The sequence below is a fragment of the Nocardia asteroides genome (assembly GCF_900637185.1).
GTDB classification, from domain to species: Bacteria; Actinomycetota; Actinomycetes; order Mycobacteriales; family Mycobacteriaceae; genus Nocardia; species Nocardia asteroides.
The window spans coordinates 4214983-4272274 of sequence record NZ_LR134352.1 but is presented as its reverse complement, the minus strand read 5'-3'; the positions used below and the strand labels follow the sequence as shown (position 1 = coordinate 4272274).

The following is a 57292-nucleotide window of genomic DNA, read 5'->3' as shown; positions in this document are numbered from 1 at the left end:
CCACCGCTGGTTTCGGGCCTACTTCACATTGACCACGTGCTCGGGCGGGGTCGCCGCGTACAGCTGGTCGATGTCGGCGGCGTACTTGGTCGCGATGGGGGTGCGCTTGAGCGACATCTTCGGGGTCAGCTCGTCACCGCCCGGCTCCCACAGCGTCTCCACGATCACGAAGCGCTTGATCTGCTCCACCCGCGAGAGCTTGCGGTTGCCCGCGGTGACCGCGGCCTTGACCTCCTCGACGATCTCCGCGCGCCGGGCGAGCTCGGCGTGGGTGGCGTCGGTGGCGCCGAACTCCTTGGCGCGCAGGGCGGCCACGTCGGGGTCGAGCATGATCAGCGCGGTGATGTAGGGGCGGGCGTCACCGATGGCGACGGCCTGCCCGATCATCGACGACGCGGCCTTCATGGCGTTCTCGATGTTGGAGGGGGCGATGTTCTTGCCCGCCTCGCTGATGATCAGTTCCTTCTTGCGGTCGACGATGCGCAGGTAGCCGTCGGCGTCGAGGGTGCCGATGTCGCCGGTGTGCAGCCAGCCCGCGTCGTCGATGGCCTCGGCGGTCTTGTCGGGCATGTTGCGGTAGCCGGGGGTGACGATCGGGCCGCGGATGAGGACCTCGCCGTCGGCGTCCAGACGCAGTTCCACGCCGTCCATGACCCGACCCACCGAACCCGGGCGCGGCTTGTCCAGATCGGTGAACGTGCCGACACCGGTGGTCTCGGACATGCCCCACACCTCGCTGACCGCGAAGCCCAGCCCGAGGAAGTACTCGAGGGTCTCGGCGGGCACCGGCGCCGCGCCGGAGGCGGCGACCTTCAGCTCACCGAAACCGAGGGCCTCGCGCAGCTTCGACAGCACCAGCGCGTCGGCGGCCTTGTGCTGCACGCCCAGCAGCAGCGAGGACCCCTCGCCGGACAGCTTGGCCTTGGCCTGGGCCACACCGACGCCGATCGCCCAGTTGGCCAGCGCCTTCTTGACCGGGCTCGGCTCCACCGCGAGCTTGTTCTCGATGCCCGCCTTGATCTTCTGCCACACCCGCGGCACGCCGAAGAACACGGTCGGGCGGGCGTCGGGCAGCGCGGCGGCGATCTCGCGCGGGTCGGGCACGGTGGTGATCTGGATGCCGGTGAGCAGGCTCATCGCGTGCGCGGAGATGCGGTCGGCGACGTGCGCGGCCGGCAGGTAGGACACCGCGCGGTCGTCGAAACCGACCGGCAGCGGACCCGAGACCAGGCCGACGACCTGCGCGATCACATTGCCCTGGGTGAGCTCGACGCCCTTGGAGGGGCCGGTGGTGCCGGAGGTGTAGATCAGGGTGGCCAGATCGCCCGGCTGCACGGCCTGCCACGCGGCGTCGAAGTCGAAATCGGGCTCCGGATCGGACTCCAGCTCGGCCAGGCCGATGGTGCCCTCGGCGCTGCCGTCGACCAGCACGGTGTGCTCGACCTCGGCGCCGGAGGCGCGGATGGCGTCGAGGAACGCCTGTTCGGTGACCACGACCTTGTTGCCCGCGTTGGCGAACACGTGCGCGATCTGCTCGGACGAACTGGTGTTGTACACCGAGAAGGGGGTGGCGCCCAGGTGCAGTGCGGCGGTGTCGATCAGGTTGAACTCGGGGCGGTTGGTGAGCATGATGCCGACCGCGTCGCCGTGGCGCACACCGAGTTTCGCCAGGCCGGCCGCCAGCGCCCGCACCCGCGTCGCGTACTCCGCCCAGGTGATCTGCTGGGTGCCGCCGACGGTGCGCAACGCGACCTGGTCGGGCCGCAACGCGGCGGTCTGCTGGAAGGCGGCGGGCACGGTGTGCACCGTGACGCCCGAGGCGTGCGCGAAACCGATGTCTGTCATATCCCTGTTCCCGAATAGGCCGTTCCGGATGCCGAGCCAATGCGAGTGAATCTGTCTCATCGTCTCGAGCTGAGGGCGTCGAGAGTGGCGCGGCTCACTTATCGTAACCGGACATACGGGATTGAGACATGGGTTACGGCCGACGACGTGGCCGCCACCAGGACGCGGGCGGGGTGGCCGGCACCGCCTCGACGGCCGGGTCGGCCGGGATCGTGTGCCGGCGATGCCGCCGCTTGGCCTGCAGATATCGGCGTCCCCGCGCGCTGTGCAGGGTGATGGTGAGCGCCACCGGGTCGACATCGATGCCCGCGTCGGTCAGCGCTCGGCACTTGTCGGGATTGTTGGTGAGCAGCCGCACCCGGGACAGGCCCAGGGCGCGCACCGCGCTCGCGGCGGCGTCGTAGCGGCGGGCATCGGCGTCGAGACCGAGGCGCTCGTAGCTGTCGAAGGTGTCCGCCCCGGACAGTTCGCTCTCCCGGTATCCCCGGGCCTTCCAGATCAGGCCCGCGCCCCGACCCTCCTGATCGAGGTAGGCCAGTACCCCGGCGCCCTCGGCCTGGATGCGGTCCATCGACTCGGTGAGCTCGGCGCCGCAGTCGCAGTCGTCGGAGCCCAGACCCTCGCCGTAGAGGCAGCGTGAGTGCACCCGGACCAGGCAGCCGTCGCGCGGTTCGCCGAAGATCAGCAGGTGACCGCCATCGGTGGGGTCGGCGATCTCGACGACCCGCAACGGCAGATCGCTGCCCCGGCGTCCCAGCCGGTGCGCGGTGTCGGCACCGGCGCGGGTGGATCTGGCACTGCCGAACGACAGTAGGGTCAACGATCCTCCGGGTGGGGACAGGGCGGCGCGACCGCCGTTGTCGGACAGGGCGTGCGAGCGGAACGCCGCGACTTTACCCCCGGCCCACCACGGGCGGCGCGTACAGCCGCACGATGCGGTCGATCTCGTCGACCGAGGGCATCGAGGCCGCCACCGCGCCCAGCTTCTGCGTCGGGATCATGGCCGCGGTGGCCCACACGTAATCGGCTGCGCCGAGCGGGGATCGGGCGGTGACGATCCGGTAGGCGAGGGCGCCGGTGAAGGCGGCCGCGGCGCCGACGGAGGCCTTGAGCACCTGCGGGAAATGATCGACCACGGTGTCGACCGTGTCGGCGGCGACGGTGCACCGGAAGTTCTCGACCGTGCACACTGTGCCGACGCCGAGGCCGCGCAGCAGCCGGGCGATGTCGGCGGCGGATTCGGCGGGCACGTCGGGCAGCAGCGCCGCCAGTTCGGCGGCGGTGCCCACGAGATAGTCGACGGCGCCCAGATGCTGGTAGAGGCTCTGCGGGACCGCCATCGACGGGGTGGGGCAGACGATGACCGGCGGCTTGGGGTGCATCCGCGAGACCACCGCCAGCACCTGCTCGATGATGGCGGGCGGCTGCTCGAAGCTCAGGATCACCACATCGGAGGCGGCCAGCGCGTTCTGCAGTTCGGCGCGGTGCACGTCCTCGTCCTGCAGTTGCACGCGGCTGTCGCGGCAGCCGATCATGCGCGATTCCCCGCTCGGGGTCAGCACGACGGCGGTGACCAGCGACGGCGCGAACGGCACGACCTTGATCAGGTCCAGATGCACCCGCTCGGACTCGATGAACTCCAGGATGCGGCGGCCGTATTCGTCGCCACCGACCGCCGAGACCAGGTGCACGTCGATGCCGAGGCGGGCCGCGGCGACGGCACGGTTGAGTCCCTTGCCGCCGGGATGGCCGATGAAGCTGCCGTTGGCGGCGCTGTCGGCGGCGGGGAACGCGTCGACCCGGTACAGGTGGTCGATGACGGCGTCACCCACCACGGTGACGACCCCGCGTGGTGCGGGCGCGGTCTCGGCGGGATGCCCCGTCGCCGGTCCCGCCATCGGATAGCCCGAGTCGGTGGCGAGCAGTCCGGCCAGCGCGGTGAACGCCCCGTGCTCGGCGACGGTGCGCAGGCGTTTGACCGTGGGCGCCTCGGGCACCGGATCCACATCGAGCAGGGTGTGCAGCGCCACCCACTGCTCGGTCAAGGCCTCTCGACGTTCCCCGAGGTTGTCCGCATACAGGCGTTCGACATCGATACCGACGCCGGGCCGGTCGCGGAACAGGCCGAGCGAGAGCGCCGCGTCGACGATGAGCCGATCGGTCGGCGGCAGCCACTGGGCGACCTCGCGGACCACCGGCAGGATCGAGGCCTCCGCGCTCACCCCGGCGCGCCGGGCGTGACGGCGCACCGGCAGCAGCTCGAGCAGGGGTGCGGCGTCGATCTCGGTGTGCCGCAGGCGTTCTGCGCTCAGACCCGAGTACTTGCCCAGCCGGGTCAGGATGCTGCGGATGGCGGCAACGCGAGCATCCTGGGGGACCATCGACATCCTGCCTCCCGTGGCCTGACGGCGCGTCGCGCGCCGGAACGAGGCTGCGCACGCCGCACTGCGATCGCCACAATGCCGGGTTTGCCATGCCCGGTTTGCGGCAATTACCTCTCTACAATGGCAATTGACCCGGACAAATGGCAAATGCCACACTGGGTTACGGGGGAGCACACGCCCCGCCGGAGACTCGGAGGGCGCGGCGCCCGGCCGGGGAAGGCAGGTCCGCGATGACCATCCACAGCACCGACGACATGCTGCGCAGCGACCGCACGCCGGAATTCGCGCAACGAATCGGGCCCGATACCTGGCGGTTGAGCTGGCTGCCGGAGTTCACCGTGACCAGGGCTCAGGCCCTGGCCGGGATGGAACTCGACGAACTCGTCAGCGACCCGGCCGCCGCGCACGACCGGCTGGCCCACGCCGAGATCAGCGCCCGCGCCGACGTGCTGGGCATCATCTGGCAGCAGGCGCTGATCAAGCTGGCCAAACGGGTCGACGAGCGCGGCCGCGACACCGGTGGCTCGGTGCACGACCCACCGACCGCGCTCGCCCCGCTGCGACGACAGCCGCTGTCCGGGCACGGCGACCGGGCGTACTACGGCTAGGACCTACGCCGACGGCGCGCGATGCTCGGCGCCGACCGCGTCGGCCAGGCTGCGGAACCCGCCGGCGCGCAGGTTGGCGGCGATCCCGCGATGGATGCGGGTGGTCCAGAACAGGCCGCCGTAGATGAAGCCGGTGTAGCCCTGCAGCAGGGTGGCGCCGGCGAGGATGCGCTGCCAGGCCTGCTCCGGAGTCTCGATGCCGCCCACCGAGATCAGCACCACCTGATCACCCACCCGGGCGTAGAGGCGGCGCAGCACCTCCAGGGAACGCTCGGCGACCGGCGCGCCGGACAGCCCGCCCGCGCCCATCGCCTCGACCTCGGCACTCGGGGTGCGCAGGCCGTCGCGGCGGATGGTGGTGTTGGTGGCCACGATGCCGGCCAGCCCCAGGTCGACGGCCAGGTCGGCCACGGCGTCGACGTCCTCGTCGGACAGATCCGGCGCGATCTTCACCAGCACCGGCACGCGGACGCTGTCCAGGACGGCCTGCAGGATCGGGCGCAGCGACTCGACCGCCTGCAGGTCACGCAGGCCGGGAGTGTTGGGGGAGGACACGTTGACCACGACGAAATCGGCCAGCGGGCCCAGCAGCCGGGCGCTGGTCGCGTAATCGTCGGCGGCGTCGGCGGGCTCGGTGACCTTGGTCTTGCCGATGTTCGCGCCGATCGGCACGGTGGGGTGCGCGCCGTGCAGGCGGGCGGCGGCCGCGGCGGCGCCCTCGTTGTTGAAGCCCATGCGGTTGATCAGGCCGTGGTCGGCGGGCAGCCGGAACAGGCGCGGAGCCGGGTTGCCGGGCTGGGCGTGCGCGGTGACGGTGCCGATCTCGGCGAAGCCGAAGCCGAGCGAACCCCAGGTGTCGGCGCCGTCGGCGTTCTTGTCGAAACCGGCGGCCAGGCCGAGCGGGGCGGCGAAGTCGACGCCGAAGGCGGTGGTGGCCAGGATCGGGTCGTCGACGACGGTGAGCCGGCGCACCAGGAAGCGGGTCGGCGGGAACCAGGTGGCGAACCGCAGGGCGCCGAACACCAGGTGGTGCACGCGCTCGGGCGGGAGCAGGAACATCAGGCGTAGTAGCAGGGCGTACATGGGTCGGCTCACATTCCGGGCTCGGGCACAGGCAGGACGGCATTCTTACGGCGGCGCAGCAACACCCGGCGGCTGCCGTCGGTGTAGGCGCGTACCCGCGACAACTCCCAGCCGCCGAACTCGGCCTGGATGGCCAGTCGCGTCGAGGCGGTGACCCGGGTGACGTCGGGTGGCAGCCGCAGGGGCACGTATTCGTAGTCATCGTTGCTGGTTTCCCAGCTCGGCGGGATCGCCGAGCGTGAACCGCGAGACTTGGCGGCCATCACTGCCCTCTCTTCCGCTCGTCCGCGCCGATCCGCTGCAGACCTTCGCCCGCGGCCGAGGCCACGAACAGGTCGCCGGTGCGGGCGTCGACGGCCACCGCGTCGGGCTGGCGCAGGGTCGGGAACCGCCCCACCTCGACGCCGATGCCGGTCGACAGGTCGTAGCCGACGACCTCGTTGCTCTGCGTGCGGGTCACCCACACCGTGTTCGACCGCGGATCGTAGGCGAGCGCGTAAGGCGACGATGCTACCGGGAATCGCTGCCGCAGCACGAGCGGACCGGCCGAGTAGACCAGCAGTTCACCACCGGCGGTGTCGGTGACGATGATGCGTCCCTCGGGATCGGCGATGGCGTTGGCCGCGCCGTCGCCCGCGCGCAGCATCAGGCCGAGCGCGTCGTCGCGGACACCGACGACGGCGGTCTGCCTGCGGTCGAGAACGGTGATGTCGTCGCCGGTCAGGGCGATCGCGTCGGCCGAGACGAGCCCGGTGACGGTCCGCACCACGCTGCCGTCGGGACGCAGTTCCACGACACTGCCCGCGCCGGTTCCGGCGACGAGGTTGCCGTCGGTGCGCCGTTGCACGCTGTGCACGTCACCGTCGACCGGCACCTCGGTCACCGCGCCCGTGGCCACGTCGACCCGCAGGACCCGGCCCGGCGCCGCGATCAGCACCTCACCCGGTCCGCCCTGGGCCAGCGCGGCCCCGGCCGCGGGCAGGGTGACCGTGCGGGCAGCGGCCGGATCGGCGGGGTCGATCAGCGACAGCCCGGTGCCCGCGGTGTCCAGTGCGACGAGGCGGCCGGTCTCCCGTTCCGACAGCAGCGCCTTGGTCGCGGGAGCGGGGGAGACCCGGCCCGCGGGCGTGCTCGTGGTAGCGGGGGAAACCGCGGCGGTGGCGGGTTCGCGGGTCGGTACGTCGGGGCCCGAGTCCTCACCGGAGCATCCGGTCAGCACCACCAGTGCCGCCGCGCCGACCAGCGCTGTGACGACCGAGCCACGTGGGCGCATGCACCGAACTCCTAATCTCACGAGGTGACCGCTGATCACCATCTGACCATGATGACTCACCGGTAGCTCCGACCGGGTGGCGCGCGTCGGGACTGTCGGTGACGCGGGTTACTGTTGACGTGTCGACAAAACTGATTGCGAGGACAGGGCAGGAGACCAGCGCGATGACCGACCGGACGACAGCGGGTTTCGGCATCGACGACATCTCCGTCGGTCCCTTCGCCCACGGATTCGGCACCACCGACGACGGCAGCCCCTTCACCTTCCGCACCCACCGCGCCACCCTGACCGTGCAGATCTACCGCGCCGACCTGGGCGATACCGTCCCCGGACCCGATGATGTGGTGGCCGTCGCGCGCGGTCAGGTCACCGATATCGACCTCGGCGACGAACGCAGCGTGAGCGCGTTCGTGCGCGATCTGCTCCACGACGCGGTCCCGGTCCCGGGCGCCGCGCCCAAGGACACCACGACGGTGCGCAGCATCCTGGGCCGGATCAGTGCCGTCATTGATGGTATGTAGATGGTGATGTCTTCCACACTTGTCGCCAGGGCCGCCACGGCCACCGCCTGCCTCACGGCTCTGATCGCGCTCACCGCCTGCGGTGGTGGGACCGACGAGGCCTCGGTCGATGCCGCGCGGTCCGCGGCCAACGCCTCGCTGTCCGCGTCGGCCGCGGTGTCGTCGAGCAAGGCCAATGTGCCGCTGCCGACCGCGGTCGAACTCGACGCGCAGATCAAACGCGCGCTCGACCCGAACCTGCCCGATGTCGAACGCACCGACCTGATCGAGGACGGCGCCGCGTTCAAGGACGCCATCCCCGACATGTACAAGGCGCTGCGCGACAACCCGCACGCCGTGTACGGCGTGGTCGATCCGGTCTTCGACAACCGCGACGGCACCCTCACCGCCACGATGCGCCTGGACAAGGACGGGTCGGGCACCAATATCCGCACCACCATCGTGCATTTCGTGCTGCTCGACGGTAAGTGGAAGATCTCGCGCACCGACCTGTGCGGCATCCTGCGCTCGGCCGACTACCGCACCGCCGCCTGCGGCTGACCATGCGGGAATCTCGTTCGATGCGGTGGGGCCGGTTCGTCCACCGCCACCGGTACCTCGTGCTCGGCGGGTTCGTGCTGGCCGTGCTGATCTCGGGCTGGTTCGGGCGGGACCTGGCCGGTCGCTACACCCAGGAGGGCTGGTTCGACGAATCCAGCCAGTCGGTGGCCGCCTCGAAGCTGGCCGACGACATCTTCGGCCGCGACACCGACGGCGACCTGATCGTCATCTACACCGCCCCCGAGGGTGCCACGGTCGACGATCCCGCCGTCCGCGGCCCGGTGACGGCGGCGCTGGCCGATCTGCGCGCCCGGTACGGCGAGCACATCCACAAGATCGACAGCTACTGGGACAGTCCGTTCTCGGCCAACGCCTCCGACCCCACCAAGAAACACGCCTTCGCCAGCATCGGCCTGGCCGGCGGTGGCGGCACGGCGACCGTCAACAACTACCTGGCCCTGAAACCGCACTTGAACGCCGAGATCCCCGGCGGCGGACCGGGCGGGACCACGGTGCAGCTGGCGGGATTGCAGCCGGTGGTCGAGGGGATCAACATCGGGATGCAGCACGACATCCGGCGCGCGGAGCTCATCGCGCTGCCGATCGTGGCGATCCTGCTGTATTTCGTGTTCGGCGGCGTCATCGGCGCGTTGCTGCCGGTGATGATCGGCGGGCTCACCGTCCTTGGCACCTCCGGCATCCTGCGCGTCCTCACCGCCCACATCGAGGTCAACGTGTTCGCCAGTGCGGTGATGACGCTGGTCAGCCTGGGGTTGGCGATCGACTACGGCTTGTTCACGGTGACCCGGTTCCGGGAGGAACTCGCGGCCGGGCACAGCGTCGAGGACGCCACCGCCCGGACGGTGGCCACCGCGGGCCGGACCGTGCTGTTCTCGGCGGCCATCATCGCGATCAGCCTGGGCGCGCTGTTCATCTTCCCCAACGGCGTGCTGCGCTCGGTGCCCTACGGCGGCATCTCGGCGGTGATGCTGGCCGCGCTGCTGTCGGTGACCGCACTGCCCGCGGCGTTGAGCATCGCGGGCCGGCGCATCGATTTCCTGGGCTGGAAGCGGTTCTCGCGCAGCAAGACCGAGGCCGAGATCGACGCCGGGTTCTTCTCCCGGCTGGCGCAGTGGGCGATGCGGCGGCCGTGGGCGGTGGTGATCCCGATCGTGCTGGGGTTGCTGGCGTTGAGCATTCCGCTGCGCCACATCGAGTTCGGTGGCATCAGCGAGAAGTACCTGGCCGCCGACAATCCGGCCCGGGTGGCGCAGGAGGATTTCGACCGGCTCTTCCCCGGCTTCCGCACCGAGCCGCTGAAGCTGGTCGTGGTCGGCGCCTCGCCGCAGCAGCTCAGCGACATCCGCTACGAGGCCAACCAGGTGCCCGGGCTGACCGGGCGATTCGAACCGGCGGCGCCGACCAAGGACGACGTCAACGTGCTCTCGGCCGGCTTGGAGGACAAACGCCGGGCCGACGCGGTGATCGACGCGTTGCGCGCCCTGCGCGAACCCGACGGCGTGCAGATCATGGTGGCCGGTATCCCGGCGCTGGAACGCGACAGCATCAACGGGCTGATCGACGGCCTGCCGCTGTTGCTGGCCATCCTGATGGCGGCGGCGCTGGCGATGATGGTGATCGCATTCCGGTCGGTGATCCTGGCGCTCAAGGCGGTCGCCATGAGTGCGCTCAGTCTCGTCTCCACCCTCGGCGTGCTCACCTGGATCTTCGTCGAGGGCCACGGCGCGGGGGTGTTCGCGTTCACGCCGGGGCCGCTGATGTTCGCGGTGGTGGCGTTGATCGTCACCGTGATCTTCGGGCTCTCCACCGACTACGAGGTGTTCCTGCTCTCCCGCATCGCCGAGAAACGCGCCTCGGGCGCCGACGCCACCGAATCCATCCGCTACGGCGTCGCCCACACCGGCGGCGTGATCACCTCGGCGGCCGCCATCCTCATCGTCGTCACCGGCGCGTTCGGCTTCTCCGACCTGGTCCTGATGAAATACATCGCCTACGGCATGATCGTCGCCCTGATCATCGACGCCACCATCATCCGCATGGTCCTCACCCCAGCCCTCCTCAAGATCATCTGGCGCTAGCGGCAGACCGGTCCCGCCCGGCCGACGGGCCGGACGGGACCATGGCGCGTGGTCAGGTTGTCTTGATGATGCCGCCGTCGATGACCAGGTCGGCGCCGACGATGTTGCCTGCCAGGCCGGAGGCGATGAAGGTGATCAGGGCGGCGACTTCGTCGGGTTCGGTGATGCGGCGGGAGGCGATGTCGAAGCTGGTGGGGAGGGCGTCGAGGAATTGGTCCTGGGTGATGCCCTGGGCGGCGGCCAGTTTGGCGCCGATGCGGTGTTCGTCGCGCCAGATCCTGGTGGCGACCGGGCCGGGGGAGACGGTGTTGACGCGCACACCCTGCGGACCGAACTCTTCACTGAGTCGTTTGCCGAAGGCGGCCAGGGCGGCCTTGGCCTCGCTGTAGCCGACCGGGCCTGAGCCGGGGACGTGGGCGTTGATCGAGGACACGTTGATGATGCTGCCGCGCCGCTCGAGGAGGCTGGGCAGGGCGGCGCGGGTGGCCCAGATCGCGCTGAACAGGTTCACGTCGAGGTAGTGGCGCCACTGCTCGTCGGTGCCGGCGAGGAAGCCGTCGAGGTCGAGCCACTCCGGGTCGCCACCGCCGACATTGTTGACCAGGATGTCGATCCCGCCCACTTCCGCGAGGGCGGTCTCGATGACCCGGACGGTCCCTTCGCGGGTGCTGAGATCGGCGGAAACCGTAGCAGCCGAGACTTTTTCGAGTTCGGGAGTGATGGTGCGGGCGGCGCCGACGACGCGGACGCCCGCCGCGGCGAGGCTTTCGGCGACGGCGAGGCCGATGCCGCGGGAGGCGCCGGTGACGACGGCGGTCTTGCCGGTGAGTGCGAGATCCATGAACATGCCTTTCTTGAACTACAGGTCAAAAATATGGGCAGTCGAAAACCGCCCGGTCGACGGGCGGAAATCAGAGGACGGTCAAAGTGAGGTCGACGAGGCGGTACAGCGCGGGGGCGTCGTTGGTCTTGGCCATCATCCGCAGCCCGATGCTGGTGGTGAACAACAGTGTGGCGACCGCGGACGCATCGACGTCGGCGTCGATGTCGCCGTCGCGGCGGCCCTGCTCGATGCGGGCCGCCAGCACGGCTACGATCCGCTGTTCGATGTCGCGGATCGCCGCGGTGATCGCGGGATCCTGGCCACCGAACTCGGCCGCGGTGTTCACGGCCAGGCAGCCGCGCCGGATCGGGGTCGCGAAGTCGAGATCGACCGCGGCGCGGAGGTAGGCGCGCAGGCAGTCGCGGGTGCTGCCGGGGCGCGACATGTAGTCCTCGGCCAGGGCGACACCGCTGCGGCCGTACCGTTGCAGCGCCTGGTCGAACAGCGCGCGTTTGCTGCCGAAGGTGTTGTACAGACTGCCTTTTCCGATGCCGGTGGCCTCGGCGAGCTGGGCGGGGGAGGTGTTGGCGTAGCCGTGGGACCAGAACTGGTCCATCGCGCGCTCGATCACCGTGTCGGCGTCGAAGTTGCGGGGCCTGGCCATGCGCCTACCGTAGCCGGTTATGGACCTTGGGGTCAATAACCGGCGTGTGGGAGATGTTGCCGCCGTGGGCAATCGGGGTTCAGCGGCGGCCGCGTTCGGGCAATACCAGCTGGTCACCCGTGGCCGGGTGATCGAAGACGTCGACCGGATGCCGGTAGACCTGGGTGAGGAGCTCCCGGGTGAGTACCTCGCGTGGCGGTCCGTCGGCGGCGATCCGGCCGTCGTCGAGCACGCTCACCCGATCGGCGTAGGCGGCGGCCACGCCGAGATCGTGCACGACCACGACGACCGCCGTCCCCGCGCGGGCCCGGTCGGCGGCCAGGCGCAGCACCGCCTCCTGGTGACCGAGATCGAGGGCGGCGGTGGGCTCGTCGAGCAGCAGCGTCGCGGTGTCCTGGGCCAGCACCCGCGCCAGCGCCACCCGCGCCCGCTCACCGCCGGACAGCGACGGGAACACCCGGCCGGCCAGATGGGTCACATCGGTGGCGGCCAGCGCGGCGGCGATCAGCTCGTCGTCGCGGTCGGCGGCGGGAGTGTGCAGCCAGGGCGCGCGACCCATGGCGACGACTTCCCTGGCGGTGAACGGGAACCCGACCGCGTGCGATTGCGGCAGCACCGCGCGCCGCCGCGCCATATCGGCGTGGGTCCAGTGCGACAGGGCGTGTCCCTCGAGCTTCACCGTGCCCGCGGTCGCGTCCAGCTCGCCCGCCAGCGCGGCCAGCAGACTCGACTTCCCGGCGCCGTTGGGACCGACGAGCGCGACGATCTCGCCCGCGGCCACCTGGAAGTCGACGTCGTCGAGCACCGTCCGGGTGCCGCGCCGCACGGTGAGCCCGGTCGCGCGCAGGGTGACCGTGCCCGGCTCCGGCCGGGTGGGGACTTCGGGGGTGCGGGCGAACACGCTGCGCCACGATCGCGTGCGCGGGGCGCGCGGCGTGGTGACGACGGCGGGATCGTGCGGGCGGATGTCGGTCATCCCCAGCCTCCCGCCCTGGCGCGGGTGCGCCGCAGCAGCCAGAAGAAGAACGGGCCGCCGATGAGCGAGGTCAGCATGCCCAGCGGCAGGTCGGCATTGTCGACCAGCGTGCGCGCGAGCACATCGGCGCCCAGCAGCACCACCGCGCCGAGCACCGCGCTCAACGGCACCAGCACGCGGTGACCGGGGCCCACCAGCATCCGCACCACGTGCGGCACGATCAGCCCGACGAACAGGATGATGCCGCTGAACGCCACGCCCGCCGCGGTGAGCACGGCCACCACCACGATCACCTGCCTGCGCAGCCGTTCCACGTCGACGCCCAGGTGCCGCGCGGCCGAGTCGCCCAGCGCCAGCAGGTCCAGGCGCGGTGCGATGAGAATCGCGGCGAGCAACCCGACCGAGGCCAGCGTCGCCACGATCGCCACCGACGGCCAGGTGGCGCCGTTGAGGCTGCCGAGCTGCCAGAACACGATCTGGTCGCGGGCGGCGGGCGACGCCACGAACAGCAGCAGCGCGATCAGCCCGCCGGCGAAGGCGTTGATCGCGACGCCGGTCAGGATCAGCGTCACCACTTCGGTCCGCCCGTGCGAACGCGACAGCACATAGACCAGCGCCGTGGTGATCAGCCCGGCGACGAACGCGGCCGCCGCCACCGACCAGGCCGCCACGAACGCGCCACCGACGACGATGACCGTGCCCGCGCCGACCGCGGCACCCGCCGACACCCCGATCACGCCCGGTTCGGCCAGTGGATTGGCGAACACGCCCTGCAGCAGCGCCCCCGCCGTGGCGAGCACCGCCCCGACCAGGATCGCGAGCACGACCCGCGGGAACCGCACCTCCCACAGGGCCACCTCACCCGCCGGATGGGCGGGCAGCGGACCGAGATCGAGTCCGATCCGGTGCGCGACACTGCCCAGCACCTCGGCCGCGGTGGTCGGCACCTGCCCCAGCACCGCCGAGACCAGCGCGAGCACGAGCAGCGCCAGCAGCGCCACGGCGAACACCACGGTCACGCGAGTGGCGCGGTGCTTGGGGTGCGGCAGGGGATCGGGGGTGGCGTCGTCGATCCGCGGCGGGTGTGCCGAGGTCGTCACGTCGGGGGCATCGCTCATGCGGGCTTGCCGTAGACGGCGTCGGACAGGGCGGTGATGACACGGCCGGTATTGGGACCGAAACTGAGCAGCACCGCGTCGGACATGTCGATGACCCGGCGGTTGCGTCCGGCGGGTGTCTGGGCGATGCCGGGGACCTTCACCAGGCCGTCGATGCCGCCGACCGACTTCAGGCCGTCCGACATCACCAGCAGCACGTCGGGCGCCGCGGCGATCATCGCTTCGCTGGTGATGGCGGTGAACGGTTCGTTCACTCCGGCCGCGGTCCCGGCGTCGACGCCGCCGATGGCGGTGATCAGCGAGTCCGCGCCCGACCCGCGACCGGCGATCATCGTGATCGCGGTGCTGCGCAGGTACAGGAACGCGATCGTCGGCTTCGGGTCCTGCTTCGGCACGGCGGCGGTGGCCGCGGTGATCTCGTCGCGGGTGCGCTGTCCGAGCCGGGTGCCCGCCTCGGGGACGCCGAGCGCGGCGGCCACGGCCTCGATCTGCGGGACGACACCGTCCATGGTGCGGTCGGGGTCGAAGTAGACGACGGTGACGCCCGCGGCGCGCAGCTGGTCGCGGACGGCGGGGGCGGCGCTGGTGGTGTCGGTGAGGAACACCGACGGGCGCAGGGCCAGCACCGCTTCGACGCTGAGGCTGCCGTTGCCGCCCGCCACGTTCGCCACGCCGGCCACGGCCGGGAACGAGGCCGAGGTGCTGCGACCCACCAGGTTCGCGCCGAGCCCGAGCGCGTACACGGTCTGGGCGAGGGTGCCGTACCGGTCGACGGCGATGATGCGCGACGCGTCGGTCACCGTCACCTCGGTGCCGTCGAAGGAACGGACCGTCGCGGGCAGGGCCGGGGCAGGCGGGGCGCCGAGGGGGACCGGGTCGAGGTCGGTCAGCCGGGCGGTGGCAGGACCGCCGGTGCCGGCAGTCGATGCGGTGTTGCCGTCGGTGCAGGCGACGGCGCCGGTCAGCACCGTCGCCGCGAGCAGGGCCGTCAGCACACCACGCAGTCTCATGCAGGTAAGGCTAGCCATCATTCGGAACGGGCGCTCACATCGTCCAGTGCCGCGGCGATCGCGCGCGGCAACTCCAGGGTCTCGGCGGCCAGCACCCCGGTGAGCTGGCCGATGTCACGCGCGCCGACGATCATGCTGGCGATGCCGGGGCGGTCCCGGATCCAGGCCAGCGCCACCGCCAGTGGCGAGGTGCCCAGGCCGTCGGCCGCGGTCACCAGCGCGTCGACCACCCGGGTGGCGCGTTCGTCGTCGAGCCTGCGCCGGATCTCGGCGGCGGTCGCCTCGTCGGCGCCGCGCGAATCGGCGGGCACACCGTCGCGGTACTTGCCGGTGAGGATGCCGCCCGCCAGCGGTGCCGAGGCCACGATCCCCACCCCGTGGTGGCGGGCCGCGGGAATCACATCGGATTCGGTACCGCGCGCGAGCAGCGAGTACGGGGTCTGGGCCGCGGTGATCGGCGCGATCGCCGCCAGGCTCGCCAGCTGCCAGGCCGCGAATCCGCGCACGCCGGCGTACCGGGTGCGACCGGTACGCACGGCGGTCTCGAGCGTGGCGGCCACCTCGTCCAGCGGCGTGTAGGGGTCCCAGGCCGCGACGCTCCAGATGTCGAGGTGGTCGGTGCCCAGTTCGCGCAGCGTGTGATCGAGCTGGGCGAGCAGCGTGCGGCGCGAGGTGTCGACCACGGGGCCGGTCGCCGCGGGCGCGGGCACACTGTCGCCGACCCCGGCGCCGGGCGCGTGCAGGACGACGCCCGCACTGCCGCTGAGCACCAGATCGTCCCGGGCGACCAGATCGCCGAGCAGATCGGCCAGGATCCGCTGCGCGGTGCCGTTGCCGTACACGGGGGAGGTGTCGACGAGCGTGCCACCGGCCTCGGTGAACGCCGCCAACTGCACCGATGCCTCGTCGGCGTCGGTATGGGTCCCCCAGGTGTGGGTCGCCAGGCCGATCCGCGAGACCCGAAGGCCGCTGCGTCCCACCGTCCGCTGTTCCATCAGCACGCCGCCGTTTTCGTCACGGCGCCCAGCCTAATGGGCGCCCCACGCAGTCCTCCGGCGGCGACCCGCCGGGCCGCGGGTGTGAATCCGCTCTCGCGGTGGGCGGGCGACGCCGATCCCCGGCGACGGGTAGGGTCGCTGCGAGGTCGCGGCCCCCACGGGCCCGGCGATGAGGCAAAAGCCCAGGAGGACGCGGTCTTTCGGGCGCGAGGCAGCAGGAGGACACGGTGGGCGAGTCGATGACCTGGTTCCAGGCATTGGTACTCGGACTGGTGCAGGGACTCACCGAGTTCCTGCCGATCTCCTCCTCGGCGCATATGCGCATCGTCTCCGAGGTGTTCTTCGGCGCGGACGCGGGCGCCTCGTTTACCGCCGTCACCCAGCTCGGCACCGAGCTCGCGGTCCTGGTGTATTTCGCCAAGGACATCTGGCGCATCATCATCGCCTGGTTCACCACCCTGCGCCTGCGCTGGCAGGAACGATCCCAGCAGGCGGTCGCGGTGGGCGACCGGGTCACCACCAAGCTGCCGGTGATGGACCGCAGCGCCCGCGAGGCGCACGAACGCGACACCCAGCGCGAACTGGACTACCGCATCGGCTGGTACGTGATCATCGCCACCATCCCGATCGGCGTGCTCGGTTTCCTGTTCAAGGACGAGATCCGCACCGGTGCCCGCAACCTGTGGCTGGTCTCGTTCATGCTCGTCGCGTTCGCGCTCGTGATCGCCGCCGGTGAGCACTACGGCCGCAAGATCCGCCCGATCGAGCAGCTGACCACCCGCGACGGCCTGATCATGGGTCTGGCCCAGTGCCTGGCGCTGGTCCCCGGTGTGTCCCGCTCGGGCGCCACCTCCACCGCGGGTCTGTTCCTGGGCCTGCAGCGCGAAGCCGCCGTGCGGTTCTCGTTCCTGCTCGCCATCCCCGCGGTCACCGCGTCGGGCCTGTTCAGCCTGCCCGACGCGTTCGAACCCGCCGGTGAGGGCCTCAACGCCAGCGGCCCGCAGCTGCTGGTGGCCACGGTGCTCGCGTTCGCCGTCGGTTACGCCTCGGTGGCCTGGCTGCTCAAGTTCGTCGCCAAGCACTCGTTCTACTGGTTCGTCGGGTACCGGATCATCCTCGGCCTGACGATGATGGCCCTGCTCGCCGCCGGCGTCGTCTCGGCGACCTGAGCGACCCGGCAGGCGATGGTTAGGCTGGTCCCATGACGGTGATCCTGCTCCGGCACGGAGTGTCCACCTCCAACATCGGGCGAACCCTGGCGGGCCGCAGCCCCGGAGTCGAGCTCACCGAGCGCGGCGCCGAGCAGGCGGCCGCGGTCGCCGACCGGCTGGCCACCCTGCCGATCGAACACATCGCCAGCTCGCCGCTGCTGCGCTGCCAGCACACCGTCGCCCCGCTCGCCGAGAAACTCGGCCTCGAACCGGAGCACGACGAACGGCTCATCGAGGTCGACTACGGCGACTGGACCGGCAGGCCGCTGGCCGAACTGCTCACCGAACCGCTGTGGAAGGTCGTGCAACGGCACGCCTCCGGCGCGGTGTTTCCCGGTGGCGAGGGCCTGGCCCAGGTCCAGCAGCGTGCGGTCGCCGCGATCCGCGACACCGAACGCCGCCTGGCCGAGCAGGCAGGCCGTGACGTGCTCTGGGTGGCGTGCGCTCACGGCGACATCATCAAATCGATCCTGGCCGACGCGCTCGGCCTGCATCTGGACAGTTTCCAGCGGATCGCGGTGGAGCCGGCCTCGATCAGCGTCGTCCGCTACAGCCCCACCGGGCCGTCGGTGTGGAAGTTCAACGACACCGGCGCCGACCTGTCCGCGCTCGCCGTCACCGCGGCGCCGGCTCCCGGCGGAGAGGTGCCCACCGCGGCAGGCGCGGATAATGGGAATGCGGGACACCGCGATTCTCCTTAGAGGGAATGTGTTCGTGAGTGTCGACCAGGGTCACGTATCAGGAGGTGCATGTGTCACGCGCAATCCATGTATTCCGCACCCCCGATCGTTTCGTCGCCGGGACCGTCGGTGAACCGGGCGATCGTTCGTTCTATCTGCAAGCCGTGCAGGAACCGCGCGTGGTCAGCGTGCTGCTGGAGAAGCAGCAGGTGAAGGTGCTCGCCGACCGGATGGGTCTGCTGCTCGATGAGGTCGCGCGCCGCTTCGGCGCCGACGTGCCGCCCCAGGGCGACGACGTCCGCGACGTTGATCCGCTGGTGACGCCGATCGACACCGAATTCCGGGTCGGCACCATGGGACTGGGCTGGGACGCCGACGCGGGCGCGGTGGTGGTGGAACTGCTGGCGATCACCGAGACCGAGGTCGACGAATCGGTGGTGCTCGACGACACCGAGGAGGGTCCCGACGCGGTGCGGGTGTTTCTCACCCCGATCCAGGCACGTGAGTTCGCGCTGCGGTCGGCGCGGGTGATCGCGGCGGGCCGTCCGCCGTGTCCGCTGTGCGGGGAACCGCTCTCGGCGCGCGGGCACATGTGCGTGCGCACCAACGGCTACAAGCGCGGCGAGATCTTCGGCGCGGCCGAGCTCGACGAGGAGTGACCCGGTGACCGCACTCACCGCAGGCGAACTGGACATCGTCGGCCGGGTCGGCGTCGCCAGCAACCTGACGCTGGTGTGCGAGATCGCCGCACCCGAACCCGACGGCGCCCCGCTGCGCGTGGTGTACAAGCCCGTGCGCGGGGAACGTCCGCTGTGGGACTTCCCCGACGGCACCCTCGCCGGTCGCGAGGTGGCCTCGTATCTGATCTCCGAGCACCTCGGCTGGAGCGTCATCCCCGAGACGGTGCTGCGCGACGGCCCGTTCGGGCCGGGCATGGTGCAGCGCTGGGTGACCGCGGTCGACCACCACACCGAGCCGAAGCCGCGGCTGGACCTGGTCGATCTGTGCAGGCCGGGCACCGTGCCGGACGGCTTCTGCGAGGTGTTGCGCGCCCTGGACGGCGAGGGCAACGAGGTCTCGCTCATCCACGCCGATGACCCGCGGCTGCAGCGGATGGCGGTGCTGGACCTGCTGCTCAACAACGCCGACCGCAAGGGCGGGCACGCCCTCGAAGGGGTCGACGGCCAGGTCTACGGCGTGGACCACGGCATCTGCCTGCACGCCGAACCGAAATTGCGCACCGTCCTGTGGGGCTGGGCGGGCAGGCCGGTCCACGAGTCGCTGCTGGTCGACATCGCCGCGTTCGCCGCGAATCTGCCCGGCACCGTGGCCGATTCGCTGGCCGAGCACATCACCGACGCCGAGATCACCGCGCTCACCGAGCGCACCAAGGCGCTGCTGGACCACCCGGTGATGCCGATCCCGCATTCCGCGCGCCCGATTCCCTGGCCCGCGTTCTGATTTCCGTCGCCGATTCGGTATCCGGAATCGGCCGTCGTCGGGTACTGTGAGGCTGCTTTTCCGGGTCGGGGCCGGTGCTAGTGTGCTCCAAGCACTTTCGTCTACAACGCAAGATCAGAGGAACTCTATGTCGTCGACCCGATCGATCGTCACCACCTCCGCCGCCGCGCTGCTGCTCGGCGGTGCCGTGGCCGCCGTGGCCGCGCCCGCGCAGGCGTTCCCCAGCGGCTGGTGGTCCGAGAAGACCTTCGTGTGCACCGCCACCGACCGCAACACCGGTGCGCCGCTGCCCGAGGTCACCGTGCAGGCCGCCGACCAGGTCGGTGCCGCCTACTACGCGCTGCCCCAGTTCGGCCCGGAGGCCGACACCCTCAACGTGCAGTGCTACGCCCAGGCGTGACGACTCGCTGAGTCCCGGTGTCGCCGCACCCGACGCGCGGCGACACCGTGCACCCTCCGCTCAGGCGGAGTTCGCGTCGAGAAACTCACTGATCCGCGCGGTCTGACCGAGGACGGCGTGCCCGACACCGGGGAGCAGATCGATCTGCGCGCGCGGGAACGCGGCGCGCGTGCGCTCGGCGGTCTGCGCCGAATCGAACAGCGCGTCCCGATCACCCACGAGCACCAGCACGGGGATGTCGACCGTGCGCAGGTGCTCGTCGGCGAACCGCGGTAGCCGTCCGGAGCGGGCCCGGAAATGCCGGAACGTCAGTTCGACGTCGTCGAGGATCGGTTCCGCGTCCGGCCCGTCGATCCCGAGACCGGCCCGCGCCATGTCGCGCACGCTGTGCCTGCCGAGCAACCGCAGCGCGATGCCGCGCACCAGCCAGCCGTACCTGTGTCTGCCGAGTCCGCCGGGGCACAGCAGCACCAGCGCCGTGACCCGCCCGGGGCGACGCAGGACGTAGTCCAGCGCGGTCCAGCCGCCCAGCGACATTCCGGCCATCGCCACGCCGGTCACCCCGAGCGCGTCGAGCACCTCGTCGAGCCAGGCCGCGGTCGCGTCGCTGTCCAGCCGCAGCCGCGTGGGCGCGCTGAAGCCGGGCTCGCCGGGCAGATCGACCGCGTACACCCGGTACCGCGTCGACCAGTCGGCGATGTCACCGCGCCAGGTCGCGGCATTGGCGCCCGAGCCGTGCAGCAGGACCAGTGGCGGGCCGTCCACCGGGCCGGAGGCCAGGACGAACGTTTCGCCGGCCGCGGTCGGCACCCGCAGTTCGGTGCGGGGCACCGGCCAGGCGTCGAGGTGGTCGCGGTAGCGCCGCTCGACGGCGCGGCGCCCCTCGGGGGAGGTGTAGATGGTGGTCATGAGGCCAGGACTCCGTCCATGTAGTCGAGCAGGCGGGCGGTGTCGGCGAGTCCGCCCAGCAGGATGACCTTGAGGCGCGAGCGCGCCGGGTCGTAGCCGGTCTCCACGCGCATCGGCCGGTCGCCGTGACCGCGGGTCGCCGCCGAGGCGGTGAGCAGTGTGGTGATCCGGTCGGCCGTGCCGCGGTCGACGCCGTCGATCTCGACGATGCAGGACACATCGGCGTGCCGGTCGGCCGGTTCGGCCGGTTGCGGCGCGGGGATCGGCAGGCCGGTGAACGCCTCGAGCTCGTCGTGGGCGATGCGGTACTGCTTGCCGATGCGGGCCGCGGGCAGTTTGCCGTCGCGGACGTAGCTGCGCACCGTGCGGACATGCAGGCCGAGCAGATCGGCGACCTGTTCCACGGAGTAGAGGCGATCCGTCATGCAAACTACCCTAAATGAAAGTGCAAATAGGGAGCAATAGGGAAGTATTGATCTCTGCAACGTGTGACAAAAGTCGCCATGGGCCGCCCCGGGGCAATCATCGGCGCAGGTGGGGAATATTCTGGGCATCCATCGTCCGATCAGGCCGCTGACCAGCGAATCTGCCTGATCACAACCCTTGACGTGGCTCGCGGAACACGTTTGTGTGCAGGTAGCGGGCCGCGTGAGCGACACCGCGAGCAACCGCCTGACCGGGCCGCGGTCCGGTCGCCTCGGCCGGGGCTCTACCCTCGAATCATGCAGTCCTGGTCCGATATCGCCCTACCGACCGTCCCCGGAGCAGGGCCGCCGTTGCGGTTGTACGACACCGCCGATCGCCAGGTCCGCCCGGTCACCCCCGGCGCGACCGCGAAGATGTACGTCTGCGGCATCACTCCCTACGACGCCACCCACCTCGGGCACGCCGCCACCTACCTGACGTTCGACCTGATCAACCGCCTGTGGCGGGACGCGGGCCACGAGGTGCATTACGTGCAGAACGTCACCGACGTCGACGACCCGCTGTTCGAGCGCGCCGCCCGCGACGGTGTCGACTGGCGCGACCTGGGCTCCTCCGAGATCGACCTGTTCCGCGAGGACATGACCGCCCTGCAGGTGCTGCCGCCGCGGCACTACATCGGCGCCATCGAATCCGTCGAAGAGGTCGTGGAGCTGGTGCAGAAGCTGCTCGCCTCCGGTGCCGCCTACGTCGTCGACGACGCCGAGTACCCCGACATCTACTTCCGCACCGACGCCACCGAGCAGTTCGGCTACGAATCAGGTTACGACCGCGCCACCATGGAGACGCTGTTCGCCGAACGCGGCGGCGACCCGGACCGGGCCGGTAAGCGCGATGTCATCGACGCGCTGCTGTGGCGCGCCGAACGGCCGGACGAACCGTCCTGGCCCGCACCGTTCGGGGCGGGTAGGCCCGGCTGGCACATCGAGTGTGCGGCGATCGCGCTCAACCGCATCGGCGCCGAGTTCGACATCCAGGGCGGCGGCTCGGATCTGATCTACCCGCACCACGAGTACTCGGCCGCGCACGCCGAGGCGATCACCGGCGCCCGCCGCTTCGCCCGCCACTACGTGCATGCCGGCCTGATCGGTCTCGACGGTGAGAAAATGTCGAAGTCCAAGGGCAACCTGGTGCTGGTGTCCAAGCTGCGCCGCTCCGGTGTCGACCCGGCCGCAATCCGCCTCGGCCTGCTCGCCGGGCACTACCGCCAGGACCGGATGTGGACCGACGAGGTCCTCACCACCGCGCAGACCCGGCTGGCGCGCTGGCGTGAAGCCGCGGCCCTGACCACGGGCCCGTCGGCGTCCGACACCGTCGCGCGGCTGCGTCAGCACCTGGCCGACGACCTGGACACCCCCAAGGCGCTCGACGCGCTCGACAACTGGGCCGACCAGGCGCTGACCTACGGTGGCGCCGACCCGGCCGCGCCCGCGCTGGTGCGCGACGCGGTGAACGCCCTGCTCGGCATCACGCTCTGACCGCTCGCGGGTCACCCGGCGCCACAACGGTGCCCGGTGACCCGCGACCGGCTTTCCGCACCGGATCCACGACGGCCACCACCGCGAGCATCTAGATTCGAGCGATGGAGTCCATCGAGATCGAAAGCCCGGCCGGACGGCTGGAAGTGCTGATCGCGCGCCCGCAGGGGCAGGGCCCGTGGCCCGGGGTCGTCGTGCTGCACGACGGCCTCGGCATGAACGCCGACCTGCGGCACCAGCTCGACATCCTCACCGGCGCGGGCTATCTGGTGATCGCGCCGAACCTGTTCACCCGCGGCCGGGCCCGCTGCATCCAGCAGGCGTTCCGCGCGCTGGCCTTCACCGGCGACGGCCCGGCCGTGGGGGAGATCCTCGCCGCCCGTGACCGCCTCGCCGAGGACCCCGACTGCACCGGCCGCATCGCCGTCCTCGGTTTCTGCCTGGGCGGCGGTTTCGCCCTGCTCACCGCCCCCCAGGGCTTCCACGCCGCGGCACCCTTCTACGGCGGCCTCTACGGTGACTACAAGGCGCTGCTCGACGGCGCGTGCCCGGTGGTTGCCAGTTACGGCAGGCGTGACCCCTCCCTGATCGGCGCGGGCGCCAAACTCGACGCGGCACTCACCGCCAACGGTGTCGAGCACGACATCAAGACCTACCCGGACGCCACCCACAGTTTCGCCAACGTGCTGCCGGGAAACGCGGTGCTGGAACGCATCGGCCTCGGGTACGACGCGGCGGCCACCGCCGACGCCTGGCAGCGGATCTTCGCCTTCTTCGACCGGCATCTGCGCGTCGGCGACTGAGCTCGCCGAGGCGGTTGCCGGGAGTGTGCGGCGTTTATACTGTGGCCAAGCGCAGCTGACCCGCCGTCGATCGGAGAGCGTCACATGGGGTACCAGCGCATCGTGGTGGGGACCAACGGCTCGGAGTCCGCGCAGATCGCCGTCGCGGTGGCCGGTGAGCTCGCCGCCGCACTCGATCTGGACGTCACCGCGCTGAGCGTGTGGAAGGAAGGCGGCCGCAAGGCGGGCACCGACCCGGCCTGGGCCGACGAGCTCACCGCGGCGGCCGCCGAGATCCTCACCGCCGCGGGCGCGACGCGGATACACCGCAGCGAACTGCCCGGCACCCCGGGCACGGTCCTGCTCGAGGTCGCCGCGAGCGAACCCGGCACGCTGCTGATCATCGGTGGCGGCAGCCTGGGCAGTTCGAAGGCCCGACTCCTGGGCTCCACCGCCAATCACGTGTCCCATCACAGCGAATCCGATGTGGTGTTCACCCACAAGATCCCCAAGCGCTGGACCACCGTCGGTCTCACCACCGACGGCTCGGACAGTTCGATCACCGCCGTGCGCCGCGGCTACGACGTCGCCGCCGCGCTGGGCGCGCGCCCGTTCCTGGTGACCGCGGCCAAGACCGACGACGCGGGCGCGGTGACGCTGGCGGAGGTGGAGGGCCGCGCCGACGTCGCGGATCCGGACCTGTTCGGCCACGACGTGCTCACCGGTGTCCCCGCGGCCGAGGCGATCTGCAACGCCGCCTGGAAGTACGACCTGGTCGTCATCGGCAATCGCGGAATGAGCGGGCCCGCACGCCTGTTGGGCTCGGTCGCCAACAAGGTCACCCACGACATCGACACCAACCTGCTGCTGGTGAACACCACCCATCCGTGACCGGCGACCTCACCGCCACGGCCCGGGTTGTTTCAGGTTTGCTCCGGTTTAACGGGTAACCGGCGAACATGCCCGGCGGCGGCCATCCGGTCACCTATGATGACCGCACGCGCGAGGTTCGGAACACGACGGAGTGGACGCCGGATGAATGCTGGGATCGAAGCGGCGGGCTTCTTCGGCCTGCTCGACTGGGAGAAGACGACCGGCCTGAGCAAGTTCTGGGTCGACATGATCAGCATCCCGATCTTCAGCGCCATGGCCGGACTGATCACCAACTGGACCGGTGTGATCATGCTGTTCGCGCCCGTGCGGTTCACCGGGTTCTATGTGCCCGGCCTCAAGACGATCTTCCCGCTGCTGCCGCGCAAGGTGCAGATCCTGCCGACCTTCGCGCCCGGTGGCATTCTCGGCTTCCAGGGCTTCATCCCGGCCAGGGCCGAGAAGATGGCCAGCCTGATGGTCGACAACGCCGTCGCCAAGATCGGTACGGCCAAGGACTTCTTCGACCAGATGGATCCGCGCAAGATCTCCGCCCAGGTGGCGCAGGTGGCGCTGCCCAATGTGCGCTCGATGGTGGATTCGATCATGATCACCGAGCATCCGCAGCTGTGGGCCGACATGCCGCCGCGCGCACGCGAAGTCGTGTATTCGCGGGTGGAGGCCGAACTGCCCGCGATCACCGACCGTGCCTTCGATTTCATCGGCGCCAACATCGACCAGCTGCTCGATGTGAAGCTGATGGTGGTGGGATATCTGCGGCGGCGACCGGAACTGCTCAAGGACGTCATCTACGGTCTCGGCGCCCCGGAGCTGCGGTTCATGATCCGCTCCGGGGTGATCGGGTTCCCCTTCGGGGTGATCGTGGCGCTGTGGCTGTCGCTGTTGCACTACAGCACCCCGCACGGGGACACGCCCGCGCTGATCTCGCTGCCCGGCTGGCTCTACGACATCCTGCACTTCCTGCCCGCCTGGGCGTGGGTGTTGGTGGGTGGCGCCGTCGTGGGTGTGCTGGTCAACATCATCGCGATCAAGGTGGTGTTCGAGCCGGCGACGCCGCAGCCGCGCTACCGATATCCGTGGGGCGTGGCCAAATTCGCCAAGCGCCAGCATCAGGCGGCCGCCGATCTCGGGCATGCGATCGGCTATCAGATCGTCACCCTCGACGTGGTCACCGAGCAGCTGCTCGACGGGCCGAGCGGCGACAAGACCCGCGCGGTCATCGCGCATTTCCTCAAGGCTGAGATCGACCGTGTGCTGGGCCCGTTGCGGTCGGTGACCCGGCTGGCGGTGGGCCCGGCCCATTTCGACGCCATCCAGGCCACCGCGGGCGCGAGCCTGGCCACCGAGATGAAGCCGTGGCTGGTCGAGGATGTGGAGTTCTCCCAGACCACCGCGGCCAGCGTCGACCGGCTGGCCACCGAGAAGCTGCGCGAACTGCCGCCGGAGGAGTTCGTCGAAATGCTGTACACCGCCATCGAACAGGACGCCTGGCTGCTCTACGCGCACGGCGGCGCGCTCGGTGTACTGGTCGGCGCCCTGCACCTGCTGGTCTTCGGAGTGTGAGCATGGACGAGCCAGAGAACCTGCCCGACCGGCCCGAGGAGCCCGGCATCCCGACCGACCTGATCGGGTTGGCGCGCATCGCCGGATTGTCGTTGCGCCACATCGTCGGCGCGGTCACCAAGGGCGCGTTGCACACCGCGACCGACCTGGCCGACGACATCCGCGCAGGCGAACCCATCTCGCAGATCATCGACGAGCGCGTCGAGGCGTTGCGTCGCATCGCGTTGAGCGCGCTCGGGCTCACCGGCACCGCCGCCGGGGTGTACGGGCCGCTCGAGGCGAGCGTCGGCGCCGAGGACCTCAAGGCGATGGGCGACGCGATGATCACCGAGGGCTGGGACTCGGCCCAGCAGCCGCGCGACCTGCATCCCTCGTTCGTGCCGATCCTGCACGACCTGACCCCCGACGAGGCCCGCATCCTGCGATTCCTGGCGGTCGCCGGACCGCAGCCCGCGATCGACATCCGCACCAAGGCGCCGTTCGGGATCGGTTCGCAGCGCCTGGCCGACGGCATCAACATGATCGCCTACATGGCCGGCTGCGCGCTGCCCGAACGCGATCACCACTACCTGGGCAATCTGAGCAGGCTCGGGCTGGTCCGCTTCTCCACCGAGCCGGTCGCGGACTTCCGCCGCTACGCCTTCCTGGAGGCGCAGCCGCGCGCGCAGGCGGCCTACAAGTCGGTGAAGATGCGGGCGATCAGCTCCTACCGCAGCATCTACCTGTCGGTGTTCGGCAAGCAGTTCTGCGACGCGTGTTTCGTGCTGGGCGACTACACCGGGGGCGGCTGGGCCAGTGACGATCGAGGCGATGTCTACCTGGGCAAGGGCCCCCGGCTGCCGTGAGCTCAGTCCCTGCCGCGCAACGCGTCCAGGACACCGGCGAACATCACCGACTTGATCGCGGTCAGGGTGGGCTGGTCCTTGCCGCCCAGCGGCGCGACCGTGGCCAGCGCGGTGTCGAGTACCTCGGCCTCGGCGACGGCGGCGTCGACCAGGTCATAGGACAGCGCGTCACCGCCACCGAAGCGGCGGCCGGTGGTCATCGCGGCGACGGCGGTCCTCGGCGGCACCTTGGCCTGGATGAGCGCGGCCATGCCGTTGGTGAACGGGATGCGGATGTCGGCCTCGGGGAAACAGAAGAACCCGCGGTCGGCGCGCATCACCCGGTAGTCGTGGGCGATGGCGAGCATGGCGCCCGCGCCGAAGGCGTGTCCGCCGATGGCGGCGGCGGTGGGCATCGGCAGCGTGAGCACCCGACCGAACAGGGTGTGCACCGCCTCGACGTACTCCGCGGCGTGATCGCCGTTGGCCGACAACCAGTCCAGGTCGAGGCCGTTGGAGTAGATCTTGCCGGTCGCGGTGGTCACCAGGGCGTCGGCGCCCGCGGCGACGGCGGCGTCGAGGTGGGTGTGCACCTCGGTCATGAAGTCGGGGGAGAAGCGGTTCTCCCCGTCGCCGAGGTCGAGGATCGCGATCTTGTCGTGGTAGCGCAGGGTGGGCATCAGGTGGTTCCTTTCAGCGGGGGCCGAGTTCGAGCACGGCACGGACGGCGGCGCGCAGGTGTCTGCGGGCCAGGGGATCGGTGAGCCGGTCGCGGCGCAGCAGCAGCGCGGTCGGCAGGTCGACCAGGCAGGTGGTGACGGTGGCGACCGCGCGCCGGTCGGCCCGGCCCCACAGCGCCCGGGCGAGCCGGATCAGCACGCTCAGCAGGGCTTTCTCGGTGTCGGCGATCTCGCGGTCGAGTTCGGCGGGCAGCTCGCCGGTGAGCAGTTCGGCGCGGTCGACCAGCAGCAGGACGCGCGCCGAGTCGGGGTGGGTGTCGGCCAGCCGGGCCGGGGTCTCGGCGGCGTCGACGACGGCGGTGATCCGGGCGGCCGGGTCGGCGGCGGCGATCGCGCGGTCCACGTCGACGGCCTGCAGGGCCAGGAACCGGCGTGCGGCGCGTAACCAGGTGCGCGCCAGCACTTCCTGGCGCGAGCCGAACGAGTGGTACAGCGCGCCGTTGGACACGCCGGTGGCGGCGGCGACCGCGCGCACGGTCACCGCCGCGGGACCGGAACGGGCGGCGAGGTTTTCGGCGGCGTCCAGCACCGTCTCCGGGTCGTGGATACGCGGTCTCGGCATGAACAAAAGTTTACAGAGCGTCTGCTCTGTAATTCCATCCGGGTGCTTCCTACAGGTCGTTGTCCACGTATTATGTTCCAGCACTTGGTATTTCGGTCTGAGCGCGATCGATTCGGGCGCATCGTAGACCTCGTTACGTCCGCGCGAGGGGTTGTGAGAATCGGGTACTGTTCGCATTCTTCGGCCCTGTCCGCACGAACAGAACGGCATCGCGATGTCCCGAGTGGTCACCAAGGAGCAGTACTACGACACCGCCGTGGCGGTGCTCGCCGAGTTCGGCTTCAAAGGTCTCAACATCGGGGTGCTGTGCCGTCGCCTCGGGGTCACCAGCGGCTCGTTCTACCACCACTTCGGGTCGTGGCAGGGATTCGTCGACACCCTGCTCGAACACTGGGAGAACCGGCAGATGATCGAGCTACGCGCGCTCGACGTGGGCCACGGCGACCCCGACGCCGACGTGCGGGCCATGTCGGCACTGGCCGGCGGACTCGAGCACAGCGCCGAAGCCGCGCTGCGCGCCTGGGCGGCCAACGACGAATCGGTGCACGTGACGGTCAAACGGGTCGACGAATCCCGCAGGCGTACGGTCTACCGCGTGATCGACAGCGTCGTCGACGACAGCGACACCGCCGGCGTCGTCACCGAACTCGGCATGGCCATGCTGATCGGCTACCAGCAGCTCGCCGCGACCGGCGAACCCACCGAACTGGACCGGCTGCTCGCCGAATACGCGCGGCTGATCTACTCACACCGCCGTCAGCCCAGCACCTCGTCCACATAGCACCAGCGCCACACCTCGCCCGGCTCCACACTGCGCATCACCGGATGCGCCGCCGACCGGAAATGCGCGCTCGCGTGATCACCCAGCGAGGACTCACAGCAGCCGATGTTGCCGCACTCGGTACACATCCGCAGATGCACCCACGTCAGCCCCTGCGCCACACACTCCCGGCACACCAGCTCCTCGTCGGGCTCGCGCAGCAGCGGCGCCTGCTCCAGATGCGCGCAGCCCTCCGCGGACGTGGCGCCGGTCAGCGGCTCGGTGCGCGGTTCGAAATCGGCCTCGTCGAACCGGTCGATCATCGATTCCTCGAGATCCAGCCGCGCCAGCACATGCTGCAGCACCTCGTAGTCCACCGATCCGGCGTCGCGGACCCGCAGCACCGCGTCGCGTTCGGCGCCCAGCATCGCCAGCCGTAGCCGCCGGTACTCCGCGGTCGGGGTCACCACCTCGGCCTCGGGCCTGCCCAGGCGCTCCCAGGCCGCGTTGGTACGCCACACCAGCCGCTGACGCAGCGATTCGATCACCGGCTCGGGGGTGTCCGGGCCGATCCGCTTGTCCAGCTCGGCCAGGCCCGCGCTCGAAGCCTGTTGCAGCAGATCGGCTTTCGCCAGCGCGTCCTCGGCGCGACTGGGACCGCGCAGCCGCAGCAGCCGGACCAGCCACGGCAGCGAGGTGCCCTGCACCAGCAGCGTGCCACCGACCACCACCAGCGCCAGCAGTTCCAGCACCGGCAGCTGCGGTGTCGAGGCGGGTAGCAGCAGCACCGCGGCCAGGGTCACCACCCCGCGCATGCCCGCCCACGACACCACCGCGGCATGACCGAGCGGCTCGGTCGCGCGCCCGAACAGCCGGGCCACCAGCACCGGGGTGCACACCCAGATCGGGCGGGCCAGCATCACCGCCGCCAGCACCGCGGCCGCGGCGATCAGCAAGGTGGTGTGGTCGAGCCCGCTGCTCCACGCGCCCTCGACGATCCAGCGCACCTGCAGGCCGATGACCAGGAAGACCGCGCTCTCCAGAATGAACTGGATGGTGCGCCAGTTCGTCGTCTCCGCGACCCGCGAGGCCGCGCCCTGCCAGCGCTGGGCGCCGTGACCCAGGATCATCCCGCACGTCACCACCGCGATCACCCCGGAGGCATGGAAGTGCTCGGCGGGCAGGTACGCCACGAACGGCGCCAGCAGCGAGGCCGTGGTGTCCAGGACCGGGTCGTGGATCCGCTTGCGCAGCAGCACCAGCAGCGCCGCGATCACACCGCCGATCACCGCGCCGCCGACCGCGGCCAGCAGGAAGTCCCCGCCGATCTGCCACACCGTCACCGCGCCCGCCATGGCGGCGATCGCCCCGCGCAGCGACACCAGCGCGGTCGCGTCGTTGAACAGCGACTCGTCCTCGAGCACGGTCACGATGCTGCGCGGCATACCGGTGCGCCGCGCGATCGCCGTCGCCGCGACCGCGTCCGGCGGAGCGACCACCGCGCCCAGCGCCACCGCCGCCGCGAACGGCACCGGCAGCAGCCACCACGCCACCAGCGCCACCGCGAACGTGGTGAACAGCACCAGGCCCACCGACAGCGAGGCGATCGTGCGCAGGTTGTCCTTGAAGTCGACGAGCGAGGTGCGCAGCGCGGCGGTGTACAGCAGCGGCGGCAGCAGACCGAGCAGCACCACCTCCGGTTCGAGGTGCACCTGCGGCACCATCGGCAGATAGGAGGCCGCGACCCCCGCCAGCGTCAGCACCAGCGGCTCGGACACCCCGAACCGCCGCGCCAGCGCCGCCAGCGCGGCCGCGGAGCCCACGAGTACCACCAAGCCGATCGCCACATGCACGAGCAGCATTCTTCCATCGCCGCCGGCACCGCGACCGCACCGCGGCGCCGGGGGACGCTCAGCCCGCCTGCTCGGCGCCCGTCAGGTGCCCCACCTCGCCCCACACCCGCAGCTGCAGCCGCGACCCGTCCCGCCGCCATTGCGACACCGACGCGTTGGGCACCGGCTCGAGCGAGTCGGGCACCGGCGCGCCCATGCCCTCGAGGACGTAGCGCATCGACAGCACCACCGCGTCGTGGGTCACCACCAGCACCTGCTGTCCGGCCGCGACCACGTCGAGTTCGTCGAGGAAGCTGCGTACCCGTACCGCCACATCGGCCAGCGACTCCCCACCCGGCGGCCGGTAGACCCAGTTGCCGACCCGTTCGCGGCGGGCGGCTTCCTCAGGGGAGCGCCGGCGGATCGCCTTGTACGGGTGCAGTTCGAACACGCCCATCTCGCGGTCGCGCAGCCGCTCGTCGACCAGGGTGCGGATCGGGCGCAGATGCCGGTTGCCGGTGGCCGCGGCCTCGGCCATCACCGCCCAGGTGAGCCGGGTGCGCAGATAGGGGGAGCAGACCACCAGTTGTGGTTGCTGGGCGGCAGCCAGCCCGGCCAGCCAGTCGCCCAGGCGTCGAGCCTGCCATCGTCCGTACTCGGTGAGGTCCATGCCGGCGTCGGTGCCGCGCATCGGGCGCAGTTCGGTGGCCGGGTCCGCGTACCAGGCGTTGGCCGCGCTCTGCGCGTGCCGCACCGCCCACAGTCCGGCTACCGCGCGCGGCGCCGTCAATCCCTCGGACACCGGCACCCACCCCCTCCGTCGCTGCACCGTCATCGGATTCCTTCGTGCTCGTCCTGTCGTGCCCGGACGTGCCGGGGAATAGCGGCACCGTCGCCGGCGTTGCACCCCACGAAATTTGAACGCCTGTCCAGATATGTGCGGAGGCCCGCTTGACCACCAGAGTAGAGATCTGGACCGACATCAACTGCCCGTTCTGCTACCTGGGCAAGGCCCGCTTCGAGGAAGCACTGGCCGGGTTCGAGCACCGCGACCAGGTCGAGGTCGTGCACCGTTCCTTCGAACTCGACCCCAGCCTGCCCACCGACGAGACCGGGCCCGTGATCCCGCGCATCGCCGCCAAATACGGCATCAGCGTCGACCAGGCCGCCGCCAACGAGCGCGCCATCGGCGCCCAGGCCGCCCAGCTCGGCCTGCCCTACCAGACCAGCGGCCGCGACTACGGCAACAGCTTCGACATGCACCGGCTGCTGCACTTCGCCCTCGAGCAGGGCAAGCAGGAAGCGCTGCTGGACGCCCTCTACGCGGGCAACTTCGCCGAATCCGAGCCCGTCTTCGCCGACACCGAACGCCTCGTCACCCTCGCGGTCCGCGCCGGCCTCGACGAGACCGCCGTGCGCGACGTCCTGGCCGACCCGCGGGCCTACGCCGAGGACGTGCGCCGCGACGAACGCGAAGCCGCCCAGCTCGGCGCGACCGGCGTGCCGTTCTTCGTCTTCGACAGCAAATACGCGGTCTCCGGCGCCCAGCCCGCCGAGGTCTTCACCCAGGCGCTGACCACCGCGTGGAACGACCGCCCGGCACCGCTGGTGACCGTCGCCGAGGGCGAGACCTGCGGCCCCGACGGCTGCCCGGTCTGACCCTCAGAGGTCGACCACGACCTTGATATCGGCGTGATCACCCGGCTCGAACGCCTCGAGCGCCCGCTCCAACGGCAGCCGCCGGGTGATCAGCCGATCCAGCCACGCCGGATCGGCCTTGGCCAGCGCTTCGGCCGCCAGCTCGTAGTGGTGGCGGTTGGCGTTGACCGACCCGAACACCACCGCGTTGTCCAGCACGATGTTCCGGTTCAGCGCACCCACATCGACCTCGGCGTCGTTCCCGGGCGAGGACACCCCGGTCAGGCACACGATCACCCCGGGATTGTTGATCTCGGCGGCCTGCAACGCCACCGCCGGTGACCCCGTCGCCTCGATCACCACATCCGGATCGATCTTCTCCGCCACCGCCGCGGCCGACCCCATGTGGAAGGTGCCGCCGAGATCGCGCACCAGCCCCGGCTTGGGTCCCTCGGTGGTGCGGTCGAGCACATGCACGTCCAGTCCCCGCTGCGCGCCGAGCATCGCCGCCAGCAGCCCGATCGGCCCGGCGCCGGTGACCAGCACCGTCTTCGGATCGAACCAGGCCCGCCCGTTGATCTTCTCGATCTGATCCCACGCCTTGGCCACCACCGTCGTCGGCTCCATCAACACCCCCACCTGGGCCAGCGACGGATCCAGGCGCACCGCGTAGTCGACCGGGATCACCCACGCGCTCGACCCGAACCCGTCGATCTCCTTGATCCCGCGCTCCACATAGCGCCCGTTGCGGCACATGTCGAACTCGCCGCGCGCACACGCGCCACACGGCACCGGGTCGGGCCTGCGCACGATCCCGACCACCAGATCGCCCTCCGTGAAACCGCTTCCGTCCGGCGCGGTGCGCACCCGGCCCAGCGACTCGTGCCCCAGGATCAGCCGGTCCCGCCCCGGCGGCGCCCACCCGTAGAGGCCCTCGGCGATCTCGCGATCGGTGCCGCAGATCCCCAGCGCGATCGCCTCGACGAGCAACTCGTCCGGTGCGGCCACCGGATCGGGCACATCCTCCACGCGCAACGATCCCGGCTGATTCGGAACAACGGTCAGAGCACGCATCTCGGTTTCCCTTCCGCCGCACCCGGCGATGAGTCGAACGAGCAACTTCCGCGCGAATCCGCCACAGAGGCGGACTACCTGCGCCAACGGTACGCGAATCCAGCCCTCCCGCACAGCATCGCCGAGATCGCGAATCGCTTGCAATCGCCCCGGAACTGCTGCGACGATCGAGCGAGCTCGCCGACACCGCAGTCCACCCTCGATGTGGGAGGTACCCGTGCAGGCCGTCCAGTACCGCACTCCCGGCTCCGCGCCCGAAGTCGTCACCGTCCCCGATCCGGAACCAGGCCCGGGCCAGGTGCTGTTGCAGGTCACCGCCGCCGGAGTCTGCCACTCCGACATCGCCGTGATGGAGATGCCCGCCGATCAACTCGGCTTCCCGCTGCCGCTGACCCTGGGTCACGAAGGCGCGGGCCGGGTCGCCGCCCTCGGCGCCGGGGTCGAGGGTGTCGAGATCGGCGCCATGATGGCCGTGTACGGGCCGTGGGGATGCGGCCGGTGCCGCCGGTGCGCCACCGGGGCCGAGAACTACTGCCTCCACGCCAGGGAACGCGGCATCTTCCCGCCCGGCCTCGGCGCACCCGGCGCGATGGCCGAATACCTGATCGTCGACGACGCCCGTCATCTCGTGCCCCTGGGCGAGCTCGACCCGGTGCAGAACGTCTCGCTCACCGACGCCGGACTCACCCCGTACCACGCGATCTCGCTGTCGCTGCCCAAACTCGTGCCCGGCAGCACCACCGTCGTCATCGGTGCCGGCGGGCTCGGGCACGTCGCCATCCAGCTGCTGCGCGCGCTCACCGCCACCCGCATCATCGCCCTGGACCTGTCCGAGGACCGCCTCGACCTGGCCCGCCGGGTCGGCGCCCACGAGACCGTCCTGTCCGATTCCGGTGCGGCCGAACGCATCCGAACCCTCACCGACGGACTCGGCGCCCAGGTGATCCTCGACTTCGTCGGCGCACCACCCACCACCGCCACCGCGGCGGCCGCCGCCGGTGTCGCCGCCGACATCACCGTCGTCGGACTCGGCGGCGGCACCGTGCCCGTCGGGTTCGGTTCCCTGCCCTACGAAACCACCGTGACCTCCCCGTACTGGGGGACCCGCACCGAACTGATCGAAGTTCTCGACCTGGCCCGCCAGGGCGAGGTGTCGGTCCACGTCGAGACCTTCGCCCTGGACGAAGCGCCGCTGGCCTACGAGCGCCTGCACGCGGGGCAGATCACCGGACGCGCCGTCATCGTCCCGAACGCCTGACCGCGCCGCCACGACGTCGACTACGGTGGACACCGCTCGCACCGATCAGCTGGGAGGCGTCTTGCGCACCATCGTCCGGATCCTGCTCGTCCTGGCCGCCCTGCTCGGCCCGAGCGCACCGGCGTTCGCGGCACCCGCGGTCGACGACACCACCGGCCGCGCGATCGACGACCTGCTGGCCGAACGCGCCCGATCCGGCGACATCAGCCGCGCGGAACTGCTCGCGCGGCTCTCGGCCCACCTGCTCGGCACCCCGTATGGCGCGAACATGCTCGTCGGCTCGGCCACCGAGCCCGAACAACTCGTGATCGACCTGCGCCGCGTCGACTGCTTCACCTACCTCGACTACCTCGAGGCCGCCTCCCGCTCGGCCGACCGCGACCAGTTCACCGCCAACCTCGTCGCCACCCGCTACGTCGACAGCCGCGTCGAATTCACCCGGCGCAAACACTTCTTCACCGACTGGGCGCACACCGGCCGCATCGCCGCCACCGATGTCACCGCGAGCCTGAGCCCCGCCGCGGTCACCGTCACCAAGCACCTCAACGCCAAGGCCGACGGCGGCACCTACCTGCCCGGCCTGCCCGTGGTCGATCGCGCGATCACCCACATCCCGGCGGCCGCCGTCGATCACGGCGTGCTCGCGGGCCTGCGCACCGGTGACTTCCTCGGTGCCTACACCCCTGACGCCGGCCTCGACGTCACCCATGTCGGCATCGTCGTCCACACCGCCGACGGCCCGGTGTTCCGCAACGCGTCCTCCCTGGCCGAGTACCAGGTGCTCGACACCCCACTGGCCGACTACATCCGCACCACCCCGGGCATCGTGGTCCTGCGTCCACTGTGACTGCGACACCGCGGGTTTCACCGCCACGGGCTTGACTTCAGGTCGACCTGAACCGGCACCGTGGTCCCATGACCACCTTCGACCACGCCCAGAGCACCAGCTACGACCAGCGCGCCACCCGGCTGCTCGGCAGCCTCTACCGGCGGATCGCCGCCGACATCGACACCGCGACCGGACCCGGCGCCACCGTCGTCGACATCGGCACCGGCCCCGGAAAGCTGCTGTCCCGCTTGGCCACCCGCCGACCCGACCTGCGCCTGCACGGCATCGACCTGTCCCCGCACATGATCGAGATCGCCCACCGCAACCTCACCGGCCACACCGTCGACCTCGCCGTCGCCGACGTCACCGACCTGCCCTACCCCGACGCCGGCATCGATCTGGCGGTATCCAGCCTGAGCATGCACGAATGGCCCGACCTCGACGCCGCCGCCCGCGAACTGCACCGGGTCCTGCGCCCGGGCGGCCACCTCACCGTCTACGACTTCCGCTTCGCCCGCCCCGGCGCGAACCGCCGGGCACTGCGCACCCACTTCGGCCACGTCGACACCACCACCGTGCGCCTCCCGTGGCATCCCGTCGGGATCGTCACCCGCTACCGCGCCACCGCCTAGGCTCGACCGATGACGGGTGCGCACACCACGATCGGCACGGCCGCGGCCCGCTTCGGCCTGGCCACCCATGTCCTGCGGCACTGGGAGGACCGCGGTCTGCTCACCCCCGACCGCGACGCGGCGGGCCGGCGCCGCTACCGCGACACCGACCTCGACACCATCGCCATGATCGTCCTGGGCAAGAAGGCCGGACTGTCCCTGGACGACCTCGCCCTGCTGTTCACCGGCACCCCCGACCGCGCCACCCGCACCCGGGTCCTGCACGAGCAGCGTGCCCGCCTCCTCGACCAGCTGGCCCGCACCCGCGCCGCCCTCGACGCGATCACCCACGTCCTCGACTGCGACGCCGAGGACTTCCGCAGCTGCCCGCACTTCCTCGATCAGCTCGCCGCGGTGCGCCCCGATCCCGGCCCACCCGCCGTCACGTGACCGGCCAGGTAGCGGCCGGTGACACTGCCCGCGACACGGGCGAGCGCGGCCGGTGTCCCGGCGGCCACGATCCGTCCACCGGCCGCGCCACCGCCGGGACCCAGATCGATCACGTAGTCGGCATTGGCGATCATGTCGAGATCGTGCTCGATGACGATCACCGTCGCGCCACTGTCGTCGAGCCGCTGGATCACCGCCAGCAAGGTACGGATGTCGAGGGGATGCAGACCCACACTCGGCTCGTCGAACACGAACACCGAGCCCGTCTGCCCGCGCCCCAGCTCGGCGGCCAGTTTCAGCCGCTGCGCCTCACCACCCGACAGCGCCGGCGTGCTCTCACCGAGCGTCAGATAGCCCAGACCCAGATCGACCAGCCGCCGCAACCGGGTGTCCACGCGCCGCAGCCCGACCGTGAGCTCCCGCGCCTCGCCGACCGTGCGCCTCATCAGAGCGGGCAGGCTGATCCCGCCGTCGGGCCACACGATCTCCCCGGCGGCGGGGGAGTAGCGGGTACCGCCGCACTCCGGGCATTCGATGTCGACATCGGGCAGGAACTGCACATCCAGCGACACCTGCCCGGTGCCCTCACACCGTGTGCACCGCAGCGACCCGGTGTTGTAGGAGAAATCGGCGGCCGTCAGCCCACGCTCGACCGCCGCCGGTGTCGCCGCGTAGGCCCGCCGCAGATCGTCGAGCACCCCGCTGTAGGTCGCGACGGTGGAACGCACGTTGACACCGATCGGCGTCGCGTCGACCACATCCACCCGCGTGATCCCCGGCGCCTCCAGCGATTCGACATGCGCCGGCAGCGGCGCATCCGCGGCGGCCGCCGCCAGCGCGGGCACCAGGCTCTCCAGGACCAGTGTCGACTTGCCCGAACCCGACACCCCGGTCACCGCCGTCACCCGACCCAGCGGAATCTCGACCTCCAGCGCGTGCACGGTGTGGATCGGCCGCGTGGACAAGCGGATCCGGCCCCGCTCGAACATCGCCTCGGTGTCCGCGCGCGCCCGCACCACCACCGGCTCCCGCCCGGCCAGGAAACCACCCAGCAGCGACCGCGCGTCCGCGCCCAGATCGGCCGGTGTCCCGGTGGCCAGCACCCGGCCGCCCTCGGTACCCGAACCCGGCCCCATTTCGACGATCCACTCGGCCTCGCGCAACACCTGCACGTCGTGGTCGACACACACCACCGAATTGCCGTCGCGCAGCAGATCGCGCAGCACCCCCAGCAGCCCGTCCACATTCGACGGATGCAGGCCGATCGACGGCTCGTCCAGCACATACAGCACCCCGGTCGTCTGATTGCGCACCGCACGCGCCAGCTGCACCCGCTGCCGCTCTCCCGTCGACAAGGTCGCGCTCGCCCGATCCAGACTCAGATAACCCAGCCCCAGCTCCCGCAACCGGCGCGCCATCGCCAGCAATGTCTCCACCAGCCGCCCCGCCATCTCCCGCATCTTGGTCGGCAGGGGAGCCACCACCCCCGGCGCCCACGCCACCAGCTCGTCCAAGGTCTGGGCCGTGGCCCGCGCCAGATCGATCCCCGCGACCAGCGGCGCCAGCGCCCGCTCGCTCAACCGGGTGCCGTGACACACCGGGCACCGCCGCGCGGTGATGAACCGGTTCACCCGCGCCAGGCCGCGCTCACTGGTCGACTTGTCCAGCGCCTCCTGCACCGACCGCACCGCATTGCGATAGGTGAAGTCCATCTCGAACACCTTGCCGTTCTTCGTCGGCACCGTGATATGACGCTTCTCGGCCGGACCGCGCAACACCACCTCCCGTTCGGCACTGCTCAGATCGCGATACGGCACATCGGTGCGCACCCCGAACTCGGCGACCACCCGCGGCATCACCGTCAACCCGAACATCGACCACGGCGCCACCGCCCCCTGCGCGATGGTGCGTCCCGGATCGGGCACCAACGCGTCCTCGTCCACCTCACGCACCACCCCCGTACCCGCACACCGGGGACACCCGCCGTCACCGTTGAACGCCAGCGACTCCGCGCCAGGGGGCGCGAAACGCACCCCGCACACCGGACACGTCAGCTCCAGGCCCATCGCCACCTCGACGGTCGGCGCCTGCCGATGCCCGTTCGGGCACCGATGCGCCGCCAACCGCGAGAACATCAACCGCAGCACGTTCAGCAACTCCGTCGACGTGCCGAACGTGCTGCGCACCCCCGGCACCCCGGGCCGCTGCCGCAACGCCAGCGCGGCGGGCACGTGCACCACACTGTCGACCGCGGCCCGCGGCGCCGCCGCCATCCGCCGCCGCGTATACGTCGACAACGCCTCGAGGTAGCGCCGCGAGCCCTCCGCGTACAACACCCCCATCGCCAGCGACGACTTCCCCGACCCCGACACCCCCGCCACCGCGACGAACGTGCGCAACGGCACCGTCACATCGATATCGCGCAGATTGTGCACCCGCGCGCCGTACACCCCGATCGCGAGCGGATCATCGCCGCCGTATACGCCGTTCATCGGTTCTCCCACCGATCGCTGGACGGTAGCCTGGCTGCGCCGACCCGCCCCGTCGTGAGACGATCGCGCATGTGACCAGCATGCCGGAGCGACCCCAGCACCTCAGGGATCTCGCGCTGCTGCGCCGCGTCCGCGACCGCATCGACCGCGACTACGCCCAGCCCCTCGACGTCGAAGCCCTCGCCCGCGGCGTGCACATGTCCGCGGGCCATCTCAGCAGGCAATTCCGCCTCGCCTACGGCGAATCCCCGTACTCGTACCTGATGACCCGCCGCATCGAACGCGCGATGGCGCTGCTGCGGCGCGGTGATCTGAGCGTCACCGAGGTGTGCTTCGCCGTCGGCTCCTCGTCGCTGGGCACCTTCAGCACCCGCTTCACCGAACTGGTCGGCGTCCCGCCCAGCGTCTACCGGCAGCAACAGATGGCGGCCACCGAAGGCATGCCCTCGTGCGTGGCCAAGAAGGTCACCCGACCGATCAGGAATCGAGAAGCGTCGCCCACCACCGGTCGTTAGCGTGGTCGTCATGAACATCACCATTCACCAGAGCTACCTGCCCCAGGACGACCCCGACGCCGCCCTCGCCTTCTACCGCGACACCCTCGGCTTCGAAGTCCGCAACGACGTCGGCTACAACGGCCTGCGCTGGATCACCGTCGGCCCCGTCGGCCAGCCCAGCACCGCCATCGTGCTGCACCCGCCCGCCGCCGACCCCGGCGTCACCGACGAGGAACGCCGCGTCATCACCGAGATGATGGCCAAGGGCACCTACGCCGGCATCAACCTCGCCACCGACGACCTCGACGGACTGTTCGAAAAACTCCAGGCAGGTGACGTCGAAGTCGTCCAGGAACCGACCGACCAGCCCTACGGCATCCGCGACTGCGCCTTCCGCGACCCCGCCGGAAACATGGTCCGCATCCAGCAGGCCAACTAGCCCCTCCCGCCGGTAGATTCGAAGTCCGGCGACGCCGACCGACCTAGGGAGACCCATGAGCACGGCCAAGAAGACCAGCACCGCGACCGTGGAGCCGGCCGACAGCCACGACCTGATCCGCGTGCACGGCGCGCGCGTGAACAATCTGCGCGACATCAGCGTCGAGATCCCCAAGCGCAGGCTCACCGTCTTCACCGGCGTCTCCGGCTCCGGCAAGAGCTCGCTCGTCTTCGGCACCATCGCCGCCGAATCCCAGCGCCTCATCAACGAGACCTACAGCGCGTTCGTGCAGGGCTTCATGCCCAGCCAGTCCCGCCCCGACGTCGACGTCCTGGAAGGCCTCACCACCGCCATCCTCGTCGACCAGTCCCGCCTCGGCGCCGACCCACGCTCCACCGTCGGCACCGTCACCGACGCCAACGCCATGCTGCGCATCCTGTTCAGCCGCCTCGGCGACCCGCACATCGGGTCCTCCCAGGCGTTCTCCTTCAACGTCGCCTCCATCAGCGGTTCCGGCGCCGTCGCCGTGGAGAAGAACGGCGTCACCGTCAAGGAACGGCGCAGCTTCAGCGTCACCGGCGGCATGTGTCCCACCTGCGAGGGCAAGGGCACCGTCAACGACATCGACCTCACCCAGCTCTACGACGTGAACAAATCCCTCGACGAAGGCCCCTTCACCATCCCCGGCTACAGCATGGACGGCTGGATGGGCCGTATCTACAAGGGCAGCGGCTTCTTCGACCCCGCCAAGCCGATCAAGAAGTACACCAAGAAACAGCTCGCCGACCTGCTCTACAAGGAGCCCACCAAGATCAAGGTCGACGGCATCAACCTCACCTACGAGGGCCTGATCCCCAAGATCCGCAAATCCATGCTGTCCAAGGACGTCGAAGCCCTGCAGCCGCACGTGCGCGCCTTCGTCGAACGCGCCGTCACCTTCGGCACCTGCCCCGACTGCGACGGCACCCGCCTCAGCGCCGAAGCCCGCTCCTCCAAGATCGACGGCATCAGCATCGCCGACGCCTGCGCCATGCAGATCACCGACCTCGCCGAATGGGTCAAGGGTATCGAAGACCCCTCGGTGGCGCCGCTGCTGGAATCGCTGCGGCAGACCCTGGACTCGTTCGTCGAGATCGGCCTCGGCTACCTGTCGCTGTCGCGGCCCTCGGGCACCCTGTCCGGCGGTGAGGCCCAGCGCGTCAAGATGATCCGGCACCTGGGCTCCTCGCTCACCGACGTCACCTACGTCTTCGACGAGCCCACCGCCGGCCTGCACCCGCACGACATCCAGCGCATGAACGACCTGTTGCTGCGCCTGCGCGACAAGGGCAACACCGTCCTGGTCGTCGAACACAAGCCCGAGACCATCGTCATCGCCGACCACATCGTCGACCTCGGCCCCGCCGCGGGCTCCAAGGGCGGCACCATCTGCTTCGAAGGCACCGTCGACGGCCTGCGCGGCAGCGACACCGTCACCGGCCGCCACTTCGACGACCGTGCCGCCGTCAAGGACAGCGTGCGGGAACACCAGGGCGCCTTGCAGATCCGCGGCGCCGTCGCCAACAACCTGCGCAAGGTCGACGTCGACATCCCGCTCGGCGTCCTGGTCGCCGTCACCGGCGTCGCCGGCTCGGGCAAGAGCTCGCTCGTGCACGGCTCCATCCCGATCGACGAGGGCGTCATCTCCGTCGACCAGGCGCCGATCAAGGGCTCACGGCGCAGCAACCCCGCCACCTACACCGGCCTGCTCGACCACATCCGCAAGGCCTTCGCCAAGGCCACCGGCGCCAAACCCGCACTGTTCAGCGCGAACTCCGAAGGCGCGTGCCCGAACTGCAACGGCGCCGGCGTCGTCTACACCGACCTGGCGATGATGGCCGGGGTGTCCACGGTGTGCGAGGTGTGCGAGGGCAAGCGGTTCATGGCCGAGGTGCTCGACTACACCTTCGCGGGTAAGAACATCAGCGACGTGCTGGCCATGCCGGTCGACGAGGCACGCGAGTTCTTCGGCGAGGGGGAGGCCCGCACCCCGGCCGCGCACAAGATCCTCACCCACCTCACCGAGGTCGGCCTCGGCTACCTCACCATCGGCCAGCCGCTGACCACCCTGTCCGGCGGCGAACGCCAGCGCCTGAAGCTGGCCACCCACATGTCCGACAAGGGCGGGGTCTACATCCTCGACGAACCGACCACGGGCCTGCACCTGGCCGACGTCGAACAGCTGCTCGGGCTGCTGGATCGGCTCGTCGACGCGGGCAAGTCCGTCATCGTCGTCGAACACCACCAGGCCGTGATGGCGCACGCCGACTGGATCATCGACCTCGGTCCCGGTGCCGGTCACGACGGCGGTCAGATCGTCTTCCAGGGCACTCCCGCCGAGCTCGTCGCCGCCCGGTCGACCCTCACCGGCGAGCATCTCGCCGACTACGTCGGCGCCTGACCCCGGCCGCTGCCCTCCCTCGCCCTCGCCGTCGGTGGGGGAGGGCAGCGCTGTCTGCGCGTCCTTGCCGGTGATGTGACGTATCTCGCCGCCGTCACCCCTGGAATCCGGCGCGCACCCCGGCCTAGCCTGAGATTCCCGCACGCGAAATCGCCTGCACCAGAAGGATATTCGGGACGAAACGGACATGCCGGACCTGGTCGGTGACTCGTCGATTTCGGCGTGCGCGCCCAGAGCGCGGCCACCAGGGCCGACCGCTCGGTCCTGGCAAGGAGTTCCGCCGATGACCCGTCGAGCCGTCCTGAACCGTCGCGGAGCGCTCGCCGCCCTCGCCCTGCTCGCCGTCGCCGGATGCGCCGGCTCCGACCCCACAGCAGCAGCGCCACACTGGGACTACGACCACGAAGGCCCCGACCACTGGGCCGACCTCGGCAAGCAGTACGCCACCTGCCGCAACGGGCACGCCCAATCACCGATCGACCTCCCCGACGCCGGCGAGGCACACCCCACCGACGACATCGACATCGTCTACCGCCGCATCCGCACCGCCACCCTCACCAACAACGGGCACGCCATCCAGGTCGGCGTCCCCGCCGACTCCGGCAACCGGATCGTCGTCGACGGCACCTCGTTCACCCTGACCCAGTACCACTTCCACCTCCCCAGCGAACACACCGTCGCCGGCGCGGAGACCGCGATGGAACTCCACCTGGTCCACACCGACGCGCACGGGCGACTCGCTGTCCTCGCGGTCCTGCTGCGCGCCCAGGAGGCGCCCGCGCCACTGAGCGCGATCCTCGCCGCGGCCCCCGACCGCGTCGGCGCCACCCGCACCCTGAGCAACATCGACCCGCGCGCCTTCCTGCCCGACAACCGCGCCCAGTTCCGCTACGAAGGCTCCCTCACCACGCCGCCGTGCACCGAAGGCGTCGCGTGGATCGTGCTGCGCGAACCGAGTCCCGTCGCGGTCGCCGACGTCGACCGCTATCGCCGGCTGTTCCCGCACAGCAACCGGCCCACCCAGCCGCGCAACGACCGGCCCGTCATCCTCGCCGGCACCAACTAGCGGCGCTCACACGCGGGGGAGCAGCCCCAGCGTCATGTGCGCGACCAGATCGTCGAGCAACTCGGCGGCGTCGTAGTCCGCGGTGTAGCCCGAGCCGACGAACGTCGCCAGACCCTGTAGCGCGGCCAGCGCGGTCACCCCGATGCGCTTGGGATCCCCGGGGACGATCTCGCCCGTCGCCTGACCCTCCGCGATCAGCGCGACGGGTACCGCGAACGCCCGATCGGCCGCCTCCTGGATCTCGGGTGAGCCCGAACTGTGCCTGCGCGCGAACATCAGGGGGAGCAGCTCGGGATTGTCGACGGCGAAGCGCAGATACGCGCGCGCGAACGCCTGCAGGCGCGCGGTGATCGGCCCGTCCGTCGACGCCGCCGCGAAGCAGGCGCCGAGGCGCTCCAGCCCGGTGACCGCCAACGCGTCCAGCAGTGCCTGCTTGTCCCGGAAATGCCGGCTCGGCGCCGCATGGCTGACGCCGGTGTCGCGGGCCAGCTGACGCAGCGACAGACCGTCCGCGCCGACCGTGCGCAAGGCCGTCTCGGCGTGCTGCAGCAGGGCGGCGCGCAGATCTCCGTGGTGATAGCGCGAGTGCAGGGACATGGTGCAAGCAGGATATCCGACGCGTCCCCAATGTTTGCATTGACTACTTTGTAGTCGGTGACTACATTGACGGTGCCATGACTGACGACACCGCGCCGCGACGCCCACCGAGCAGCATGCCGATCCGCGAGTGGTTGGCACCGATCACCCTGGTCACCGTGCTGGCCGCACTCCTGGGCACCATGTACCTCGGCTACACCGCCGACCCCGAGAAGCACCTGCACGACTTCCCGATCGCCGTCGTCAACCAGGACGTCGGCGACACCCTCGCGGGCACCCCGACCAACCTCGGCGAGCAGATCACCACCGCGCTGCGTGACAACATCCCCGCCGACAAGATCGACCTGCGCCCCGTCGGCCTCAACGAAGCCCAGCGCCAGCTGCGCAACGGCGAGGTGTACGGCGCCATCGTCATCCCCGGCGACTTCACCAAACGCGTCGCCATCCTCGGCACCGCCTCGATCGTCCCCGGCGACGTCGAACAGCCGATCATCTCCGTCCTCACCAACCCCCGCGCAGGCACCCTGGCCGCCCAGATCATGCAGACCATCGCCGACCAGGCGATGACCCAGGTCGACACCACCGTCGGCGACCGCCTCGAACAACAGGTCCGCGCCGCCATCGGCACCGCACCCCTCAGCGGCGCCGCGCAACTCCAGCTCACCCACCCCATCGACGTCGTCGTGACTCCGTACCATCCGCTGCCCGAAGGCACCGGCCAAGGCCTCGCGGCGTTCTTCTACACCCTCGTCCTGCTCATTGTCGGCTTCAGCGGCGCCATGATGATCAACTCCCTCGTCGACGGCTCCCTCGGCTTCGTCCCCGCCGAATACGGGCCATGGCACAAAGCCGTCACCACCGCCCGGATCAGCCGCTGGCGCACTCTGCTCGTCAAATGGGCCATCGCCGTCATCAGCGCACCCCTGGCCTCCGCGGTATTCCTCGGTGTGGGCGCCCTGCTCGACATGAGCATCGAACGACCGATGCTGCTGTTCCTCTACGGCACCCTGGCCATCATCGCCATCGCCGTCACCGGACTCTCGGTCATGGCCACCTTCGGCACCGCGGGCCTGATGATCAACCTCATCGTCTTCGTCGTCCTCGGCATCCCGTCCTCCTCGGGCACCATCCCGCTCGAAGCCACCCCCCGCTGGATCGCCGACCTGGCCGCCTTCGAACCCATGCACCAGATCTACCTCGCCGTCCGCGCCATCCTGTTCTTCGACGGCCGCCTGGAATCCGGCCTGGCCCAGGGCCTCTGGATGACCCTCGCCGGCCTCGCGATCGGCCTGGTCCTCGGCGCCGTCGCCACCCACACCTACGACCTGCGCGGCCTGCACCGCCTCGGCCTCGACCACCGCCGGGAACCGGCCACCGCGCAGTAGCGCACACCCCGACCGAGAGAAGAACACCGATGCGCGAATTCGACACCCCGGCGACCTACACCGTGCCGGAACACGCCAACAACTCCGACAGCGTGTTCCGCCACGCCGAGCAGACACCGGACACGGTGCTGTTCAATGTCGCCACCGGCGCGGGCGACCTGGCCGACATCACCGCCGCCGAATTCGCCGCAACCGTCACCGACGTCGCCAAAGGCCTCATCGCCACCGGCATCCAACCCGGCGACCGCATCGCCATCATGGCGCCCACCCGCTACGAGTGGGTGGTCCTCGACCACGCCATCTGGGCCGCCGGCGGCTGTACTGTCGCCATCTACGACAGCTCCGCCGCCGAACAGGCCAAATGGATCCTCCTGGACTCCGCGACACGGCTGCTCATCGTCGACAGTGACAAGCACCACCGCGTCATCGACGAGATCGACCCCGCCGCCCTGCCCGACCTCGCCGAAGTCCTGCGGATCGACCAGGGCGTGATCGGCGAGTTGACCACCCGCGGCGCCGAACTCGACGACGCGGTCGTGCACACCCGGCGCGCCCAGGTCGTCGCGAGCTCCCCGGCGACCCTGATCTACACCTCGGGCACCACCGGCAGACCCAAGGGCGTCCTGCTGTCGCACGCGAACCTCTACGCCGAGTCGAAATCCGACCGGATCGCCCTGAGCGAGTTCGTCACCGAAGGCAACAAGACCCTGATGTTCCTGCCGCTCGCGCACGTCTTCGCCCGGGCGGTCACGCTGGCGGCCCTCGACGCCAAGGTCGTCGTCGCGTTCAGCTCCGACTGGTCGACCCTCGTCGACCAATTCGGCAGTTTCCGGCCGCATTTCATCCTCGCGGTGCCCCGGGTGTTCGAGAAGGTCTTCCACGGCGCGAAGCAGAAGGCCCACGCCGGCGGCAAGGGCCGGATCTTCGACCGCGCCACCGAGACCGCCATCGCCTGGAGCGAATCACTGGACAGCGGCGGTCCCGGACAGCTGCGCAGGCTCGAGCACGCCCTGTTCGACCGCCTGGTGTACCGGCAACTGCGCACCGCCCTCGGTGGCCGGTGTGAGGCGGCCGTCTCCGGTGGCGGCCCGCTCGGTGCCCGCCTGGGCCACTTCTTCCGCGGCGCGGGCATTCCCGTCTACGAGGGCTACGGGCTCACCGAAACCACCGCCGCCATCACCGTGAACACCCCGCAGAACACCCGGGTCGGCACCGTGGGCCGGCCCACCGACGGCCACGCCGTCAAGATCGCGGACGACGGCGAACTCCTGCTACGCGGGCCGGTCGTCTTCGACGAGTACTGGGGAAACCCCGATGCCACCGCGGACGCCTTCACCGACGGCTGGTTCCGCACCGGCGACCTCGGCGCGATCGACCGCGACGGCTATCTCACGATCACCGGCCGCAAGAAGGAAATCCTGGTCACCGCGGGCGGCAAAAACGTGTCACCGGGTGTGCTGGAAGACTCGCTGCGCGCGCACTCGCTGATCGGCCAGGCGATGGTCGTCGGCGACGGCCGACCCTTCGTCGGCGCCCTCGTGACCCTCGATCCCGAGGCGCTGCCTGCTTGGCGGCAACGGCACAACGTGTCCGCCGACCTTCCGCTCGAGCAGTTGATCGAACATCCGGTACTGGTGGCGGAGATCGACGCCGCGGTCGCCGACACCAACAAATTGGTGTCTCATGCTGAGGCCATCAAGAAGGTCCGGATTCTGCCCACGGACTGGACCGAGGCGACGGGTGAGCTGACTCCCAAGATGTCGTTGAAGCGTGCCACGGTCATGAAGAAGTATGCGGCGGACGTGGAGGCCGTGTATTTGTGAGTTCCCCAGTGCCATTGTTTCGTCACTGTGACGAAACAATGGCACTGGGGAAGTGGAGGGGGAGTGCGGGGCCGTCGGCCGGCGGTCGCTCGAATATGCGCAATCGTCCATTTAGAGGCCGGAATGGAAGGACTGACCGGCATTCATCGTCGGCAGTCATGAATGGCGCCCAGGCGTCGTATCGGCGAATTCTCGTTCGCGAGCGAAATGATGGTCGACGGGAGTAATTCCGTCGCGCAGCGAGATTGTGGCGCAAACTTCCCAACTCGGGGCGACGGCGGCCGTGGGACGAGGGCGACTGGCTCGCAATGCAACCCGGCATGTGATGCAAACACGGCGCAAAAACCTCATCCGACCGGCCCGGTTCAAATGCCGATAATGCACATTATGTCAAGTAGTGCTGAGAACGCCCCCTCCACCAGTGCTCACGAACCGCTCTCCCGACCGATGTACGCCATGGCCCTGACCGGTGCACCATCCGCGCCACCGCCGAGTCGCAGCGGAAACAGCGATACCTCGATGGATTCGCCGGCGAGCTGCGCATCCAGCAATTGTTCGAGACCCGTGAGATTCTCCGCGATCACCGCATGGGCCCCACACAGGATCCGATGGGCCGGTAGCTCGAATTCCTCGCTCGCGGACGGATCGACACTCGGCGCATCGATGCCCACCGTCCGGATACCCGCCTCGATCAGGTACCGGGCCGCCGCCGGTGCCAGATAGGGATGGCTGCCGAAATAGGCGCCTGTCCCCCAGTTCGACGACCATCCCGTCGCGATCAGCACTACCGCGCCCGCCTCGACTGTTCCGTCGAAGTGCTCCACGCCGACCGCGGTCCCCGGCGCCACCGATCGCGCGTCCACGATGACCGCGCGCCCGGCGAACCGCTCGAGCGGCAGCTCGTCCAGCGCCGGAAGGCTGTCGTCGAGATGCGCCGGTGCGTCGACGTGGGTTCCGGTCTGCGATCCCAGGTGCACCCGCAGCACGTTGACCCCGTCGTCGGCCACCCGCAGGGCCGGTTCGAGGACCACCTCCGGGTCGCCCGGAAACACGGGCATCCCGGTGTGGATCGGCACGGTGAGGTCGATCAGGCGCACCACGGAAGCCTACGTCGGCAGGGCGATTCCCCGGCGGGTCTCCCCCGGCGATGTTGCGCTGGAACCGCGCGTGATTCCCGACATTCGGACCGTTGTACCCACTGTGCGCGTCGTACAAACCAGCCGGACTCACATTCGTCAGGTCAGGACGGCCGGGTACCAGCGGCAGACACCGAGGGCGAAACGCAGTTCGAAGGTGTCGGTGTCCAGCGTGATCCCGTAGCGACCGGTGAGCTGCTGGATGCGGTACTGGATCGTATTGCGGTGGACGTCCAGGACGCGAGCGGTGCGCGAATAACTGTGCGACTCGGCCAGGAAAACCGCCAGGGTTTCGCGCAGCATGGCGGTTTTCGCGGTGTCGTGCGCGAGTGGCCCAAGGACGCGCTGGACCAGTCCGGCGAGCTCGTCCGGTTCGTCGGAGAGCAGGGCGAAGGGGGCCACGGTGTCGTAGTCGACCACGGTGGGCGCGTCCGGACCCGCGGACAGGACCATGGTCTTCGCTCGGGCGGCGCAGCGGGCCGAGCGGCGGAATCCCGCCAGGCCGTCCCCCGCCGGGCCGAGCATCATGCGCACGGGCAGCTTCGCCGCGGTCAGCCGTTCCGTCAGCGAGTCGACCGGCAAGGGGGCGTCGGTGACGACGGGTAGCCAGGCACGGAAGGCGTGATCGCCGGTCGCGGCGACCAGGTCCGCGCCGTCGGTGCGCAGTTCCGTGGACAGTATCCGGCGCGCGTGGTCTAGGGCGCGGACCGCCTCGGCGCCGGTGACCGTGGGCAGGGTCCATACCTCGGCGGCGCGATGACGGCGGTCGATGCGGTAGTCGAGGGCGTCCTCGGCGGCCGCCAGGTCGACGTCGTCGCTGTCGAGCAGGCGGGCGATCCACTGCTGGCGGGCGGCTTGGCGGCTGCTGAGCCAGCGGTCGCGTTCGGTTTCGTAGATCCTGCCCATCGAAGAGTTGAGGCGGTCCAGGTAGGTGCCGGCGAATTTGAGCAGTTCGGCGATGCGGGTGGCCTGGTCGGGTCCGGGGACGGCGAGGATGAGGCCGATGGCGGCGTCGAGCAGCCGGTACTGGCCGAGACCGTAGGCCCGCAGCAGGACGGTGAGCGGGACGCCGCGGCGGGCGAGGCGCTGGGCGTAGGCGGCGGCGCCCGCGGGCGGGGTGACGGTGGCGGGGTCTATGTTGTTGGCCAGGACGTACTGCACGACGGCGATGTTCTCGGCGATGCTGGCGGCGCGCATCTCGGCGAGGTCGAAGGCGAGGTCGGTCACCGGGATCATCTGTTCGGTGACGCGGATCAGCTCGTCGGTGATCGTGTCGGTGAGGGGTCCGAGTGCTTGGCCGACCCAGACGAGGGATCCGTACGCTGCCACCGCCCGCTCCGTCCGTCGTACAAAAACCGTCCTCGATATTGTGCCATGCGCACAAATTCGGGCCCGGAGACGGTTTATGGGCCGTAGTACGTACCGTTTGTGTGGTCTTGACAGCGTGACGTGTGGTGTCATGGTCGCCGAACGCCCCGATATCGACTCCTTCTTGCTTGTTCGACCTGGTCCGCCCCCGGTAGGCCCAGAATCCGACAGGGTTCGCGGGTCATCGCAGATGTGGGCCGGATTGGTGAAGGATGTAGTGCTCGAATGGGTGAGGTTCGTCGTGCGACGCGAGGTCGGGGCAATCGCAAGGCGAGCGCTCCCCTGTTCGCGCAGCTGCTGACCGCGGCGGTCGATACGGCGGGTGACGCGATCGCGATCACCTACTCCCCTGCCGACGGCGGCGCGCGCCGCGAACTCACCTACACCGAGCTCGACGCGGCGTCCTCACGGCTGGCCAGGGAACTGCTGGACCGTGGTGTCGGCCCGGGTGACGTGGTCGCGCTCGGTTTCACCCGTTCGGTCGAGTCGGTGCTGGCGGTGTGGGCGGTCGCCAAGGCGGGTGCGGCGTATGTGCCGGTCGATCCCGGTCTGCCCGCGGAGCGGATCGCCTATCTGGTGGCCGATTCGGGCGCGGTGCTCGGACTCACCGGCACGGCGCACGCCCCGGTGCTGGGCGAATCGCTCGAGTGGCTGGCAGTCGACTCCCCCGCGGTCCGCGATCGGATCGCGGACCGGCCCGCGCATCCGATCTCCTATGTGGACCGGGTGCGTCCGCTGACGGATCAGCATCCGGCCTATGTCATCTACACCTCGGGATCGACCGGACGGCCCAAGGGCGTGGTGGTGACCCATGCCGGGCTGGGTGCGCTGGTCACGGCGGCGCGGGAACGGTATGCGGTGGACGCGCGGTCGCGGGTGCTGCACGTGTGCTCACCGAACTTCGACGTGTCGGTGCTCGAGCTGCTGGTGACGTTCCAGACCGGTGCGACGCTGGTGGTGTCGCCGCCGACGGTGTTCGGCGGCCCCGAGCTGGCCGCGTTGCTGCATCGGGAGCAGGTCACCCATGTGCTGATCACGCCCGCGGCACTGGAGTCGGTCGATCCGCGAGGGTTGGACGCGCTGCGAGTGGTCGTAGTGGCCGGTGACGCGTTCGGTCCGGCGCTGGTGCGGCGGTGGGCGGTCGGCGAGCGGGCCTTCTTCAACGGGTACGGCCCGACCGAGGCGACGATCCTGGCGACGGGCAGTGCCGCGTTGCTGCCGGACGAGCCGGTCACGATCGGTGCGGCGTTTCCCGGTGTCGGGGCGATGGTGCTGGACGCGCGACTGCGCCCGGTGCCGGCGGGGGTGGCCGGTGAGCTGTATCTGTCGGGTCCCGCGCTGGCCCAGAGTTATCTGGGGCGGCCCGGGCTGACGGCGGAGCGGTTCGTCGCGGCCCCGTTCGGTGGGGTCGCGGGGGCGCGGATGTATCGGACCGGGGATCTGGTGCGCCGGACGTCCGAGGGTGAGTTCGAGTATCTGGGCCGGTCCGATTTCCAGGTGAAGGTACGTGGTTTCCGGATCGAGCTCGGGGAGATCGACGCGGCGGTGTCGGCGCATCCCGAGGTGGCGTTCGCGGCGACGGTCGGGGTGACGGCCGATTCGGGTGCGACGGTGCTGGTGTCGTATGTGCTGGCGCGTGACGGGGTGTCGGTGGATCCGGAGGAGGTGGTCCGGTTCGCCGGCGCCGCGCTGCCGGGTCATATGGTGCCGTCGGTCGTGGTGGTGCTGGACGAGATTCCGTTGACGCCGAACGGGAAACTGGATCGGCGGGCGCTGCCGGTGCCGGTGTTCGGTGCGGTCGGTTCCCGGGCGCCCGAGGGTCCGGTGGAGATCGCGATCGCGGAGCTGTTCACCCAGATTCTGGGGCTGACCGAGATCGGTGCGGAGGATTCGTTCTTCGCGGCCGGCGGGGACAGCATTCTGTCGATCCAGCTGGTGTCCCGGGCGCGGAACGTGGGGATCGCGTTCACGCCGCAGGACGTGTTCGAGCATCGGACGGTGGCGGGGCTGGCGCGAGTGGCGGTGGTCGGTGCCGAGGCGGGGCCGACGCTGGCGGAGCTGCCCGGTGGTGGTGTCGGCGCGATGCCGTTGACGCCGGTGCTGGCCGCGTCGGTGGCGGGTGGGCGGGCGTTCGCCCGGTTCAGTCAGCAGATGGTGCTGGCCTTGCCCGCGGGCATCGACCGCCATGCGCTGACCGGCACCTTGCGGGCGGTGCTGGACCACCACGACATGCTGCGTGCCGCGCTGCGACCGGTCGACGGTGGTGGATGGGAACTGACCGCCCTGCCACCGGGTGCGGTGCCGGTGGACGAACTGCTCACCCGGGTCGACATTCCGGCGGGCCGCAGTGCCGAGGAGCGGGCCGAGATCGCGGCCGCGGCACTGGATGCGGCGCTGGCGGCGCTGGATCCGGCGGCGGCGCGGATGGTGGCATTCGTGTGGCTGTGCCGGGCGGACGGTCCCGACGGGCTGGTGGTGGCGGTCAATCACGCCGCGATCGACGGGGTGTCGTGGCGGATCGTGTTGTCGGATCTGGTGGCCGCGTGGGCGCAGTACGCGGCGGGCCGGCGGGTCGTGTTGCCGGAGGTCGGGACGTCGTTTCGCCGGTGGGCGCACGGGCTGAGCGAGGCGGCGCCCGCTCGCCGGGACGAACTGGAGTATTGGCGGCGGGTGCTGGCGGTACCGGATCCGTTGCTGGGTGACCGGCCGCTGGACCCGGCGGTCGACACCGCTTCGGCGGTGCGGACTTTCGGGGTGTCGGTGTCGGCCGAGGTGAGCCGGGCGGTGCTGACGGAGTTGCCCGCGGTGTATCGCGCGGGTGCCGAGGACGGGTTGCTGGCCGCGTTGGCGCTGGCGGTGCGGACGTGGCGGGCTCGTCGGGGTGTGGACGTGTCGGCGACGCGGGTGCGGTTGGAGGGCCACGGCCGGGAGGCGACCGCGGTGCCGGGCGCCGATCTGACGCGCACGGTCGGCTGGTTCACCAGTATGTATCCGGTCGCGCTCGAGCTGGACGGGATCGATACCGAGGCGGCGTGGGCCGGTGGTGTGGCGACGGCCGCGCTGGTGAAGGCGGTGAAGGAGCAGCTGCTGGCGGTGCCGCACAAGGGCATCGGTTTCGGCATGCTGCGGCAGCTGGACACGGAGTCGGCCGGGCAGCTCGACGGCTCGCTCGGTCAGATCGGGTTCAACTATCTGGGCCGGATCTCCGCGGGCGATGTGCCGGGCGAGGCGGGCGAGATGGCCTGGTTGCCGACCGAGGAGTGGGGTGAGCCGGTCGCCGCGCAGGATCCGGCGTTGCCCGCGGCCGCGGTGATCGACATCAACGCGTTGGCCACCGGTTCCGGTGCCGAGGTGCGGTTGCGGGCGTCGTTCTCGTATGTGGCGGGGCTGGTGGACGAGGCGTCGGTGCGGGAGCTGGCGGAGTGCTGGACAGCGGCGCTGAGTGTGCTGGCCGAGCATCTGCGTGGTCCAGCGGCGGGTGGCCTCTCCCCCGCCGATGTGGCGTTGGTGCGGGTCACCCAGGCGGAGCTGGACGGGTGGCAGCGGGAGCGGGCCGGGCTGGTCGATGTGGTGCCGTTGGCGCCGTTGCAGCTCGGGTTGTTGTTCCTGGCGCAGGTGTCGGAGGGGTCGGATCCGTATCTGGTGCAGCTGGCGGTGGAGCTGGCCGGTGCGGTGGATCTGGCGCGGTTGCGGCGCGCGGCGCAGTCGGTGCTGGATCGGCACGCGATCTTGCGGACCGCGTTCGGTGCGACGGCGGATGGGACGCCGGTCGGGTTCGTGGTCGAGGGTGCGGTGGTGCCGTGGCGGGTGGTCGACACCGAGGTGTCGGCGGCGCGGGAACTGCTGGCGGCCGAGGCGCGGATCGGTTTCGATCTGACGGCGCCGCCGCTGCTGCGGTTCACGGTGTACCGGCGGGACGGGGGTCTGCAGCTGGTGCTGACCGCGCATCATCTGCTGGTGGACGGCTGGTCGATGCCGTTGCTGATGAAGGAACTGCTGGTCGCCTACGCCGTCGACGGTGGTCCGTCGCCGTTGCCGCCGGTGCGGCCCTATCGCGACTATCTGGCGTGGTTGCACCGCCAGGACCGGGACGCGGCGTTGCGTGGCTGGCGGACGGCGCTGGCCGGGCATGTGCCGACGATGGTGACGGGTGCGGTGCTGCCGCCGGCGGATCCGGTGCCGGGGTACGGCCTGTGCGCGCTGGAGTTGTCGGCGGCGGAGGCCGAGGTGCTGGGTGCGGCGGCGGCCGCGCACGAGGTGACGGTGAACACGCTGTTCCAGGCGGCGTGGGGGGTGGTGCTGGCCGGTGCGCTGGGTCGCGCGGATGTGCTGTTCGGTGCGGTGGTGTCGGGTCGGCCGCCGCAACTCGACGGTGTCGACGCGATGGTGGGGTTGTTCGCGAACACGATTCCGGTGCGGGTCCGGATCGACGGTGGAGTGTCGCTGGGGGCGTTGCTGGCGCGGGTGCAGTCCGATCAGGTGGCGGTGCTGGCGGGTCATCAGGTGGGGCTGACCGAGATCCAGCGGGTGGCGGGGGCCGGTGAGCTGTTCGACACGTTGATGGCCTATGAGTCGTACCCGGTCGATACCGAGGGGATGCGGCAGGCGCACGGGTCGATCGACGGCCTGGAGATCGTTGGGGTCGAGGCGGCCAATGCGACGCACTATCCGGTGGCGGTCGGCGTCGAGGTGGGTGACGGTATCCGGGTCGGGGTGCAGTACCGGCTGGATTCGGTCGGCCCGGAGGTCGCGCAGGCCTTGTCCGATCGGTTGCGCGCGGTGCTCGACGCGGTCGTGCACACCCCGGACGAGCCGGTCGCGAGTCTGCTGGAGGCGGTGCCGGGCGACGCGATCGCGCGGACCGCGTACTGGCGGAGCGTGCTCACCGATCTGCCCGCGGACCTGAATCTGCCGACGGACCGGCCTCGGCCGGCGGGCCCGGTCGTGGTCGAGGATCGGGTCGGTTTCCGTATTCCGGCCGAATCGCATTGGCGGATGCTCGATCTCGCGTCCGCGGGTGAGACCACGGTGTTCACCGTGGTGCATGTGGCGTTCGCGGTGCTGCTGGCCCGGTTGTCCGGCAGCACGGAGATCGTGGTGGGCACGCCCGGTGCGGGCGCGGGTGCGGACACGGTGGTGTGCCGGTTGCCGGTGCCCGGTGATCGTGCCTTCGCCGATCTGGTCGCCGACGCGGCCGTGGTGGCCCGGCGGGCGTTCACCTATCCGGCGCTGACGGCGGCGGAACGGTCGGTGCTCGGGGTCGAGGCCGCGCCGCCGCGGGTCCTGTTGCTGACCGAGTCCCGCCCGGGTGCCGGGTCGCCGCAGTGTGATCTGGCGTTGCGGTTGTTCGCCGACCCGGACGGTGGGATCGCCGCCGAACTGGGTTATGCGCGGGCGCTGTTCGATCGGGGCACGGTGTCGGTGTTCGCCGAGCGGCTGGTGCGGCTGCTGGTCGCCGCGCTCGCGGCGCCAGACACCGCGGTCGGTGATCTGGCGATGCTGAGTGCCGGTGAGCGTTCGGCATTGACGGCCAGGCCGGAGGCCGCGGTGCCGACCGGGGTGTTGTTCCCGGATCTGGTGGCGCGGGGTGTCGCGCTGGGCCGGGACCGGGTCGCGGTGCGGGCCGGGGGCCGGTCTGTTTCCTACGGTGAGCTGGACGAGTACACCTCGCGGCTGGCGCGGGAGCTGATCGCGCGCGGTGTCGGCGCGGAAGTGCCGGTCGCGGTGGTCTTGCCGCGGTCCTATGAGATGGTGGCGGCCGCGCTGGCGATCGCCAAGGCCGGTGGCGTGTACGTGCCGATGGATCCGGCCGCGCCCGCGCAGCGCCTGCGGCATCTGATCACCGATGCCGGAGCGGGCGTGGGGCTGACGATGTCGGCGCATCGGGATCGCGTCCCGGACTCGGTGACGTGGTCGATCCTCGACGATCCCGCGTTCGAGCGTTCCTGCGTGGATCGGGCCGCGGATCCGGTGACCGATGCCGACCGGAGTGCGCCGTTGCGCGCGCAGCATCCGGCGTATGTCATCTACACCTCCGGCTCCACCGGTCTGCCCAAGGGCGTCACCGTCACCCATGCCGGACTCGGTCCGCTCGTCGGCGAGGCCCGCACCCGGTACGGCGTGCGGGCCGAGCATCGGTTCCTGCACATCTGCGCGCCCTGGTTCGATCCGTCGGTGCTCGAGTGGCTGTGCGCGTTCTCGGTCGGGGCGACGCTGGTGGTGGTGCCGTCGGAGGTCATCGGCGGCGTGGAGCTGACCGAACTGCTGGCCGGTGAGGGTGTCACGCACGCGATCATCACGCCCGCGGTGCTGGGCACGCTCGACCCGGCCGGACTGGACCAGCTGGCGGTGTTGTCGGTCGGTGGCGACGTGACGACGCCGGAGCTGCTGACCCGGTGGCAGCCGGGGCGCCGCTATTTCAACGGCTACGGCCCCACCGAGACCACCATCATCTCCACCTACGCCGAACTCGTTGCCGGACAGCCTGTCTCGATCGGCGAACCGGTGGAGGGCACGCACGCGGTGGTGCTCGACGCACGGTTGAACCCGGTGCCGCCGGGTGTCACGGGTGAGCTGTACCTGGCCGGCCCCGGCCTGGCCCGCGGCTATCACGGTCAGCCCGGGGCGACCGGGGCGCGGTTCGTGGCCGATCCGTGGGGTGATCCGGGTGCGCGGATGTATCGCACCGGTGACCTGGTCCGGTTGCGCGCGGGCCTGCTCGACTATGTGGGCCGGGTCGACACCCAGCTGAAGGTACGCGGGTTCCGGATCGAGCCCGGTGAAGTGGATGCCGCGCTGGCGTCTCGCCCGGAGGTGGCGACCGTGGTGACCGTCGGCCGGGCGACCGTGTCGGGTTCGACGACCCTGGTGTCCTATGTGATCGCGGCCCCGGGCCACACGGCTGATCCCGCGGTGCTCACCACCTTCGCCGCCGAGTGCCTGCCGTCGTATCTGGTGCCCTCGGCAATCATGGTGCTGGACGCGCTGCCGCTCACCTCCAACGGCAAGATCGACCGGGCCGCGCTCCCGGAGCCCACCGCCTGCGCGGCGGTGGATCGCGCGCCGTGCGGCGACACGGAAACTCGGGTGGCCGAGTTGTTCGCGCGGGTCCTCGGCGTGACCACGGTGGGCGTGGACGACTCGTTCTTCGCGATCGGCGGCGACAGCATCCTGTCGATCCAGTTGGTGTCGCTGGCCCGGACCGCCGGCATCGTCTTCACCACCCGCGACGTGTTCGAACACCGCACGGTGGCGAAGCTGTCCGCGATCGCCAGCGTCGCCGGCCCGTCCGCGCCGACGCTGGCCGAATTGCCCGGCGGCGGTGTCGGTACGGTCCCGTTGACGCCCGTGCTGGCCGATTTCCTGGCCGGCGGTTCCAGCGATCGCTTCGCCCAGACCATGGTCCTGGCCCTGCCGGACGGGATCGACCGGGCGGGCTTGGTCGCCGTTGTCGCGGCGGTGCTGGATCGCCACGACATGCTGCGGGCGCGGCTGCGGCCCGCCGGGACCGGCTGGCGGTTCGAGGTACTCGCGCCCGGCGCCGTCGACGCGGACGCACTGGTGACCGAGGTCGACGCGGACGGCACGGATCTGACCCGGGTCGGTACCGCCGCCATGGATACGGCCCTGTCGGCGCTGGACCCGGCCGAGGCGCGGATGATCGCGTTCACC

The 57292-nt window shown here is 70.4% G+C and carries 50 protein-coding genes (1 of these 50 cut by a window edge); 27 read left to right on the top strand and 23 right to left on the bottom strand.

Going from position 1 to position 57292, the window contains the following annotated elements; genetic code table 11:
• Positions 1-18 precede the first annotated feature (18 nt).
• The 3 genes from EL493_RS19970 to EL493_RS19960 all read right to left on the bottom strand — a co-directional run bounded on the left by EL493_RS19970 (position 19) and on the right by EL493_RS19960 (position 4232).
• Positions 19-1845 carry an AMP-dependent synthetase/ligase gene (locus tag EL493_RS19970; protein ID WP_019047090.1) on the bottom strand — a complete coding sequence of 609 codons (1827 nt, stop codon included), beginning with the start codon at positions 1843-1845 and terminating at the stop codon, positions 19-21.
• Between the two features lie 133 nt (positions 1846-1978).
• Positions 1979-2665, bottom strand: a complete 687-nt coding sequence (ribA, locus tag EL493_RS19965) for a GTP cyclohydrolase II RibA (protein ID WP_019047089.1) — start codon at positions 2663-2665, stop codon at positions 1979-1981.
• 73 nt (positions 2666-2738) lie between these two features.
• Positions 2739-4232: a PfkB family carbohydrate kinase gene (locus tag EL493_RS19960; protein ID WP_019047088.1), complete on the bottom strand. Its 1494-nt coding sequence runs from the start codon at positions 4230-4232 to the stop codon at positions 2739-2741.
• A gap of 227 nt (positions 4233-4459) precedes the next feature.
• Between EL493_RS19960 and EL493_RS19955 the strand changes: the two genes are divergently transcribed.
• A complete protein-coding gene (locus tag EL493_RS19955) occupies positions 4460-4837 on the top strand; it encodes a hypothetical protein (protein WP_019047087.1) in 378 nt (125 codons plus the stop codon).
• Positions 4838-4840: 3 nt separating this feature from the next.
• Here the strand turns inward: EL493_RS19955 and EL493_RS19950 are convergent, their stop codons facing one another.
• The 3 genes from EL493_RS19950 to EL493_RS19940 are packed head-to-tail and all read right to left on the bottom strand — an operon-like array spanning position 4841 to position 7193.
• Entirely contained in the window at positions 4841-5920 is a 1080-nt protein-coding gene (locus EL493_RS19950) for a quinone-dependent dihydroorotate dehydrogenase (protein WP_019047086.1), read from the bottom strand.
• Between the two features lie 8 nt (positions 5921-5928).
• Positions 5929-6183, bottom strand: a complete 255-nt coding sequence (locus EL493_RS19945; RefSeq protein WP_019047085.1) for a DUF5703 family protein — start codon at positions 6181-6183, stop codon at positions 5929-5931.
• Positions 6183-7193, bottom strand: coding sequence for a YncE family protein (locus EL493_RS19940; RefSeq protein WP_019047084.1), 1011 nt, complete (start codon positions 7191-7193; stop codon positions 6183-6185). The genes EL493_RS19945 and EL493_RS19940 overlap by 1 nt, the downstream gene beginning before the upstream one ends.
• A gap of 164 nt (positions 7194-7357) precedes the next feature.
• Here EL493_RS19940 and EL493_RS19935 point away from each other — a divergent pair, with 164 nt between their 5' ends.
• The 3 genes from EL493_RS19935 to EL493_RS19925 are packed head-to-tail and all read left to right on the top strand — an operon-like array spanning position 7358 to position 10353.
• Positions 7358-7714: a hypothetical protein gene (locus tag EL493_RS19935; RefSeq protein WP_019047083.1), complete on the top strand. Its 357-nt coding sequence runs from the start codon at positions 7358-7360 to the stop codon at positions 7712-7714.
• A 6-nt stretch (positions 7715-7720) separates the two neighbouring features.
• Positions 7721-8254 carry a hypothetical protein gene (locus EL493_RS19930; protein WP_126405786.1) on the top strand — a complete coding sequence of 178 codons (534 nt, stop codon included), beginning with the start codon at positions 7721-7723 and terminating at the stop codon, positions 8252-8254.
• Between the two features lie 20 nt (positions 8255-8274).
• Positions 8275-10353, top strand: coding sequence for an MMPL family transporter (locus EL493_RS19925; protein ID WP_022566887.1), 2079 nt, complete (start codon positions 8275-8277; stop codon positions 10351-10353).
• Between the two features lie 52 nt (positions 10354-10405).
• Here the strand turns inward: EL493_RS19925 and EL493_RS19920 are convergent, their stop codons facing one another.
• From EL493_RS19920 to EL493_RS19895, 6 genes are all read right to left on the bottom strand, one after another.
• On the bottom strand, positions 10406-11194 hold the full coding sequence (locus EL493_RS19920; RefSeq protein ID WP_030202178.1) for an SDR family oxidoreductase: 789 nt from the start codon (positions 11192-11194) through the stop codon (positions 10406-10408).
• A 70-nt stretch (positions 11195-11264) separates the two neighbouring features.
• The gene (locus tag EL493_RS19915) at positions 11265-11840 is read right to left on the bottom strand and encodes a TetR/AcrR family transcriptional regulator (protein WP_019047079.1); all 576 of its coding nucleotides are present in this window, start codon (positions 11838-11840) and stop codon (positions 11265-11267) included.
• A gap of 79 nt (positions 11841-11919) precedes the next feature.
• Complete coding sequence (locus tag EL493_RS19910) at positions 11920-12816, bottom strand: heme ABC transporter ATP-binding protein (protein ID WP_019047078.1); 897 nt, start codon at positions 12814-12816, stop codon at positions 11920-11922.
• A complete protein-coding gene (locus tag EL493_RS19905) occupies positions 12813-13934 on the bottom strand; it encodes a FecCD family ABC transporter permease (RefSeq protein ID WP_019047077.1) in 1122 nt (373 codons plus the stop codon). The genes EL493_RS19910 and EL493_RS19905 overlap by 4 nt, the downstream gene beginning before the upstream one ends.
• On the bottom strand, positions 13931-14944 hold the full coding sequence (locus EL493_RS19900; RefSeq protein ID WP_019047076.1) for a heme/hemin ABC transporter substrate-binding protein: 1014 nt from the start codon (positions 14942-14944) through the stop codon (positions 13931-13933). The genes EL493_RS19905 and EL493_RS19900 overlap by 4 nt, the downstream gene beginning before the upstream one ends.
• A 17-nt stretch (positions 14945-14961) precedes the next feature.
• Positions 14962-15939, bottom strand: a complete 978-nt coding sequence (locus tag EL493_RS19895; RefSeq protein ID WP_019047075.1) for an aldo/keto reductase — start codon at positions 15937-15939, stop codon at positions 14962-14964.
• A 230-nt stretch (positions 15940-16169) separates the two neighbouring features.
• Here EL493_RS19895 and EL493_RS19890 point away from each other — a divergent pair, with 230 nt between their 5' ends.
• The 5 genes from EL493_RS19890 to EL493_RS19870 all read left to right on the top strand — a co-directional run bounded on the left by EL493_RS19890 (position 16170) and on the right by EL493_RS19870 (position 19694).
• A complete protein-coding gene (locus EL493_RS19890) occupies positions 16170-17111 on the top strand; it encodes an undecaprenyl-diphosphate phosphatase (RefSeq protein ID WP_019047074.1) in 942 nt (313 codons plus the stop codon).
• 32 nt (positions 17112-17143) lie between these two features.
• Complete coding sequence (locus EL493_RS19885) at positions 17144-17854, top strand: histidine phosphatase family protein (protein ID WP_019047073.1); 711 nt, start codon at positions 17144-17146, stop codon at positions 17852-17854.
• Between the two features lie 50 nt (positions 17855-17904).
• Positions 17905-18492, top strand: coding sequence for a DUF3090 domain-containing protein (locus EL493_RS19880; protein ID WP_019047072.1), 588 nt, complete (start codon positions 17905-17907; stop codon positions 18490-18492).
• A gap of 4 nt (positions 18493-18496) precedes the next feature.
• Complete coding sequence (locus tag EL493_RS19875; RefSeq protein ID WP_019047071.1) at positions 18497-19294, top strand: SCO1664 family protein; 798 nt, start codon at positions 18497-18499, stop codon at positions 19292-19294.
• Between the two features lie 127 nt (positions 19295-19421).
• On the top strand, positions 19422-19694 hold the full coding sequence (locus EL493_RS19870) for a hypothetical protein (protein ID WP_019047070.1): 273 nt from the start codon (positions 19422-19424) through the stop codon (positions 19692-19694).
• A gap of 60 nt (positions 19695-19754) precedes the next feature.
• Here the strand turns inward: EL493_RS19870 and EL493_RS19865 are convergent, their stop codons facing one another.
• Together EL493_RS19865 and EL493_RS19860 are read right to left on the bottom strand one after the other, a co-directional pair.
• Complete coding sequence (locus tag EL493_RS19865) at positions 19755-20603, bottom strand: alpha/beta fold hydrolase (RefSeq protein ID WP_019047069.1); 849 nt, start codon at positions 20601-20603, stop codon at positions 19755-19757.
• The gene (locus EL493_RS19860) at positions 20600-21028 is read right to left on the bottom strand and encodes a helix-turn-helix domain-containing protein (protein ID WP_019047068.1); all 429 of its coding nucleotides are present in this window, start codon (positions 21026-21028) and stop codon (positions 20600-20602) included. The genes EL493_RS19865 and EL493_RS19860 overlap by 4 nt, the downstream gene beginning before the upstream one ends.
• A gap of 297 nt (positions 21029-21325) precedes the next feature.
• Between EL493_RS19860 and mshC the strand changes: the two genes are divergently transcribed.
• The 5 genes from mshC to EL493_RS19835 all read left to right on the top strand — a co-directional run bounded on the left by mshC (position 21326) and on the right by EL493_RS19835 (position 26645).
• Complete coding sequence (mshC, locus tag EL493_RS19855) at positions 21326-22564, top strand: cysteine--1-D-myo-inosityl 2-amino-2-deoxy-alpha-D-glucopyranoside ligase (RefSeq protein ID WP_030202165.1); 1239 nt, start codon at positions 21326-21328, stop codon at positions 22562-22564.
• Positions 22565-22668: 104 nt separating this feature from the next.
• Positions 22669-23367, top strand: coding sequence for a dienelactone hydrolase family protein (locus EL493_RS19850; protein ID WP_019047066.1), 699 nt, complete (start codon positions 22669-22671; stop codon positions 23365-23367).
• A gap of 84 nt (positions 23368-23451) precedes the next feature.
• The gene (locus EL493_RS19845; RefSeq protein ID WP_019047065.1) at positions 23452-24237 is read left to right on the top strand and encodes a universal stress protein; all 786 of its coding nucleotides are present in this window, start codon (positions 23452-23454) and stop codon (positions 24235-24237) included.
• A gap of 144 nt (positions 24238-24381) precedes the next feature.
• Entirely contained in the window at positions 24382-25800 is a 1419-nt protein-coding gene (locus tag EL493_RS19840) for a hypothetical protein (protein WP_019047064.1), read from the top strand.
• 2 nt (positions 25801-25802) lie between these two features.
• On the top strand, positions 25803-26645 hold the full coding sequence (locus EL493_RS19835; RefSeq protein ID WP_022566891.1) for an Abi-alpha family protein: 843 nt from the start codon (positions 25803-25805) through the stop codon (positions 26643-26645).
• 2 nt (positions 26646-26647) lie between these two features.
• Here EL493_RS19835 and EL493_RS19830 read toward each other — a convergent pair whose 3' ends face one another.
• Together EL493_RS19830 and EL493_RS19825 are read right to left on the bottom strand one after the other, a co-directional pair.
• On the bottom strand, positions 26648-27304 hold the full coding sequence (locus EL493_RS19830) for an enoyl-CoA hydratase-related protein (RefSeq protein ID WP_019047062.1): 657 nt from the start codon (positions 27302-27304) through the stop codon (positions 26648-26650).
• A 13-nt stretch (positions 27305-27317) separates the two neighbouring features.
• The gene (locus EL493_RS19825) at positions 27318-27926 is read right to left on the bottom strand and encodes a TetR family transcriptional regulator (RefSeq protein ID WP_022566892.1); all 609 of its coding nucleotides are present in this window, start codon (positions 27924-27926) and stop codon (positions 27318-27320) included.
• 214 nt (positions 27927-28140) lie between these two features.
• Between EL493_RS19825 and EL493_RS19820 the strand changes: the two genes are divergently transcribed.
• The gene (locus tag EL493_RS19820; RefSeq protein WP_019047060.1) at positions 28141-28707 is read left to right on the top strand and encodes a TetR/AcrR family transcriptional regulator; all 567 of its coding nucleotides are present in this window, start codon (positions 28141-28143) and stop codon (positions 28705-28707) included.
• Here the strand turns inward: EL493_RS19820 and EL493_RS19815 are convergent.
• Both EL493_RS19815 and EL493_RS19810 read right to left on the bottom strand, forming a co-directional pair.
• Positions 28683-30548 carry a Na+/H+ antiporter gene (locus EL493_RS19815; RefSeq protein ID WP_019047059.1) on the bottom strand — a complete coding sequence of 622 codons (1866 nt, stop codon included), beginning with the start codon at positions 30546-30548 and terminating at the stop codon, positions 28683-28685. The genes EL493_RS19820 and EL493_RS19815 overlap by 25 nt on opposite strands.
• A gap of 49 nt (positions 30549-30597) precedes the next feature.
• Positions 30598-31326, bottom strand: coding sequence for a histidine phosphatase family protein (locus EL493_RS19810; protein WP_019047058.1), 729 nt, complete (start codon positions 31324-31326; stop codon positions 30598-30600).
• 143 nt (positions 31327-31469) lie between these two features.
• On the opposite strand from EL493_RS19810, the gene EL493_RS19805 reads away from it, so the two are divergent.
• Positions 31470-32177 (top strand): DsbA family oxidoreductase, encoded by a 708-nt coding sequence (locus tag EL493_RS19805; RefSeq protein WP_019047057.1) that lies wholly within the window; start codon positions 31470-31472, stop codon positions 32175-32177.
• 3 nt (positions 32178-32180) lie between these two features.
• Here EL493_RS19805 and EL493_RS19800 read toward each other — a convergent pair whose 3' ends face one another.
• On the bottom strand, positions 32181-33230 hold the full coding sequence (locus EL493_RS19800; RefSeq protein ID WP_030202157.1) for a glucose 1-dehydrogenase: 1050 nt from the start codon (positions 33228-33230) through the stop codon (positions 32181-32183).
• Between the two features lie 217 nt (positions 33231-33447).
• Here EL493_RS19800 and EL493_RS19795 point away from each other — a divergent pair, with 217 nt between their 5' ends.
• The 4 genes from EL493_RS19795 to EL493_RS19780 all read left to right on the top strand — a co-directional run bounded on the left by EL493_RS19795 (position 33448) and on the right by EL493_RS19780 (position 36378).
• On the top strand, positions 33448-34488 hold the full coding sequence (locus tag EL493_RS19795) for an NAD(P)-dependent alcohol dehydrogenase (protein WP_022566894.1): 1041 nt from the start codon (positions 33448-33450) through the stop codon (positions 34486-34488).
• 61 nt (positions 34489-34549) lie between these two features.
• Entirely contained in the window at positions 34550-35335 is a 786-nt protein-coding gene (locus EL493_RS19790; protein WP_022566895.1) for an N-acetylmuramoyl-L-alanine amidase-like domain-containing protein, read from the top strand.
• A 68-nt stretch (positions 35336-35403) separates the two neighbouring features.
• Positions 35404-35949 carry a class I SAM-dependent methyltransferase gene (locus EL493_RS19785; RefSeq protein WP_019047053.1) on the top strand — a complete coding sequence of 182 codons (546 nt, stop codon included), beginning with the start codon at positions 35404-35406 and terminating at the stop codon, positions 35947-35949.
• A 9-nt stretch (positions 35950-35958) separates the two neighbouring features.
• Positions 35959-36378, top strand: a complete 420-nt coding sequence (locus EL493_RS19780) for a MerR family transcriptional regulator (protein WP_019047052.1) — start codon at positions 35959-35961, stop codon at positions 36376-36378.
• Here EL493_RS19780 and EL493_RS19775 read toward each other — a convergent pair.
• Positions 36330-38870: an excinuclease ABC subunit UvrA gene (locus tag EL493_RS19775; RefSeq protein WP_019047051.1), complete on the bottom strand. Its 2541-nt coding sequence runs from the start codon at positions 38868-38870 to the stop codon at positions 36330-36332. The two genes, EL493_RS19780 and EL493_RS19775, sit on opposite strands and share 49 nt — an antisense overlap.
• An 80-nt stretch (positions 38871-38950) precedes the next feature.
• On the opposite strand from EL493_RS19775, the gene EL493_RS19770 reads away from it, so the two are divergent.
• The 4 genes from EL493_RS19770 to EL493_RS19755 all read left to right on the top strand — a co-directional run bounded on the left by EL493_RS19770 (position 38951) and on the right by EL493_RS19755 (position 43312).
• Positions 38951-39385 carry a helix-turn-helix transcriptional regulator gene (locus tag EL493_RS19770; protein WP_022566896.1) on the top strand — a complete coding sequence of 145 codons (435 nt, stop codon included), beginning with the start codon at positions 38951-38953 and terminating at the stop codon, positions 39383-39385.
• Positions 39386-39395: 10 nt separating this feature from the next.
• Positions 39396-39806 (top strand): VOC family protein, encoded by a 411-nt coding sequence (locus tag EL493_RS19765; RefSeq protein ID WP_022566897.1) that lies wholly within the window; start codon positions 39396-39398, stop codon positions 39804-39806.
• Positions 39807-39861: 55 nt separating this feature from the next.
• Complete coding sequence (locus EL493_RS19760; RefSeq protein ID WP_019047048.1) at positions 39862-42246, top strand: ATP-binding cassette domain-containing protein; 2385 nt, start codon at positions 39862-39864, stop codon at positions 42244-42246.
• Between the two features lie 283 nt (positions 42247-42529).
• A complete protein-coding gene (locus EL493_RS19755; protein WP_019047047.1) occupies positions 42530-43312 on the top strand; it encodes a carbonic anhydrase in 783 nt (260 codons plus the stop codon).
• 6 nt (positions 43313-43318) lie between these two features.
• Here EL493_RS19755 and EL493_RS19750 read toward each other — a convergent pair whose 3' ends face one another.
• On the bottom strand, positions 43319-43909 hold the full coding sequence (locus tag EL493_RS19750; RefSeq protein ID WP_019047046.1) for a TetR/AcrR family transcriptional regulator: 591 nt from the start codon (positions 43907-43909) through the stop codon (positions 43319-43321).
• A 77-nt stretch (positions 43910-43986) separates the two neighbouring features.
• Between EL493_RS19750 and EL493_RS19745 the strand changes: the two genes are divergently transcribed.
• Together EL493_RS19745 and EL493_RS19740 are read left to right on the top strand one after the other, a co-directional pair.
• The gene (locus EL493_RS19745) at positions 43987-45294 is read left to right on the top strand and encodes a YhgE/Pip domain-containing protein (RefSeq protein WP_126405783.1); all 1308 of its coding nucleotides are present in this window, start codon (positions 43987-43989) and stop codon (positions 45292-45294) included.
• 29 nt (positions 45295-45323) lie between these two features.
• Positions 45324-47117: an AMP-dependent synthetase/ligase gene (locus EL493_RS19740; protein ID WP_019047044.1), complete on the top strand. Its 1794-nt coding sequence runs from the start codon at positions 45324-45326 to the stop codon at positions 47115-47117.
• 425 nt (positions 47118-47542) lie between these two features.
• Here EL493_RS19740 and EL493_RS19735 read toward each other — a convergent pair whose 3' ends face one another.
• Complete coding sequence (locus tag EL493_RS19735; RefSeq protein WP_019047043.1) at positions 47543-48214, bottom strand: cyclase family protein; 672 nt, start codon at positions 48212-48214, stop codon at positions 47543-47545.
• A 138-nt stretch (positions 48215-48352) separates the two neighbouring features.
• Positions 48353-49582, bottom strand: a complete 1230-nt coding sequence (locus EL493_RS19730; protein ID WP_019047042.1) for a PucR family transcriptional regulator — start codon at positions 49580-49582, stop codon at positions 48353-48355.
• A gap of 264 nt (positions 49583-49846) precedes the next feature.
• On the opposite strand from EL493_RS19730, the gene EL493_RS19725 reads away from it, so the two are divergent.
• A protein-coding gene (locus EL493_RS19725) for a non-ribosomal peptide synthetase (protein ID WP_022566899.1) crosses the window boundary here: on the top strand, positions 49847-57292 show its 5' end (the start). 8754 nt of this gene lie beyond the right edge of the window; 7446 of the gene's 16200 nt are visible here — the first part of the coding sequence; its start codon is at positions 49847-49849; the stop codon falls past the right edge of the window.

What these genes read in the sequence shown, in the direction of transcription:
- EL493_RS19970 (WP_019047090.1), bottom strand. Translation starts at nt 1,845, where the DNA reads ATGACAGACATCGGTTTCGCGCACGCCTCGGGCGTCACGGTGCACACC.
- EL493_RS19960 (WP_019047088.1), bottom strand. Translation starts at nt 4,232, where the DNA reads ATGTCGATGGTCCCCCAGGATGCTCGCGTTGCCGCCATCCGCAGCATC.
- EL493_RS19955 (WP_019047087.1), top strand. Translation starts at nt 4,460, where the DNA reads ATGACCATCCACAGCACCGACGACATGCTGCGCAGCGACCGCACGCCG.
- EL493_RS19950 (WP_019047086.1), bottom strand. Translation starts at nt 5,920, where the DNA reads ATGTACGCCCTGCTACTACGCCTGATGTTCCTGCTCCCGCCCGAGCGC.
- EL493_RS19945 (WP_019047085.1), bottom strand. Translation starts at nt 6,183, where the DNA reads ATGGCCGCCAAGTCTCGCGGTTCACGCTCGGCGATCCCGCCGAGCTGG.
- EL493_RS19940 (WP_019047084.1), bottom strand. Translation starts at nt 7,193, where the DNA reads ATGCGCCCACGTGGCTCGGTCGTCACAGCGCTGGTCGGCGCGGCGGCA.
- EL493_RS19935 (WP_019047083.1), top strand. Translation starts at nt 7,358, where the DNA reads ATGACCGACCGGACGACAGCGGGTTTCGGCATCGACGACATCTCCGTC.
- EL493_RS19930 (WP_126405786.1), top strand. Translation starts at nt 7,721, where the DNA reads ATGTCTTCCACACTTGTCGCCAGGGCCGCCACGGCCACCGCCTGCCTC.
- EL493_RS19925 (WP_022566887.1), top strand. Translation starts at nt 8,275, where the DNA reads ATGCGGTGGGGCCGGTTCGTCCACCGCCACCGGTACCTCGTGCTCGGC.
- EL493_RS19920 (WP_030202178.1), bottom strand. Translation starts at nt 11,194, where the DNA reads ATGGATCTCGCACTCACCGGCAAGACCGCCGTCGTCACCGGCGCCTCC.
- EL493_RS19915 (WP_019047079.1), bottom strand. Translation starts at nt 11,840, where the DNA reads ATGGCCAGGCCCCGCAACTTCGACGCCGACACGGTGATCGAGCGCGCG.
- EL493_RS19910 (WP_019047078.1), bottom strand. Translation starts at nt 12,816, where the DNA reads ATGACCGACATCCGCCCGCACGATCCCGCCGTCGTCACCACGCCGCGC.
- EL493_RS19905 (WP_019047077.1), bottom strand. Translation starts at nt 13,934, where the DNA reads ATGAGCGATGCCCCCGACGTGACGACCTCGGCACACCCGCCGCGGATC.
- EL493_RS19900 (WP_019047076.1), bottom strand. Translation starts at nt 14,944, where the DNA reads ATGAGACTGCGTGGTGTGCTGACGGCCCTGCTCGCGGCGACGGTGCTG.
- EL493_RS19895 (WP_019047075.1), bottom strand. Translation starts at nt 15,939, where the DNA reads ATGGAACAGCGGACGGTGGGACGCAGCGGCCTTCGGGTCTCGCGGATC.
- EL493_RS19885 (WP_019047073.1), top strand. Translation starts at nt 17,144, where the DNA reads ATGACGGTGATCCTGCTCCGGCACGGAGTGTCCACCTCCAACATCGGG.
- EL493_RS19870 (WP_019047070.1), top strand. Translation starts at nt 19,422, where the DNA reads ATGTCGTCGACCCGATCGATCGTCACCACCTCCGCCGCCGCGCTGCTG.
- EL493_RS19865 (WP_019047069.1), bottom strand. Translation starts at nt 20,603, where the DNA reads ATGACCACCATCTACACCTCCCCCGAGGGGCGCCGCGCCGTCGAGCGG.
- EL493_RS19860 (WP_019047068.1), bottom strand. Translation starts at nt 21,028, where the DNA reads ATGACGGATCGCCTCTACTCCGTGGAACAGGTCGCCGATCTGCTCGGC.
- mshC (WP_030202165.1), top strand. Translation starts at nt 21,326, where the DNA reads ATGCAGTCCTGGTCCGATATCGCCCTACCGACCGTCCCCGGAGCAGGG.
- EL493_RS19850 (WP_019047066.1), top strand. Translation starts at nt 22,669, where the DNA reads ATGGAGTCCATCGAGATCGAAAGCCCGGCCGGACGGCTGGAAGTGCTG.
- EL493_RS19845 (WP_019047065.1), top strand. Translation starts at nt 23,452, where the DNA reads ATGGGGTACCAGCGCATCGTGGTGGGGACCAACGGCTCGGAGTCCGCG.
- EL493_RS19840 (WP_019047064.1), top strand. Translation starts at nt 24,382, where the DNA reads ATGAATGCTGGGATCGAAGCGGCGGGCTTCTTCGGCCTGCTCGACTGG.
- EL493_RS19835 (WP_022566891.1), top strand. Translation starts at nt 25,803, where the DNA reads ATGGACGAGCCAGAGAACCTGCCCGACCGGCCCGAGGAGCCCGGCATC.
- EL493_RS19830 (WP_019047062.1), bottom strand. Translation starts at nt 27,304, where the DNA reads ATGCCCACCCTGCGCTACCACGACAAGATCGCGATCCTCGACCTCGGC.
- EL493_RS19825 (WP_022566892.1), bottom strand. Translation starts at nt 27,926, where the DNA reads ATGCCGAGACCGCGTATCCACGACCCGGAGACGGTGCTGGACGCCGCC.
- EL493_RS19820 (WP_019047060.1), top strand. Translation starts at nt 28,141, where the DNA reads ATGTCCCGAGTGGTCACCAAGGAGCAGTACTACGACACCGCCGTGGCG.
- EL493_RS19815 (WP_019047059.1), bottom strand. Translation starts at nt 30,548, where the DNA reads ATGCTGCTCGTGCATGTGGCGATCGGCTTGGTGGTACTCGTGGGCTCC.
- EL493_RS19800 (WP_030202157.1), bottom strand. Translation starts at nt 33,230, where the DNA reads ATGCGTGCTCTGACCGTTGTTCCGAATCAGCCGGGATCGTTGCGCGTG.
- EL493_RS19785 (WP_019047053.1), top strand. Translation starts at nt 35,404, where the DNA reads ATGACCACCTTCGACCACGCCCAGAGCACCAGCTACGACCAGCGCGCC.
- EL493_RS19780 (WP_019047052.1), top strand. Translation starts at nt 35,959, where the DNA reads ATGACGGGTGCGCACACCACGATCGGCACGGCCGCGGCCCGCTTCGGC.
- EL493_RS19775 (WP_019047051.1), bottom strand. Translation starts at nt 38,870, where the DNA reads ATGAACGGCGTATACGGCGGCGATGATCCGCTCGCGATCGGGGTGTAC.
- EL493_RS19770 (WP_022566896.1), top strand. Translation starts at nt 38,951, where the DNA reads ATGCCGGAGCGACCCCAGCACCTCAGGGATCTCGCGCTGCTGCGCCGC.
- EL493_RS19765 (WP_022566897.1), top strand. Translation starts at nt 39,396, where the DNA reads ATGAACATCACCATTCACCAGAGCTACCTGCCCCAGGACGACCCCGAC.
- EL493_RS19760 (WP_019047048.1), top strand. Translation starts at nt 39,862, where the DNA reads ATGAGCACGGCCAAGAAGACCAGCACCGCGACCGTGGAGCCGGCCGAC.
- EL493_RS19755 (WP_019047047.1), top strand. Translation starts at nt 42,530, where the DNA reads ATGACCCGTCGAGCCGTCCTGAACCGTCGCGGAGCGCTCGCCGCCCTC.
- EL493_RS19750 (WP_019047046.1), bottom strand. Translation starts at nt 43,909, where the DNA reads ATGTCCCTGCACTCGCGCTATCACCACGGAGATCTGCGCGCCGCCCTG.
- EL493_RS19745 (WP_126405783.1), top strand. Translation starts at nt 43,987, where the DNA reads ATGACTGACGACACCGCGCCGCGACGCCCACCGAGCAGCATGCCGATC.
- EL493_RS19740 (WP_019047044.1), top strand. Translation starts at nt 45,324, where the DNA reads ATGCGCGAATTCGACACCCCGGCGACCTACACCGTGCCGGAACACGCC.